Genomic DNA, 56491 nt, shown 5'->3' with positions numbered 1-56491 from the left:
ACAAACAAACACACACATACTAAAACACAACAAACAAGAAGAAATCACACACAAACCAAACCCACACACACAAACAGCGCGCGCAGGCCTAGCTTGATGCTCGCGTCCACTCTCCAGTTCTCACACACCACACCCACACACCACACCCCAACCACAACAAGGCTAAAGCACAGTGCGCAGATCCAGGCACACACAACAAAGCGTGTTGCCCCAGACACCCGACAGCATGCCAACACACAAAACACTGCTTGCAAACACTTGATTGCGTAACCCACGCAGCCACACCACATGAGCGCCACACCCAGTGGCGCCGGTGCATGTCCACCTGGATTTTTCAATAACACGGTCGGCAGCCGCACCCACGGCGACTCAACCAACCACACCCCACAACCGTGAGGCAGAAAAACAAATAAGCTCCTTAGAAAGGAGGTGATCCAGCCGCACCTTCCGGTACGGCTACCTTGTTACGACTTCGTCCCAATCGCCGATCCCACCTTCGACAGCTCCCATGACAGGCCACTGGCTTCGGGTGTTACCAACTTTCATGACGTGACGGGCGGTGTGTACAAGGCCCGGGAACGTATTCACCGCAGCGTTGCTGATCTGCGATTACTAGCGACTCCGACTTCATGGGGTCGAGTTGCAGACCCCAATCCGAACTACGACCGGCTTTAAGCGATTCGCTCACCCTCACAGGCTCGCTGCGCGTTGTACCGACCATTGTAGCATGTGTGAAGCCCTGGACATAAGGGGCATGATGATTTGACGTCATCCCCACCTTCCTCCGAGTTAACCCCGGCAGTCTCTCATGAGTCCCCAACCAAATGCTGGCAACATAAGACAAGGGTTGCGCTCGTTGCGGGACTTAACCCAACATCTCACGACACGAGCTGACGACAACCATGCACCACCTGTACACCAGCCACAAGGGAAAGACTATCTCTAGCCCGATCCGGTGTATGTCAAGCCCAGGTAAGGTTCTTCGCGTTGCATCGAATTAATCCACATGCTCCGCCGCTTGTGCGGGCCCCCGTCAATTCCTTTGAGTTTTAGCCTTGCGGCCGTACTCCCCAGGCGGGGCGCTTAATGCGTTAGCTACGGCACGAACCCCGTGGAAGGGACTCACACCTAGCGCCCACCGTTTACGGCATGGACTACCAGGGTATCTAATCCTGTTCGCTCCCCATGCTTTCGCTCCTCAGCGTCAGTTACTGCCCAGAGACCTGCCTTCGCCATCGGTGTTCCTCCTGATATCTGCGCATTTCACCGCTACACCAGGAATTCCAGTCTCCCCTACAGCACTCAAGTTATGCCCGTATCGCCTGCAACCCCACAGTTAAGCTGCGGTATTCCACAAACGACGCGACAAACCACCTACGAGCTCTTTACGCCCAATGAATCCGGATAACGCTCGCCCCATACGTATTACCGCGGCTGCTGGCACGTATTTAGCCGGGGCTTCTTCTCCAAATACCGTCAAAATTCGTCTTTGGCGAAAGGAGTTTACAACCCGAAGGCCGTCATCCCCCACGCGGCGTCGCTGCATCAGGCTTGCGCCCATTGTGCAATATTCCCCACTGCTGCCTCCCGTAGGAGTCTGGGCCGTATCTCAGTCCCAATGTGGCCGTACACCCTCTCAGGCCGGCTACCCGTCGACGCCTTGGTAGGCCATTACCCCACCAACAAGCTGATAGGCCGCGAGCTCATCCCACACCGAAAAAACTTTCCACCACCGCCACAACACGATGGTCCTATCCGGTATTAGACCCAGTTTCCCAAGCTTATCCCGAAGTGCAGGGCAGATCACCCACGTGTTACTCACCCGTTCGCCACTCGAGTACCCCAGCAAGCTGAGGCCTTTCCGTTCGACTTGCATGTGTTAAGCACGCCGCCAGCGTTCATCCTGAGCCAGGATCAAACTCTCCACAAAAACGTTTCAGCAGAAACAGGCCGTGAAAAGCCCAAACCCAACCAAAAACAAACCAACCAACACCCACACACCACCAAAAACAGCAGCGCATAAATGCCAGGCTGGCAAAACAAAAAATCCTTCAATTACAAAAGCATTGGCCCACATCCCGACGGGGACAAAACACAAGACCAACACCGTGAACAATCACATGCCCACAAAGCAGCACCCACCATCAAAGGTTCGCAAGCACCACCACCAGCACACACCAACCAACACCCAAAAACAGGCACCAGCCAGCAATGCACCACACAGGCACACAACCAATCCACAAACAAAAAATGCATTGGCACACTATCGAGTTCTCAAACAACACACGCACACCCCGCTTCAGAGCTTATCGCTCATCCGCTGCGTTAGCTTGCACTACGTTACGTGGAAAGTTTTTTCCTGTCAACCCGGCGTTTATGTACCGGCTTCCCGGAGTTCACATCCCCGTAACCTCTATGCGTTTATTTTCGTTCCTCCCGCTCGTCTAGCCCTGTGGCCGGCCGCTCGGAAGCAACGGGTGAAGATATAACCACGCGCCAGAAACGCTTGCAAATCGCCAGGTCAATCCGCTTATCTGGCCACGCTTCACGGATTCCGTGACATGGAGCAACCCGGCGGGTATCGTAGATGTTGATACGTCATCTAACTTCGAGGAGCACCACCATGAAAGCGTTCGGATTCCTGAGCTTCGGGCACTACGCCCTCGGCGGCCAGCGCGGCCCGTCCGCGGAGAAGGTAGCCAACATCCACCTAGAACTGGCCCAAGCCGCGGACGAGATCGGCGTAAACAACGCATCGTTTCGCGTCCACCACTTTGTGCCCCAGGCATCCGCTCCGATGCCACTGCTCGGCGCTGTGGCTGCCACCACCAAGCACATCGAGGTGGGCACCGGCGTGATCGATATGCGGTACGAGAACCCGCTGTACCTCGCGGAGGAAGCCGCCTCGTTGTACCAGCTTTCCGGCGGACGGGTGGCGCTGGGCGTGTCTCGCGGTGCGCCGGAAGTGGCCGAGCGTGGCTGGGAAGCCTTCGGCTACACGGGTAAGGCCCCGAACGGCGCGGACGTGGCGCGCGACCATCTCGAAACGTTCATGGCCGCCGTTGACGGCAACGGCTTCGCCACAGCCGCGCCGCTGGGGCGCCAGTACCCCAACATGTTCCGGCCCGGCTCTGCCTTGCCGGTTTTCCCGCTCGCCCCGGAGCTGCGGAAACACATCTTCTACGGCTCCGGCACACACACTTCGGCGGAGCAGACCGCCCGGAACGGCCTCAACCTGATGTCTTCCACCCTGGTCTCTGAAACCACCGCCCAGACCCTTGGAGAGATCCAGGTGGATCAGATCAACCGGTACCGGGCCGCGTGGAAGGAGGCGGGGCACAGCTGGACGCCGCGCGTGTCGGTCTCCCGCTCCATCTTCCCCATCGTGGACGGTGCGGACATGCAGAGGTTCGGGATGCACGCCTCCGGCTCCGACCAGGTCGGCGTGTTGCCGGACGTCGGTGCCTCCACGTTCGGCCGCACCTACGCCGCCGAGCCAGACAAGCTCGTCGAGCAGCTCAAGGCCGATCCGGCCGTCATGGCCGCCGACACCCTGTTGATCACCATCCCCACCGGCATGGGCGTGGACGTGAACGTGAGAATCCTGGAGAACTTTGCCAAGTACGTGGCTCCCGAGCTGGGGTGGCAACCCAACACCGAGGGGCCGGTAACCGGCTACGCCATCGACTAAGGAAACCACGCAAAAGAAATCCCCCGGTCATACCGACCGGGGGAAATCGCACTAGGTGGAGCCGCCGGGAATTGAACCCGGGTCCTTCACCACCGCGCCAGGGCTTCTCCGTGCGCAGTCCGCGCGTGACCTCTCATCGGCCCTCCGGATCAGGCGAACATGTCCGGATGGTGGGCCCAGTCAGTGAAGAGTGTCCCTTCCAAGGCCCCACTGACAGGGCCGGAAGGCGAGTCCCCTAAGTCGACGCCAGGGACCGGAGCGGGGACATCCCCGGCCTGACGGACACGCAGGTCGCTTGCTCTAATACTTAGGCAGCGAGGGCGTAGTCACGCTGAGAGTTCTTCTCTGCGTTTATTAGTTGCAGCGACGCTCACGGTGGTCTCCTGCCTGCACCGGCACGCTTCCCCTGGCTTGGTCGATGAAGTCGAAACCAAAATCGACCCCTTCAACTACGAAGAAACGTAGGAAGGTGAACTTTAGCCCAGGGACGCGCACGTGCGCAAGGGGGCGCACGAACCACCGAGAGCGCTTAGGCGCGCTCGCCTTCCACCGGACGAACGCGGAGGAACTCGACCACGGCCTCGGGGCCGGCGTCAACGGCGAGGCGGGCGGCGCGGACGACCTGGGTGGCGTCCATCTTCGGGCGGTCGCCGTGCTGGGCGCCCGCGATCATGTCGGTGTCGGTGCGGCCAGGGTGCAGCGAAGTCACGCGGACGCGCCCCTCCTCTTCGAGGCGCAGGGAATCGGTAAAGCCGCGCAGGGCAAACTTAGAGGCGCAGTAGGCGGAGTTGCCCGGGTAGCCGTTGAAGCCGGCTCCGGAGTTGATGGTGATGATGAGACCACGGGAGCGTCGCAAAGCAGGCAAAAGCTCCCTTACGAGGGTGACGGGAGCGAGCACGTTGATGTCGAAGCTCTCCCTCCACTCGGCGTCGGTGAGCTCGGTGAACGGCGCCTTGTGCAGCACGCCGGCGGCGAGAACGAGGACGTCGAGCTCCGTGATCTCGCGGGCGGCGCGCACGATGGCATCAGTGTCGGTGAGGTCGACCTCGAATGGCTCGGCGCTCGGCAGCGCGCCCACAATATCGGAAGCGTCCTTCGACGCGCCCGCGTAAATGTGGTGGTCTTTGCCGAGCTCCTCGGCGATGGCGCGGCCGATGCCGCGGGATGCTCCAGTAACAAGTGCCTTCTTCATACGCACCCACCGTACTGAAAGCTAGGCTTTGATCCCCTTCAGCTTGCGGCCGAGGTCGCGGGTGATCTCGCGGTCCTCCGTGCGGCGCTTGATGTCGCGGCGCTTGTCGTAGTCCTGCTTACCCTGCGCGAGCCCCAGCTCGACCTTGGCGCGGCCGTCCTTGAGGTAGATGGACAGCGGCACAAGCGTGCGGTTGCCGTCCCTGAGCTTGCCGTCGAGGGAATCGATCTCTCGGCGGTGCATCAAAAGCTTGCGGGTGCGTCGCGGCGGGTGGTTGGTCCAGTGCCCGCGGGAGTACTCGGGGATGTGCATGTTGCGCAGCCACACCTCACCGTTGTCGATGGTGGCGAACGCCTCGACCAGAGATACTTTGCCCTCGCGCAGCGCCTTGATCTCGGTGCCCTGGAGCACGATGCCCGTTTCCCAGCTGTCCAAGATGGTGTAGTCATGCCGGGCTTTCCGGTTGGTCGCAAGAACGCCGGAGTTGCTCAGCTGCTGCTTCTTCTTCTTGGCCATAAGGTGTCTCATCCTACTACCCCGGCTCGGGGTGGCACCTATTTACGCACGTAGGAGCGCAGCGCGATCTGTGCGGCGAGACCGCCGACCACAATCGCGGCGAGGCCAACCAGCGGCATGACCGTCCACACCGCCGACTCCGGGACGTCGGCGATGAGCTGCGACGAATAAAGGTCTCCCAGCATCGAGTCGATCACCGAGCGCTTCCCCGCCCACACTAAAACGGTGGCCAGCACGGCGCCGAGGGCGACGGAGATGACCGCCTCGAGCACGAACGGGGCCTGCGTGAACCAGCGCGACGCGCCCACCATGCGCATGATGCCGATCTGCTCGCGGCGGTTGTAGGCAGCCAGCTGCACCATGTTCACGATGAGGAAGATGGCGGCCAGTCCCTGCGCGCCCGCGACGGCCCAGGTGACGTTGCGGAACGTGTCCATGGTGTTCGCGGCCTCCCGCACGGTGTCCGCCTGGTCCGTCACCACCGCCACCTGCGGCATGTCGCGGATCGCGTCCACGGGCGCGGTGTCGGACGGGTCCTTCAGGCGAACGTGCAGCGCCGCCGGCAGCGCGTCCGGGCTGGTCTCACGCACCAGGTCAGGCTCGGAATCCTGGAAGAGCTCCACGAAACGCTCGTAGGACTGCTGGCGGTTGCGAAAGGTCACCTGCTCCACGCGGTCGTCCTTCTGCAGCGCGTCGCGCACCTCCTGGCACTGCGGGCTGGAGCAGTCCCGATCATTGGCCGAAATGTCCTCGTCCAGCTCCACCATCACCTCGACGCGGTCTAGGTAGAGCGCCTTAGTGTCAGCTGTAGCTCGCGAGAGCAGCACGCCGGCGCCCACCAGCGCGAGCGACAGCGCCGTGGTGATCACCAGCGCGATGGTCATGGTGATGTTGCGGCCGAGGCCTTTGAACCCCTCGCGGAACACAAAACCCCAGTTCATTTACGCCCTCCCGTACACGCCGTTGGCGTCGTCGCGGACCAGTTTGCCCAGGTCCAGTTCCATCACGCGCCGGCGCATCTCGTTCACGGCGCGCGCGTTGTGCGTGGACATAACCACGGTGGCGCCGAGGCGGTTGATGCGGCCCAGCAGCGCCATGATCTCGTCGGCGGTGGCCGGATCCAGGTTGCCGGTCGGCTCGTCCGCCAGCACCAGCGGCGGCTTGTTCACAAACGCGCGCGCGATGGCCACGCGCTGCTGCTCGCCGCCCGAGAGCTCGTGCGGCATGCGCTTCGCCTTCGACGCGAGCCCCACCAGCTCCAGCGCGTCCGGCACCAGCTTGTCGATGCGCGCCTTGGACTTGCCGATCACCTCGAGCGCGAACGCCACGTTCTCGTACACGTTCAGCCGCGGCAGCAGCCGGAAGTCCTGGAAGACGTAGCCGATGGACTGGCGCAGCTTATTCACGTCCTTGCCGCCGAGGGCGTTGACATGGAAGTCGTTGAACCAGATGTCGCCGGAGGTGACGTTCTCCTCGCGGATCATCAGCTGCAGGAACGTGGATTTGCCGGAGCCGGACGGTCCGATGAGGAAGACGAAGTCCCCGTCATCGATGGTGAAGGACACGTCGTCCAGGGCGGGCCGGGTTGACGTGGGATAGACCTTTGTCACGTGGTCGAAACGAATCACGGCCCACACCTTACCTGTTACTGCTGGGACAAAAGAAGGCCTAAGGGAAAATGGGAGGAAGGGGGCGTCGAAAAGCAAAATGCCCCCGAAGGGGCTTGTTTTGCTTATCGACGATCCCTTAGTCGTTGATGTAGCGGTACTGCTTGTTGACGAACTCGTCGAGCGCGAAAACCGAGAGCTCGCGGCCGAAACCGGAGCGCTTCACGCCGCCGAACGGCAGGATCGCGGAGAAGTACTGACCGAGGTTGACGTGGATCATGCCGGTGTCGATCTGATCCGCGACCTTGGTGGCCTTCTCGATGTCCTCGGAGAAGACGGCACCGCCGAGGCCCTGGTAGGAGTTGTTGGCCAGCTCCACGGCCTCCTCCTCGGAGGAAACCTTGTAGATCTCCGCCACCGGGCCGAAGAACTCCTCGTAGTACGGCTCGGAGCCGACCGGGAGGTCGGTGAGGACCGCCGGGGAGAAGTACGCCGAGGTGTCATCCATCTCGCCGCCGGTGCGAAGCGTCGCGCCGGCCGCCACGGAGCGCTTGACCTGATCGTCGAGGATCTCGGCCGCGCGGCGCGAGGACATGGGGAAGTACTCGTTCTCGCCCGGGTTGGACGGGTCGCCCTTGGAGTAGGACTCCGCGATGTTGACCATCTCGTCCACGAACTGGTCGTAGATGTCCTCCATGACGATGATGCGCTTGTTGGAGGTGCAGGCCTGGCCGGCGTTGTGGACGCGCTTGTCCCAGGCCTCCTGGGCGGCGGCGCGGATGTCCGCCGCGTCCAGCACGATGTACGGGTCGGTGCCGCCGAGCTCGAGCACCACCTTCTTCAGGTTCTTGCCGGCGGTCTCAGCCACCTTGGCGCCGGCGCGCTCGGAGCCGGTCAGCGACACGCCCTGGACGCGCGGGTCCGCGATGATGGTCTCGATCTGCTCGTGTGTGGCGTAGACGTTGATGTACACGCCGTCCGGCAGGCCCGCGTCCTTGAGGATCTGCTCGAACGCGGCCGCGGACTTCGGAGTGATCTCGGCGTGCTTGAGGATGATGCAGTTGCCGTTCATCAGGTTCGGGCCGGCGAAGCGGGCGATCTGGTAGATCGGGTAGTTCCACGGCATGATGCCGAGGATGGTGCCCAGCGGCAGGCGGCGAACCACCGCCTTGCCGCCCGGGACGTCCACGTTCTGCGGCGCGCAGTGCTCCGGCGCGTTGTCCGCGTAGAACTGCATGATGTCGCCGGAGAAGTTCATCTCCCACTCGCCTTCCGGAATGGGCTTGCCCATTTCTTCGGCGGCGATCTTGGCCAGCTCATTTGCGCGGTCACGCAGCAGCTGGGCAGCCTTGGAAACGATCTCGGCGCGCTCCTCGTAGGTGGTGTGGCGCCAGGAATCGAACGCCGCGGCGGACTTGTCCAGGATGTCCTGGATCTCCTGGTCGGTTGCGAAGTCGAAGGTCTCCACAATCTCGTTGGTCACCGGGTTCTGCACGCGGTAGCGGTTCTCAGCCATGGTTTCCTCGTTGTCCTCTCAGTTGGGTTTTGCGAAATGGTGTACGTGTGTGAACTCTATCACTATGCGCCCGGGTTGTAAGACCCGTCGCGCATCTTGATGCCCTCGTCCTGGCCCATGTACGAGGTTTCCTCGGTCAGGGCATCGCGGATGATGCCGTGGTTCTGCTCCTGCTCGGCCGCCAGCGCCTCCGGGTTGGCGTAGAGGAGGTCGAAGCGCTGGCGCACGAGCGGCATGTCGAGCTCGAGGAACGGGCGCATGACGGACTGCGGGACGTTGTAGAAATCCGCGATCTCATCGCCGTGCATGATGCGGGTGTTGGCGTAGATCCAGTCATTGATGGACTCGTCCGGGAACGGCAACAGGCCCTTGGCGTTGGTGAGGAAGCCGCTCATCAGGGCATCCACCAGGGCGCGGGAGGAATCGTTCGGCTCGCCGTCGACGGAGTGAATCGCGTCGATGGTCTCCTGGGACGCCGCGATGTCCGTCTCGGGCTCGAGGATGTCCTCCGGGATGCCCAGCATGCGGCCGACCACGCGCCAGAGGTAGAACACGTCCTGCTCCTGCTCCAGCGGCAGGGTGTAGCCGAGGTTGCGCAGGTAGGTGAACGCGATGTAGGTGAAGTCGAACCAGGTGCGGAACATGTCGAACTCGCTGATCGGCGCGCCCCACTCGCTGTAGTCGAGCCCCAGCTTGTTCTGCACGCGGCGCACGTGCGCGTGCATGGCGCGCACCATGCCGGTGTGCAAGAAGCTCAGGTTCCCCGGGCGCAGGCCGTCCTTGAGGTACACGGAGTAGATCCAGTTGGTGGTGTACGCGAGGCGGTGCACCGCGCCCTTGGTCAGCTCGCCGGTGTTCACCAGCACGTCTGCGATGGACGGCGCGGCGTAGGTGTGCACCAGAGCGCCCGGGCCGAGCGAGAGGTTGTGGGCCAACACCGGAATGGACAGCGCCGCCTTCTGGCCGCGCTCGACGCGGTCCCAGTCCACGCCCTCGAGCGCCTTGTTCATGTCCTCCACCAGCGCGGCCACTGTTGGGATGGTGTCCTCGCCGGCTTCGCCCTTGGCCAGGGCGTCGCGCAGCGCGGGCATGATCTCGCGCACGGGCTGGCCGCCGGTGTACAGCGCGTCCGCCACCGGGTCCGTCGCCCAGTAGGCCCGCTGGAAGCGGCTGGCGCGGTCCTCGCCGAAGCGGGCGACGAACTCCTCGCGGGAGCCGCGGTTGGCGGGCCATTCGTCGCGGTCGTAGAAGTCGTCGGCAAGCGGCTGCTCGGTGAAGATCTCGGTCATGGTTCTCTCCTTCTATCGGGTTGGGCCAAGTTGTTTGGGCCTAGTGGGTGGGCGCGGTTAGCGCTGGGCTTCCTTGGACGTGTCGTGCAGCGAGTAGTCGCGCTTGGTGTCCGGCTCGTGCTCGGTGATGTAGGTCTCGATCTGCTTCAGCACGTCGCTCCACGGCGGCTTGCCGTCGGCGGCCTTACGCACCTTGGCGGCCTCGGCTCCCGGCAGGCGGTCGCGCACGCGGTAGGCGGCGGCCTCAGCGCGGGCCTTGGCCAAGAACCCCGTCTTCCACACCAGGTAGTTCGTGCCCTCGAAGCGGGAGCCCTTGACCATGAACTTGGTGTCCTCGTCCCCGATCACCGTGGCCAGGCCGCCGAGCACCTGGGCCGGCATCTTCTCGTCCAGCTTCTCCAGCACGCTCATCAGGGCGGTGGCCACCTGCACGTGGTAGCTGGAGGAGTAGCCGCCGTTGGCGTAGATGAAGTCGGTCATCTTGCGCATCTCGTCGCCGGTCTTGGGAATCAGGCGCTCCTCGGCGCCCATCAGGTGGAGGACCCACGCCCAGTACATGGCCACGTCGTCCCAGTCGCGGCCGGAGTGCGGGCGACCGAAGAACTCGTCCACGGCGATCGGCATGAGCGCGAACCAGCCCTCGCCGGAAACGAGGAAGCTCGAGCCGATGGGGCGGCCGAACTGGTTGTAGTGCTCCGGGCCCCAGAGCTTCTCCAGCCCGCGGTTTGCCTGGGCGTGCAGCAGGCGGACGCGAACGGCGGCCTTGAGCCCGTCGGAGTAACGGTCGAAGACGCCCTTGCGCCCGAGGTCGACGAAGAACTTCACCGTCTCCACCGTGCGCTGCATGGCCTTGAACTCGAACATGCCGGTCTCGCCCGTGGCGGCGGAGGTGCGGTCCTCCATCGTCGTGGCCCAGAACGCGAACGCGATGGAAAGCAGCTCGGCGGACGGCGTCACGTTGTAGTAGGCCACGCGGCCGCGCTCCGCGGCCTCGAGATCGATCCACTCCGGGATCTCATCGACGTCCTTGAAAAACTCCACGAGCTCCGGCGAGGGGTCCTCGACCTTGTCGATGCCCTCGGCCAGGGCCTTCTCAAAGTCGGCGCGCGCCTTTTTCGGACCCTCGCGCTTAAACGCCTCAGCCAGCGCGGCGCCCTTCTCGTCGGTCTGCCACATGTGGTCGTCCAAGAGCTTGGTCTGCGGCGAGTTGTAGCCGTCCCAAGTGTCAGCCACGGTGTGCCAGCGGTCGAAGAGGTTGTGGCGCAGCGTGGACCAGCCCGGCGTCTTGGTGCGGCGCTCCGGCGCGGGCCGCAGCGGCATGCCCTCGCGGTAGAAGTACCGGAAGTCCTCGTAGGGGTTGTCGGACATGGGCAGCACCTGGGGGGCCGATGCGTGCTCAGCAGCGTGCTCAGATGGAGCTGTGCGCTCAGTATCTGCGTCGATGCGTGATGTCATGGTCGTCCTTTCCAGTGGAGAGGGGTAGATTCCGCGATCCGGACAGCAGCCTGGTGTTCTATGGATAACGTTCTGCGCACGGATGTGCAATGGCTCACGTTTCGCGTTCCCCGATGGTATACATAACAACGTCGGCGGACAACCGTTTTCGCGCAGAACTTTCTCGGAGCACCACCCGGTGCCTACCGCGACCTAGCGGGACACCCGCACGAAGGAGATCACCATGAACGCCATGAACGCTGCCACCACAAGCAACGTCGAAACCCAGGCCACCGTCCCGCTCACCGTGGTCGACGTGCAGCGCACCGCGGACACCATCGCGCTCATCACGCTCCGCACGCAGGACGGCCAAGCCCTGCCCGGGTACGAGCCCGGCTGTCACATCGACGCGCACCTGACCACCGAGGCCGGCGAGCCGATCACCCGCCAGTATTCCCTGTTCACCATGTCCCCCACCGGCAATGAGCAGGGCCTTTACGGCGTCGAGGTGACCCGCGAGCACTTCGCGTACGGCGGCGCCGCGGCAATGTACCGCCTCGAGCCGGGCGACACGCTGCGCATCTCCGCGCTTCGCAACAACTTCCCGCTTGCGAAGGGAGCGTCCCGCTCCATCCTCGTCGGTGCGGGTGTGGGGATCGCCCCCATCTTTTCCCTCGCTCGGGGGCTTGCGCTTGCCGACGCCACCTTTCGCGTCATCTACTTCGCAAGCAGCGCCGAAAAGGCCGTCCTCTCCCACCTCATCGAGGAGTATTGCGCCGACCGCACCCGCAACGTCTTCGCCTCGGGCGCCCGCGAGCAGCAGGCCGACATCGTGCGCGACGCGATCCGCGAGCACGGCGGAGACCCAGAGACCACTCACCTCTACGTGTGTGGCCCCCAGGGCTTCATGGACGGCGTGATTGAGGTTGCCGGGGAGACGCTCCCTGCGCGCAATATCCACTGGGAGGCGTTCCGGCCCACTGAGGTGGCGCTCGCGGGCAACCAGTGCGCAGATGGGGCGTTCGAGATCGAGTTCCGCGGCATGTCGATGGAGGTCCCGGAGGGCAAGTCGGTGCTCGACGTGCTCGAGGAAGAGGACCTGCCGATCATGTCCCAGTGCGCCGAAGGCACGTGCGGAACCTGCGTGATGCGCGTGGTGGAGGGCACCCCGGATCACCGGGACAGCGTGTTCACCGAGGATCAGCACGAACAAGGCGCCTTCGCCACATGCGTCTCGCGCTCGCTGAGCCCCACCCTGGTGCTGGAGCGCTGGCGCAACGCGCTGGCGTAGGCGTTGAGATGTTTGGGCGCCTAGAGCAGGCGCACCATCGCCACGCCGATCAACACTGTGGCGAGACCGGCGAGGCGGTACGGGGTGGGCAGCGTGCGTCGCCCGCCGGTGCCGATGCCCAGGGATTCCAGCACTTGCCCGCAGATGATGTTGCCCACGAGCGCTGCGATCACCGTGGTACCGGTGCCCAGGATCGGGGCGAGTGCCGCTCCCCCGAAGACGAAGAAGGCCCCGAGCACGCCGCCGAGCCACATCCACCAAGGACCCGGCGCGATGCCGCTGGCCAGCGCCCGGCGCGGCCCGGGCAACGAGAGCGCGAGCGCGAGAAGCACGAGAACGCCCACGGCGAGCGAGATCTGACTCGCCTGCACGGGGCTTCCGAGAGCGCTGCCGAGCCGGCCGTTCACGGCCGTCTGGACGGCGGAACCCATGCCCATCAGCACGCCTGCGGCGCGCAGCAGCCACACGCCCGGGCCGGCGGCTGATCCCGTCGCCGCCTGCCGGCGAGGGATTTCCAGCACCATGGCGATACCCAGCACCACAATGGCCGCGCCCGTCAGGCGCAGGGCCCCAACCGGCACGCGCGGGGACTGGAAAAGGCCGAAGCGGTCGATGACCAGCCCCATGATGGCCTGCCCGAGAATGGGCAGGATCACTGTCTGCACGGCGCCGAGCTTGGGAAACAGCACGATGTTCCCGGCGATGAACAGGACCCCCATGAACCCGCCGAGCCAAATCCACCAAGGCTCGCGCGCCGGGACCGAGAGATCCGGGATAAGGGCGCCGGTGGAGGTGAACGCGAGGGCGGAAGCCACCGCCACCGCAACGACGAAGGAAACGAAAGAAGCGCCGATTGGGGAACCGACGCTTTGCCGCAACCGGGTGTTCACCACCGTTTGGACGGGCACGATCGCGCCCACCAACATCGCGAGGATCAGGAACACCCGGGCGCCTTCTTTCTCTTCTGGGAGTTACTCGTCGGTGGGGATCTCCCCCATCGACTCCATCATCTTTGCCACGTAGCCCGTGTTGATCTCGCCGGAGCGGAACTGCTCGGAGTTGAGCAGGTGGGCCTGGAACGGCGCGGTGGTGACTACGCCGTCGACCTTGAGCTCGTCGAGGGCGCGGAGCATTCGCTCGATGCACTCGTCGCGGTCCTCGGCCCAGCAGATCAGCTTGCCCACCATCGAGTCGTAGAACGGCGGGATGGTGTAGCCGGTCTCGATGTGCGTGTCCATGCGCACGCCGAACCCGCCCGGAGCACGGTAGTGCTCGATCTTGCCAGGGCGCGGAGCGAAGTTCTCGTTCGGGTCCTCCGCGTTGATGCGGCACTCAATCGCGTGGCCGCGGATCTGGATGTCGTCCTGGGTCAGGCGCAGCTTCTGCCCGGAGGCAATGCGTAGCTGCTCCTTGATCAGGTCGACGCCCGTGATCATCTCGGTCACCGGGTGCTCGACCTGGATACGTGTGTTCATCTCGATGAAGTAGTACTTGCGCTCCACGTTGTCGAAGACGAACTCGATGGTGCCGGCGTTTTTGTAACCCACCTCTTTGCAGAGGTTGATCGCGGCCTGCTGGAGGCCGGCGCGCAGTTCGTCGTCGATAGCCGGCGAAGGCCCCTCCTCGATGAGCTTCTGGTTGCGGCGCTGGGAGGTGCAGTCGCGCTCGCCGAGGGCGATCGCGTTCTCACCGTCCGCAAGCACCTGGATCTCGATGTGGCGGATGTCGGTGAGGTAGCGCTCGATGTACACCGAGGAGTCGTTGAACGCGGACTGCGCCTCGTTCATGATCTCGTTCAGGTCGCGCTCGAGGGTCTCCTCCTTCTCCACCACGCGCATACCGCGGCCGCCGCCGCCGGCAGCGGCCTTGATCAGCAGCGGGAAGCCGGTTTCCTTGGCCACGGCCAGGGCTTCCTCGAACTCGGTGACCACGCCGTCGGAGCCCGGAACCGTGGGGACGCCGGCGCGCTTGGCAATCTTCTTGGCCTCGATCTTGTCGCCCATAAGGCGGATGTGCTCGGAGGACGGACCGACGAAGCCGATGCCCTCGTCCTCCACCATCTTCACAAAATTGGCCTTCTCGGACAGGAAGCCGTAGCCCGGGTGGATCGCATCCGCCTTGAACGCCATCGCGGCGCTGACCACGAGCTCCGGGGAGTTATAGCTCTTCGCTGCGTTGGCCGGGCCGATGCACACGGCCTGGTCCGCCTCCTTCACGCCGAGGGAATCCTTGTCGCCCTCCGAATACGCGAGGATGGACTTGATGCCCAGCTCCTTGCAGGCGCGGATGATGCGGAGTGCGATCTCGCCACGGTTGGCGATGAGCACGCTGCCCAGCAGCTGTTCGTTCTCTGCCATGTTGGACGTCCTTTACCTACTTCGCTTTACGCCTACTTCGGCTCGATGATCATCAGCGGCTGGCCGTGCTCGACCGCGTCCTCGTTGTCCACGAGAATCTCGGTGATGGTGCCGGCGGTCTTCGCCTCGATGTTGTTCATCAGCTTCATCACCTCGACGATGCAGAGCACCTGGCCGACCTCGACGGTGTCGCCGACCTTGACAAACGGGTCCGCGCCCGGCTTCGGAGAGGCGTAGAAGGTACCCACCATGGGGGACTTGACCTCGACGCCGTTGGAGGAGGCGGCGGGAGCCGCGGGCGCCTCGGCCTTGGGAGCCTCAGCCGGGGCTGCCGGGGCTGCCTCAGCATTCGGAGCCTCAGCCGGGGCTGCCGGGGCTGCCGGAGTTGCTTCGGCCTTCGGAGCCTCCGGGGCCGGAGCGGCGGGTGCAGCGGGGGCTGCCGGAGCCGGGGCGGCCTTGAGGTGGCTCAGGCCGCCCGGGGTCTTGGACATGGCCAGCTCGATGTCGCCGTAGCGAATGCTGAGCTCCTCGATGTCCTTGGACTGGTTGACCCACTCGAGGAGGGACTTGAGCTCGGTGAAGTTGGTGGTGTCAGACATGGTTACTTCTCTCCTTTGGTGAGGTTGATTTCGAGGTCGTCGGTCTTGAGGTGGAACTCGCCTGCGGTGGTGGTGTCGTAGATCTTCTTGACCAAGGAGGTCAGCTCGCCGCCGGGCACGCCTTCGCCCTGGCCGGAGCGGCCCTCGGCCACGAAGCGCTTCATCTCGTCCACGTGGTTGCCCGGGATGTTCGCGCGCAGCAGCAGGGTGTCGATGTCGTCGTCCGGGTACTGCTCCTTGAGCGCCGGCAGCGCAGGTGTGAGCTCGGGGCGCTCCTCCTTGATCTCGGAGGAACCGTTGGCCTTAATCTTCTCCAGCGCGTCCGGGTCGATCGGGGCGAGCGGCTCGCCGTAGTAGCCAAGGGCGTACTTCTTGATCTCGTTCGGAACGACCGAGTAGCGCTCGCCGGAAATCACGTTCATCACGGCCTGGGTGCCCACGAACTGGGCGAACGGGGTGATCATGATCGGGTAGGCCAGCTCCTCGCGCACGCGGGCCGTCTCGTAGAGCAGATCCTCGAAGCGGTCCGACAGGCCGGCGGTGGCCAGTTGGGACTCGAAGTTGGTCAGCATGCCGCCGGGCAGCTGGTGCATGTAGTGCACGCCGTCGTAAGCGCGGGGCTTGCCCACCGGCTTGTCCTCGCGGTCGGCGATCTCCTGGATCTTCTTGCTGGCGGCGTCGACGCGCTCGTCGTCGATATTGACGGTGTAGCCGAGGGCGCGCAGGTCGCGGGCGAGCGCCTGGGTTGCGGGTTGGCCCTGGCCGTTTGCCAGCGGCGCGATCGAGGTGTGAATGGAGTCCACGCCGAGCTCGGCGCCGTAGATGTAGGTCAGCGGGGACAGGCCGGTCAGGGAGTGGGTGTGAACCTCGAGCGGCAGGTCGTCGCCGATAGCGCTGCGGATGGCGGGGATCAGCGTCTTCATGCGGTCCGGGGTGAGCAGGCCGCCGGCGTCCTTGAGCATGATGCGGTCGACGTTCGTGCGCTCGACGAGTTCCTGCGCCTTGTCGATGTAGAGCTGGTCGGTGTGGACCGGGCTCAGGCAGTAGGACAGGCAGCCGTAGGTCTCCGCGCCCAGCTCCTTGGCAAGGATCAGGGTATCGGCGATGTTGTCGATGTCGTTCAGGCCATCAAAGGCGCCGATAACGCGGAAGCCGTTGGCGTAGAGCCGCTCGACCCAGGTGTGGATGACGTCGTCCGGCAGGAAGTCGAAGGACGCGAGGTTGCGGGAGCGGATCATGGCGCGGAACTTGGTGCCGGGTGCGGCCTCGTGCACCGCGCGCACGCGCTCCCACGGGTCCTCGCGGAGGTAGCGCACCGGGACGTCGAACTGGATCGGGGCCACCAAGTCCACGTGCTCGAAGCCGGCGTTGGTGATGTCATCGAGCAGGTCAAGGATGTGCTCGGTGCGCATGCGAGTCGCCCAAATGGACTGGTGGGCGTCGCGCAGGGTTGTGTCGATGATCTTGATTTCGCGCTCGCTGTCCGCGGGGCGTCCGCCCGCGGCGAAGATTTCAGCGAGGCTCTCCGTGCTCAGTTCTTCTGGACTGAGAGCTGCCATAGTTGCCTCCTTCAAAACACCGGACCCGGGGCATCTTCGGGCGATCTGCGCCCTCGTGGCGGTGCCTCCGTTGCGCACACTGTAACCGCCTTCAAATGTGTCGCGTGACATATACGGAGTGGATTCAGGGAAATCCCACGTTCTCGCACTGGGGAGCGTCGACAAGCATGCCCCCGAAATGGGGTGCGTAGAGCGACAAGAGGTTCGTCTAGCGAACACAGGAGCCATTCGACCTGCGGAAACCCGGCACGGTGCCGCGGGATGTAAGGGTGTGGAAAATGTTTCAACTAACTCGCGGGTGGTCAATGTGACGCACGTTATAGTTTCCCGACACAAGCACTACCGGAACTGAGGGAGGAAACGTGACCCAACCGCACCCCATGGGCAGCACTCACATCGAGGCGGACCGCCCGGCGGACAAGAAATCGCTGTTTGCCAGCGTGATCGGCCAGCTGCTCGAATGGTTCGAATGGAGCTCCTACGCCGTGTTCGCACCGTTCATCGCGCCGGCGTTCTTTAACAAGACGGACCCCACGTCCGCGCTGCTGGCAACGTTCGGTGTCTTCGCCATCGGCTTTCTGGTGCGCCCCCTCGGCGGCATCGTGTTTGGCCACATCGCGGACCGGCACGGCCGCAAGAACGTGCTGATGACCACCATCCTCATCATGGCCGGCGCCTCCGTGGTAATCGGCGTCATGCCCACCTATGAACAGATCGGCGTCTGGGCGTCCGTGCTGCTGCTGGTGGTGCGCGTGCTGCAGGGCTTCGCACACGGCGGCGAATCCGCCACCGCCAACAGCTATATCCCGGAGATCGCGCCGCGCGAGCACCGCGGCAAGTGGGGCTCGATGGTCTACATGGCCATTTTCGGCGGTTCCGTGATCGCCTACACCCTCGGCGGCATCATCTCGCTCGCGCTGACGGACGAGCAGATCGCAGCCTGGGGCTGGCGCATCCCGTTCTGGCTCGGCGCCGCAGCCGCGCTGGTTGCGCTGTACCTGCGCCGCCACATGAAGGAGTCCGAGCACTTTGAGGAGCTCAAGGACGACGCCCCCGCCACCGACGCGATCCCGGCCGGCCGCCCCGCCAACACCCGCTCGCAGACCGTGAACATCCTCCTGGTCATCGGCATGGTCTCCGGCGTGACCTCCGCGCACTACGCCTGGACCTCCTACGTGTCCACGTACGCCATCTCGCACCAGGGCATGTCCACGCAGGGCGCATACTGGGTGACCGTGGTGGCCCAGACCGCCGGCTTGATCGCCCTGCCGCTGTGGGGTGCGCTTTCCGACCGCATCGGCCGCAAGCCGGTCATGTACACCTTCGCCGTGCTGATGGCGCTGCTGCAGATCCCGCTCATGGGGCTCATCGACGACCGCCCGTGGACCCTGCTCGTCGCCTCCACGCTGGCCATCATCACGGTGGCTGCCGGCGGCGCGCTGCTCTCCCCGGTTATGGCGGAGGTCTTCCCCACCGCGCAGCGCACCCGCTCGATCGGCCTGGCCTACTCGCTGTCCGTGGCTGTGTTCGGCGGCACTGCGCCGTACATCTTCCAGTGGTTCACCGCGCACGACCTCGCGTGGGCGTCCGGCACCTACGTCATGGTGCTGTGCGTGCTCACGATCGTGTCCATGAAGATCCTCCCGGAGACCAAGGGGATCGACCTGCGCGAGGCGTAAACGGGGCGTAAACGGGGCTTTAGACCGGGTTGAGGCCCGGTTTAGGCCCCGTTTTGCTCCGCCATGCGCCAGCGGATGCCGGCCTCGAGGAAGCCGTCGATATCACCGTCGAGCACCTTCTGCGGGTCCCCCACCTCGTACTCGGTACGCAAGTCCTTGACCATCTGGTACGGGTGCAGCACGTAGGAGCGCATCTGGTTTCCCCAGCTGGCGTTGCCGCCGGCGCCGAGCGCATCCATCTCGGCCTTCTCCTCCTGCCGCTTGCGCTCGAGGAGCTTGGACTGCAGCACGTTGAGAGCCGACGCCTTGTTCTGGATCTGGGACTTCTCGTTCTGGCACGTCACCACGATGCCGGTGGGCAGGTGGGTGATGCGTACGGCGGAGTCCGTGGTGTTCACGCTCTGGCCGCCCGGCCCCGAGGAGCGGTAGACATCCACGCGGATGTCCGAGTCCGGAATGTCGATGTGGTCCGTCTGCTCCACCACCGGCAGCACCTCCACCTCGGCGAACGAGGTCTGGCGGCGCGCCTGATTGTCAAAGGGCGAGATGCGCACCAGGCGGTGCGCGCCCTGCTCCACCGAAAGCTGGCCGTACATGTACTCGCCGTGCACCACGAAGGTGGCGGACTTAATACCGGCCTCCTCGGCGTAGGAGATGTCGTACACGTCCACCTTGTGTCCGGCCTTCTCCGCCCAGCGCACGTACATGCGCATGAGCATCTCGGCCCAGTCGGCCGCGTCCACCCCGCCCGCGCCGGAGCGGATGTTCACCACCGCTTCTCGCTCGTCGTACTCCCCGGAGAGCATGGTCTGCACCTCCAGCGAATCCACCAACGCAGCTACGTCCGCCAGCTCTTCGTCGGCCGCGGAGGTGTCGCCCTCCTCCTCGGCCAGCTCGTACATCACCGGCAGGTCCTCGATGCGCGAGCGCAGCGAGGTGACCTTGCGCAGTTTGGCCTGCACGTTGGACAGTTCGGTGGTCACCCGCTGCGCGTGCGCGGGGTCGTCCCACAGGCTCGGGTCCCCCGCCTGGCTCTCAAGCTCCCGCGCGCGCTCGCCCAGCGCGTCCAAGTCCATCACCTTCTCAATGGTGGTGAGGGTGGAGCCGAGGTCCTTGATTCGCGCTTGAGTCTCCGGGTGCATAGCGGCCAAGTCTAGCCAATCACCCCCGTGTCCCCGGCAGACGGGATACACTGCTGGTTGCCCCGACACGGGTGCCCGAGGCATCGGGCTGAGATCGCGCTGACGCCCGCGCGAACACCGTCTGAACCTGTCTGGTTAGCACCAGCGAAGGAAGTAAAGGAGCAGGCCATGCCTGACATCTACGCGCACGAAATCCACCCGAAGCACGCTTACGCCCCGATCCGCCAGGGCGGGCTCGAGGTGCCGGAGACCGCGATCGAGCTGGATGACTCCCCCACCGGCCCCAACGCGCCGTTCAAGATCTACCGCACCCGCGGCCCCCACGCCGAGCCGGAGGTGGGCCTGCCCGACCTGCGCGGCGGGTGGATCACCGAGCGCGGCGACACCGAGGAGTACACCGGCCGCGAGCGCAGTTTGCTTGACGACGGTCGCGCGGCCATCAAGCGCGGCGCCGCCAGTGAGGAGTGGCGCGGCGCCCAACGCGCGCCGCGCCGGGCCGCCGCTGGCAAGCGGGTGACCCAGATGCACTACGCGCGCCGCGGCGAGATCACACGCGAGATGGAGTTCGTGGCGCTGCGCGAGCACTGCGACCCGGAGAAAGTGCGCGCGGAGGTGGCCGCCGGTCGCGCCATCATCCCGAACAACGTCAACCACCCCGAGAGCGAGCCGATGATCATCGGCAACGCGTTTCTGACCAAGATCAACGCCAACATCGGCAACTCCGCCGTCACCTCCTCCATCCGCGAGGAGGTGGACAAGCTGCGGTGGGCGACCCGCTGGGGTGCGGACACCGTGATGGACCTCTCCACGGGCGACGACATCCACGCCACCCGCGAGTGGATCCTGCGCAACTCGCCGGTACCGATCGGCACCGTGCCGATTTACCAGGCGCTTGAGAAGGTAAACGGCATTGCGGAGGATCTGACCTGGGACATCTTCCGAGACACCGTGATTGAGCAGTGCGAGCAGGGCGTGGACTACATGACGGTGCACGCCGGCGTGCGCCTGCCGTACGTGCCGCTGACCTCTAAGCGCGTCACCGGCATCGTCTCCCGCGGCGGCTCGATCATGGCCGGTTGGTGCCTGGCCCACCACAAGGAGTCCTTCCTCTACGAGAACTTCGACGAGCTGTGCGAGATCTTCGCGCAGTACGACGTGGCCTTCTCCCTCGGCGACGGCCTGCGCCCCGGCTCCGTGGCGGACGCGAACGACGCGGCCCAGTTCGCCGAGCTGAAGACCATTGGCGAGCTATGCAAGCGCGCCTGGGAGTACGACGTCCAGGTGATGATCGAGGGCCCGGGTCATGTGCCCCTGAACATGATCCAGGTCAACAACGAGAAGGAGGAGGAGTGGTGCGGCGGCGCGCCGTTCTACACCCTCGGCCCCCTGGTCACGGACATCGCGCCGGGGTACGACCACATCACCTCCGCCATCGGCGCCGCAAACATTGCCATGGGCGGCACCGCGATGCTGTGCTACGTCACGCCGAAGGAGCACCTCGGCCTGCCCAACCGCGACGACGTGAAGACGGGCGTGATCACCTACAAGGTGGCGGCCCACGCCGCGGACGTGGCCAAGGGGCACCCGGGCGCGCGCGACTGGGACGACGCGATGAGCAAGGCCCGCTTCGAGTTCCGCTGGAACGACCAGTTCGCGCTCTCCCTCGACCCCGAGACCGCGCAGGCGTACCACGACGAGACACTGCCGGCCGAGCCCGCCAAGACGGCCCACTTCTGCTCCATGTGCGGCCCGAAGTTCTGCTCGATGCGCATCAGCCAGGACATCCGCGACGAGTTCGGCGACGCGATTGACGAGGCGCTGGACGACGAGAACAAGACGATGATCGCGGAGCTGGGCATCCCCACCTTCGCGGGCGGGGACGACTTCCGACGCGGCGACGCCCCCGCCGAAGCGGTCACTGACGCCCGCGAGGGCGAGCGCGAGATGGCGCGCGAGTTCCGCGAGCTCGGCTCCAACGTCTACCTCAACGAGGCGCCCAGCCAGGACGCTCCCGCTGCGCCATAATGGCCGGGTGACTACCTCCGCGAACCCCGCCCCCACCCCAGACCAGCAAGCCGCGACGGCCGATTTCATCGCGCGGCACCGAGGCGCCGCGGACGCCGAGCTGGCGGCGGCCCTGGTGCGCCACGCCGGCCAGCTGGCGCTGCGGATGCGTCAGCGCGGCCTGGGCAGCCTGGGCACCGGCTACAAGACGTCCATTTCCGACGTGGTCACCGACGCGGACCGCGCGGCGGAGGAGTTCGTCGCCGAGGCGCTGACCGCGCTGCGCCCCGCCGACGGCCTGCTGGGCGAGGAGGGCGCCGCGCGCGACTCCGCCACCGGCCGCACCTGGGTCATTGACCCGGTGGACGGCACGTACAACTTCTCGCAGGGATCAGACTACTTCTGCTCCGCCATCGCCGTGGTCGAGGGCGAGCCCGCGGGCGGCGACGTGCGCATCGGGGCGGTGCACCGTCCGTCGACGGACACCACGTGGCTCGCGGCGGAGGGCCGGGCGACGCGCGACGGGGTGGAGTTGGGGCGTTTGGAGGGGGCGTCGATAAGCGAAAAAGCTCTGGTGACGTACCTCCACCCCGCGTCCATGGGCGACGACGCGCTGCGCGAGGTGTGGCTGCGGGCGGCGCAGCGCGCGGCGACGATCCGGATGATGGGCGCGGGCTCCGTTGACCTGGCCAACATCGCCTCCGGGCAGATGGGCGGCTGGCTGCAGCACACCGTGGCGGACTGGGACTGGCTACCGGGCAAGGCGCTGGTGGAGGCCGCGGGCGGGCGCGCTGTGAAGGTGGACGCGGGCGGGGTGACGTGGTGCATCGCCGGAAACGAGCAGCTCGTGCGCGAGCTTGAAGCTACACTTGCTGCGCATGACTGAGCTCACCGACACTGCCGGCCCAGACCTCGCCCTCGCCCTCGCGCTGGCGGATACCGCCGACGCCATCACCCTCGAGCGCTTCGAGGCCGCGGACCTGCGCGTGGAATCCAAGCCGGACATGACGCCGGTCTCCGACGCGGATCTCGCCGTGGAGCGCGCGCTGCGCGAACGCTTGGCCGAGGCGCGGCCGGGAGACGCCGTGTTGGGTGAGGAGTTCGGCGGCCAGGCGGCGTTCACAGGCCGCCAGTGGGTGATCGACCCCATCGACGGCACCAAGAACTTCGTGCGCGGCGTGCCCGTGTGGGCCACGCTCATCGCGCTGCTTGTCGCCGGCCCCCCAGCCGCCGCCGTCATCTCCGCCCCCGCCCGGGCCCGCCGCTGGCACGCCGCGGCCGGGGCGGGGGCGGGGCGCAGCTTCGCCGGCGGCGAGCCGAAGCGCCCGCGAGTCTCCGCCGTGGTGGGGGTGGAGGACGCCTCCCTGTCCATCTCCTCGCTCGCCGGGTGGAAGGAGCGCGGGCTGCAGGACAACCTCATCGGGCTGAGCGAAAAGACGTGGCGCCTGCGCGGCTACGGCGACTTTCTGCACTACTGCCTGGTGGCGGAGGGCGCGGTGGACATCGCCGCGGAGCCCGAGGTGTCCCTGTGGGACCTGGCCGCGCCGGCGCTGGTGGTTACCGAGGCCGGCGGGCGCTTCACCTCGCTGGCCGGCGAGGACGGCCCGCACGGCGGCGACGCCCTGGCCACCAACGGCCTGCTGCACGACGCGGCGCTGCGCCAGCTGCGCGGGCCGGGTAGGGGCTAGGGCCCGAGACTGGGCCCGAGACTAGGGCAGGCGGAAGCCCGCGGGCAGGTTCGACAGGACGGCGTCTGCGCGGGCGGAGCCCGTGGGGGCGTGCAGCGGGCCCTGCAGCGGCGTGTGGCAGGCCAGCGCCAGGGGTTGCGGGAACATGCCGCCGTTGACCATGCCCACGAGGCGGTCTCCGATGAAGAGCGGGCCGCCGGAATCGCCCTGCATTGCGCAGACCTGGTTGATGTTCATGGAGTTGTAGTCGTACCAGGTCAAACCGCACGTGACGCCTGAGGCGACGCCCTTCTTGCACACCCGCTGCCCCGGCGGGAGCGGCGCGGAGCCGAGGTGGTTGATGGTCACGCCGTCGTAGGAGCGGGTCACCTCCGTATTCGGGTTGAGGGTGATCAGGGCGTAGTCCAGGTTGCGGTCGATGGCGGTCACGGTGCCCGTCCGGCCCAGGCCGTAGGCGTCCGCGTCGACCACTGGGTCGCCCACGTTGCCGCAGTGTCCGGCGGTGAGCGCCACCTTGCGCCCGGCGTTGTCGTAGCCGGCAACGGCCACGGTGCAGGAGAGCTGGTTCTCCCCCGCACCGACGTAGATCGGGGTGCCGGGCCCGTAGAGGGCGTTGCCGCGGGACTGTGCCCGGCGCGCCTCGTCGGGGGTGCGCGGCGCGTCGTGCAGCGAGCCGGGCACGCGGCGCAGGACGCGGTCGGCGCCGGGCTTGCCGGCCAGGACCTTGGCCGCGGCGTCGGTGCGCCACACATAGTTCGGGTCCTCCCCGGCAGGTGCGGCCTGCGCAGGCGCGACTTGCGCCCCAGCCCCCGCGCCGGCGAGGAGGAGGGCGGCGGCAGCGGCGGCCCTCACGCCGCGGCGCGCGCGGCGCTTGAGCGAGTTGATGGTTTTTGGCACGGCAACCCCTTTCACACGAGTAACACCGCCACCATACGCCACAACAGCCCGGGCGCCCGAGGATTGGGTGCGGGCTGCCCGGGGTGCGTCGACAAGCAAGGGCCCCTACCGGCGGGAGAACAGCGCTCCCGCCGCCGAGGAGGTGGCCGCGGAGCCAACGAGCACCAGCACGGTGTAGAGGATCCCGGAGATGCCAAGCATCTGCAGCACCCAGCCGAAGAAGAGCGCGCCCACCACGGCGCCTGCAATTGGCACAATCCAGCGTTCCATGGACCTCAGGGTAACAGCGCCGGCCGTGCTAAGCTCCTGCGCTGTTAAGGGGCCCGCCGCCCTCGCCGAAAGGATGCTCCCATGCGCGCCGAAGAACAGCGCCTGCTCGAGCGGTTCATGTGGCTGTCTATCGCCGCCGCCGCCGTCACCATCGCACTCAAAATCACCGCCGCGTGGGTCACCGGCTCCGTCGGTTTCTTCTCCGACGCGATCGAGTCCGTGATCAACCTCGTCGCCGCCGTGGTGGGGCTGTGGGCGCTGAAGCTGGCGGCCAAGCCGGCCGACGCCAACCACAACTTCGGCCACGCCAAGGCCGAGTACTTCTCCGCGCAGGTGGAGGGCGCGATGATCCTGGTGGCGGCGATCATCATCATTGTCACCGCCGTGGGCCGCATCCTCGACCCACAGCCGGTGGATCAGCTGGGCATCGGCCTGCTGTTCTCCGTCATCTCCACGCTGGTCAACCTCGCCGTGGGACTCGTGCTCGTGCGCTCTGGCCAGAAATACCGCTCGAGCACGCTGACCGCGGACGGCAAGCACCTGCTCACGGACGTGTGGACCACGGTGGGCGTGATCGTGGGCATGGCGCTGGTGGCCCTGACCGGCCGGGAGGTGCTGGACCCGATCGTGGCGCTGATTGTGGGCGCCAACATCCTCTTCACCGGCTACCGCCTGCTGCGCGGCGCCATGCAGGGCCTGCTCTCCGAGGCGCTGCCGGCCGAAGAGCTCGAGGTGGTGGACACCTTCCTGCGGCGCTTCGAGGAGGAGCACGGGGTGGAGTTCACCTCGGTGCGCACGGCGGCCTTCGGCCGCGACCGCCTGCTCAACCTCATCATGCAGGTGCCGGGCTCGTGGACCGTGTCGCAATCGCATGAGCTTGCCGACGCAACCGAGGCCGGCCTCGCCCAAGCCCTCGGCGGGGCGGAGACCACGGTGCACATCGAGCCGCTGGGCCACCGCGCCGCGGCCCGCGGCTTGACGCCCGGTGATACCTTCGGGGCGTGAGCCACACCCCAGCCAAGGGCGCGACTGCCCCAGCACAGCCCAGGATGCAGCCCAGGATGATCGTCCCTGACCTCGCCCGCGGGCTCGCGCTCGCGGGCATTGCCATGGCCAACGCCATCCAGGCGTGGATGATCAACGACGCCAACGCGCCCGGCGCGCCCGGTTGGACCTTGGGCGGGGTGCGCCCGGGCAGCACGGTGGACCAGGTGGCCGCGGTGCTGTCCGCGATGTTTGTGCACGTGCGCGGCCTGCCCATGTTCTCCACGCTGCTCGGCTTCGGCATCGGGCTGATCGGCGCGAGTCTTCACCGCAAGGGCTACCCGCCGCTACAGGCGAAGATCACGCTGGTGCGCCGCTACGCGCTGCTGGCCCTGTTCGGCCTGATCCACATGTTCGTCTTTTTCCACGGCGACATCTTGCTGTACTACGGCCTGATCGGCGTGGTGGTGGCGATGATGATCACGCTGCGCACGAAGACGCTGCGCATCGTGGCGTACCTCGCCCTGATGGTCCACGCGCTGATTAGCACCCTCGGCGCGGTGGGCATGTACTTCTACGCGGCGCCGAAGAAGCTGGACCACCTCATCCCCACCGCCGAGCTGGTGGACATCCCCTCCTACTTCTCCGCCAACGCCACCTCCGCGTTCACCATGTTCCTCAACGCCCCCTACGCCGTGATACAGCTCGGGGGCCTTGTCCTCCTCGGCTACGTGTGGGCGCGCGAGGGCTACCTGCAGCACGTGGACGCGCACCGGCGCGAGCTGTGGACCTGGGTTGTGGTGGGGGCGGTGATCTGCGTCGGCATCGGCGTGCCCTGGGGCCTGGCCGGCACCGGGGTCATCGACCCGGTCTTCGAGCAGCCGCTGTTCATGGCCAACCTGGCCTGGGGCCTGTTCACGGGACCTGGGATCCTCGCCGCCCTGGCGCTGGCCACCAACAGCGTGCAGCGGGGCATGCACGCGCGCGCGGCCGTGGGTGGGAGCGCCGAGGCGCCCGCGTGGGCCTACCCGTTCGTGGCGCTGGGCAAGCGCTCTATGTCGGGCTACCTCGTCCAGACCCTGCTCTTCATCGTGCTGGTCACCCCGATGGGGTTGGGGTTGCCTCGGGCTACCTCGTCCAGACCCTGCTCTTCATCGTGCTGGTCACCCCGATGGGGTTGGGGTTGGGGCTGGGGGCGTCGATTAGCGAAAAGCTCCTGGTGGGGCTCATGGTGTGGGTGATCACCCTCGCGCTCGCGGTGCTGATGGAGCACGCGGGCATAGCGGGGCCCTTCGAACAGATGCACCGCCGCCTGGCGTACGGCCCAACGAAGCGGCTGGAGCCGTACGCTGGGCCCATGGCACGTGACGCACACCCCGAAAAGACCCCCGGCGGCCCCAGCGTGAAGGACGGCGAGCTGTACGAGAAGCTGCGCGAGGAGGGCAACTCCAAGTCCAAGGCCGCCGCCATTGCCAACGCCGCGGCCAACGAGGGCCGCTCGGCCGTGGGCGAGAAGGGCGGCAAAGCCGGCTCGTACGAGGATTGGACCAAGGACGAGCTTTACCAACGCGCCCAGGAGCTGGGCATCGAGGGCCGCTCCACCATGACCAAGGATGAGCTGATCGAGGCCTTACGTGATTGACCTGCGCTGCTACTTTGTCACCGGCACCGGCCCGGACGTGGTGGAGCGCGCGCGGGAGGCGGCGGCCGGTGGCGCGGGCGTAATCCAGGTCCGCTCCAAGCCGATTTCCGCCCGCGAGCTCCATTCGCTCGCCGCCGCGGTGGCCGCCGCGGTGCGCTCGGTCTCGCCCACCGCGCGCGTGCTTGTCGACGATCGCCTCGACGTCGCCCTCGCCCTCAGAGACGCCGGTGCCGGCATCCACGGGGTGCACCTCGGCCAAGACGACCTTGACGTGCGCGCGGCGCGGCACCTGCTGGGCCCCGACGTGGTGATCGGCCTGACCACCGGCACCCGCGAGCTGGTGGAGGCCGCGAACCGGGACGCGGACGTGCTGGACTACATCGGCTGTGGACCGTTCCGCGCCACCCCCACCAAGGACTCGGGGCGCGCGCCGATCGGGCTGGAGGGCTACCCCGCCCTAGTGGCCGCCTCTGAGCTGCCGCTGGTGGCCATCGGCGACGTGACCGCCGACGACGCGTGCGACCTCGCCCGCGCCGGCGTGGACGGCGTAGCCATCGTGCGCGGGATCATGCACGCCGACGACCCGCGGGCATACGCGCGGCGTGTGGTGGCGGAGTTCGACCGCGGGGCCCGCGAGTCGGGCGGCGGTAGCCTGAAGGGGTGAAGATCGCAGTCATCGGGGCCGGCATTGTTGGCCTGTCCACCGCCCTCCCCCTTGCGGACCGCGGCCACCGCGTCACCGTGTACGACCCAGCGCCCGCCTCCGGCGCCTCCCACCACGCGGGCGGGATGCTCGCCCCCACCGCCGAGGTGGTGTACAAGCAGGACCCCCTCTTCCCGCTGATGCGGGCAGCGGCCGCGTGGTACCCGGAGCTGATTGACCTAACGGCACGCTACACCGGTGAGCCGACTGGGTACCGCACCGAGGGCACGCTGGTGGTTGCGCGCGACCGAGCCGACGGCACCCACCTGGAGGAGCTGCGCGCGTACCAGGAGCTGCACGGCATGGAAGCGGAGCGCATCACCACCCGCCAGGCGCGGCAGCTGGAGCCGGCGCTCTCTCCCGCCCTGGCCGGTGCGGTGCAGATCGCGGGCGACCACCAGGTGCAGCCGCGGCGCTTCACCCGCGCGCTGATCGCGGCGTGCGAGGCCGCGGGTGTGGAGTTCGAGCCCCGCGCGGTCCATGACGTGGAAGACGTGGACGCGGAGCAGGTGCTCATCGCGGCCGGCCTCGGCGCGGCGGGCATCACCGGCTGGTACGAGGGCGCGAACCCGCTCGACCTGCGCCCCGTGTACGGAGACATCCTGCACGTGCGGGTGCCGGGCCACCAGTACCCCCTGCTCACTCGCGTAGTGCGTGGCTTTGTGGAGGACCGCCCCGTCTACCTCATTCCGCGCGAAGACCGCACGCTGACCATCGGCGCCACCACTCGCGAGGACGGGCGCGACCAGCCGCAGGTGGCGGGGGTGCACCAGCTGCTTCGCGACGCAATCGAGATCTGCCCCGCCATCGAAGAGTGCGACCTGGTGGAGGCCACGGCCGGTGCCCGCCCCGGCTCGCCCGATGACCTGCCCTACCTGGGCCGGGTGGGCGAGCGGGTGACCGTGTCCACCGGGTACTTCCGCCACGGCATCCTGCTGGCCGCGATGGCGGCGCGCTGCGGGGCGGACCTGGTGGAACAGACCCTGCCGCCGATATCGTTGGAAGCGTGTGACCCATTGCGGCACGCGCGATGAATTAGGAGGAGAAGATGCGAATCACCGTCAACGATGAAGCCCGCGACACTGGAGCGGCCACCGTGGCAGAGCTGGTGCAGGAGGTGCTCGGCGAGCTGCCTGCCGCCGGCACTGCCGTAGCACTCGGCGGCGAGGTGGTACCGCGCTCCGAGTGGTCGAGCACTAGCCTGAGCGAGGGCGCCGCCGTGGACATCCTCACCGCGGTGCAGGGGGGCTAGGGCCGTTGCTTGAGATTGCCGGGAAGCAGTTCGATTCCCACCTGATCATGGGCACGGGCGGCGCCAGCTCCTTCGACATGCTGGAGCGGGCGCTGGTGGCATCGGGCACGGAGCTGACCACGGTGGCCATGCGCCGCCACGCGGCGGGTTCGGGCTCGGGCGAGTCCGTGTTCGACCTGCTGCGCCGCCTCGCCATCGCGCCGTTGCCCAACACGGCGGGCTGCCGCCCGGCGCGCGACGCAGTGATCACCGCCAAGCTCGCCCGCGAGGCGCTGGGCACCGATTGGGTCAAGCTCGAGGTCATCGCTGACGACCGCACCCTGCTGCCGGACGTTGTGGAGACCGTGGACGCGTGCGAGATGCTCGTGGCGGAAGGCTTCACCGTACTCGCCTACACCTCGGACGACCCGGTGGCCGCGAAGCGGCTCGAGGACCTCGGCGCCGCCGCGGTCATGCCGCTGGGCTCGCCCATCGGCACCGGGCTGGGCATCTTGAACCCGCACAACATCGAGCTGATCTGCTCGAGGGCCGAGGTGCCAGTGCTTATCGACGCAGGGCTAGGGACCGCCTCCGACGCAACCCTGGCCATGGAGCTCGGGTGCGCAGGCGTGCTGCTCGCCTCGGCCGTGAACCGCTGCCAGGACCCGGTGGCGATGGCAGAGTCGATGAAGCTGGCCGTGGAAGCGGGGCGGCTGGCGCGGGCGGCGGGGCGCATCCCCAAACGCGAGCACGCCGTCGCATCCTCCACCTTCGAGGGCCTGGCCAGCTGGGCCGACGCCGTTTTGTAAACGACTTTGTATAAGGAGACCATCATGAAATTCCTCGCACTGTCCACCAGCGCCCACCGCTACACCGAGACCGGCATGCGCACCGGCATGTGGCTGGGCGAATACACGCACTTCTACGACGTGATCACGGAGGCCGGCCACGAGGTGGACCTGGCCAGCGTGGAGGGCGGCGTGGTGCCGATTGACCCGGTGAGCCTGCAGCCGCCGGTGATCCAGCTCGGCGGCACCAACAAGCGCTACGCGGACGCCGGCTTCATGAGCCAGCTCGATGACACGCCCGCCGTCGCAGATGTGGATCTAGCGGGCTACGACGGCATCTACCTCGTCGGCGGCCACGGCACCCTCTTTGACTTCGGCCGCGACGAGGTCTCGCGCGCCGTGGCGCACTTCGCCAACGCCGGCAAGATCGTCTCCGCGGTGTGCCACGGCCCGGCGGGCCTGCTCGGTGTGGAGGTGGACGGCGGCGGCACCCTCATCCAGGGCAAGCGCGTGACCGGCTACTCGTGGGCCGAGGAGAAGCTGGCCCGCCGCGCCGACGCCGTGCCGTTCAGCCTGGAGGACAAGCTCGCCGACGAGGCCGCCGACTACTCCACCGCCACGATCCCAATGACCAAGCACGTGGTGGTGGACGGCACGCTGGTCACCGGGCAGAACCCGATGAGCGCGGCTGGGGTTGGGGAGGCGGTGCTGGGGTTGCGTCGCTAAGCAACGAGCCCCTCCTGGCGGCGCACCGTAGAGCGCCGCGCGAACCACGCGGCCGCGAACGAGAACACGAGCGAGACCAGCACGCCCAGGTTCGCATCCGCCCACTGCTCGCCCACCAGCGGCAGCAGGTAGCCCTGCCAGTTGTTCCAGGCGGCCTCCTCGGCGAACGCGTTGGCCACCAGGCCCCAGCCCAGCACGGAGGCGATGGCCATGATGGCGATGGAGACCCAGTCCACCGAGCCGTAGCGGCCCGACGGGGCGTAGAGCGCGGCCTCGTCGTAGTCCCGCGTACGCGTGAAGATATCGGCAATGAGGATGCCGGCCCAGCTTGCCAGCGGCACGCCGAGGGTGATGAGGAAGGACTGGAAGGGTCCGAGGAAGTCCTGGGCGAAGAACACCACCCAGATCGTGCCGGCGGTGAGGATCACGCCGTCGATGGCCGCGGCGGCCGGGCGGGGGATGGTGATGCCGAGGGTGATCAGCGTCAGGCCCGAGGAGTAGATGCCCAGCACCGCGCCGGAAACCAGCGCCAGCACGGCCGCGATAAGGAAGGGCACGAGCACCCAGGTGGGCAGGATGGTGGCGAGTGCGCCGATGGGGTCGGCGGCGATGGCGTCCGCGAGCGCCGCGTCCGAGCCGGCGAGCAGCAGGCCGAAGATGATCAGCACCACCGGGGCGATGGCGCCGCCGAAGGTGTTCCAGAAGATGATGGCGCCATCCGGCGTGTCCCGGCGCTGGTAGCGCGACCAGTCCGCGGCGATGTTGATCCAACCCAGGCCGAAGCCCGTCATCACCATCACCAGCGCGCCGATGACCGCGCTCGCGGAGCCGGCGGGGATCGAGCGCACCGCGCTGAGGTCAATGTGCGGGATGGTTAGCGCGGCGTAGAGCACTGTGATCGCGCCGGTGAGCCAGGTGAGCACCGACTGCAGGCGCATGATGGTGTGGTAGCCCAGCACGGACGCGCCGACGATCAGCGCCGCCACGATGAGGGTGGCCACCACCTGCGTCCCCGCCCCCGGCTCGGCCCCGAGCTGGCGGGCCGTCTCTTCTATTTTAGTCGCAAGCCGCCGCCGCCCCGCAGAGGCCGCCGCGCGAGAGTGCGGCGGCGGCGTCGGGTGTGTATAAGCGCGCACCCTGGACAACTGCGGGGTACCCGTGCCGGTGGGCGAGCCCGTGAAGCGCGCCGTGGCGCTCGAGCAGGGCGCCTCCGACACGCTGCTCATGCTCGGCGCCGGCGGGCAGATCGCCGGCGTGGGCCACCAGAAGGACACCCCACCCGAGGGCATGCAGACACCGCCGATTCTCTCCCCCGCCATCCCCACCGCCGAGCAGATCCGCGCGGCGGACGCTGACTTTGTATACTCCCCCTTCGCGCAGGTGTGGACGGCCGATGCCGCCGGCACCCGCGAAGAGTGGCAGCGCCTCGGCGTGCGCACCTACCAGTCCAACACCGAGTGCCGGGACTACGGAGACAATGCCGGCCAGTCCGCGTTCTCCCTGATCAAGAAGGACATCAGCGAGCTCGGCGAGCTCTTTGGCCGCGAGGACGCGGCGGCGGAGCTCGCGCAGCGGCTGGACAGCGCGGTCGCGGGCGCCAACCAGGCGCCGGACGGCACCACCTTCCTGCTGCTCTACTCCAGCCTCGGCGGCGCCCCGTACGTGGCCGGCGGCCCCTCCATCCCCACCGAGATGGGCGAGGCCGTGAACATGACCAACGTCTTCGCGGGCGTGAAGGAGGAGTGGCCGCAGGTGTCCTGGGAGGCGCTCGCCTCTGCGGATCCGGACGTGATCGTGCTGGCGGACCTGCCGGTGCGCGGCAAACCCGGCGACACGTGGCAGGAGAAGGTGGCGGACCTGGAGGCCAACCCGGGCACGAGGAACCTGCGGGCCGTAAGAGAGCACCGCTACATCATCATCAACGGCGTGACCACCTCCGCTTCGGCCCGCTCCTACCAGGGCCTTGAGCAGTGGTCGGATGCCGTGGGCACCGGGATCGCGGGCTAGCCGTGTCCGCCGCGCCCGCCGCACCCGCTGCGTCCGCTGCACCCGCCGCGCCCGCCGCGCCGCGCCGCCCGCGCGCCCGCACCGCGTACGGGCTCGCCGCCCTCGCCGCCTTGGTCGCACTCGCGGCGGCGATCGTGTGCTCCCTGCCGCTCGGCTCGAGCGACATCGGGCTGTCGGATCTAGCGCACCCCGAGCGCCTGTCCGAGCTGCAGCGCTCCGTGATATGGGAACTGCGCCTGCCCCGCGTGCTCATGGCCGCGTGCGTGGGCGCGATCCTGGCCGTGTGCGGCGCGGCAATGCAGGCCATCACGAGCAACGACTTGGCGGACCCGTACCTGTTGGGCATCTCCTCGGGGGCGTCGACAGGCGCGGTCATCGCGATCGTCTTCGCCAGCTTCCAGTGGGGCGTGATCGCGGGCGCGGCGATCGGGGCGGTGGCGTCGTTTGTCCTGCTCATGGCGCTACTGCGGGGAAGCAAGGCGGACACCACCCGCGTCGTGCTCACCGGCGTGCTGGTGGGCTACCTCTTCCAGGCAGTCACGTCGCTCATCGTCACCGCCTCCGGAAATGCGGAATCCACCCGCGGCATCATGTTCTGGCTGCTGGGCATGCTCTCGGCCGCGCGCTGGACCACGCTCGCCGTGGTCGCGGCTGCGGGCGCGGTGGGGTGCGCAGTGCTGTGGTCGATGTCCGGGCGCCTGGACGGGCTCCTACTCGGCCGCGCCACCGCGGAAACCATGGGCGTGCCCGTCACCGCCGTGCGCTACACGGTGCTGGTCACGGTCTCCCTGCTCACCGCCGCCACGGTGGCTTCGGTGGGTGCGATCGGGTTTGTGGGCCTTATCGTCCCGCACGCGGTGCGCATGCTGGTGGGCCCGCTGCACGCCCGGCTCATCCCGCTCGCGGCGCTGGTCGGCGCGGTGTTCCTGGTGGTCGCGGACGCCATCGCGCGGGTGGCGTTCGCGCCGGTGGAGCTGCCGGTGGGTGTGGTCACGGCGCTGCTCGGCGTGCCCGTCTTCTTCCTCATCCTGCGGAGGATCACCCCGTGATCGGCGTCGACGTGCGGGTGCGCCGCGGCGGGTTCAGCCTCGACGTGCGCGCTGAGATCCCCGGCCCCGCGGTGGTGGGCATCGCCGGGCCGAACGGCGCCGGCAAGTCGACGCTGCTCCACGGAATGGCTGGCGTCCAGGAGTCCGAGGGCTCCGTGACGTACAACGGCGCCGAGCTGCGCCGGATGCCGCGCCGCGAGCGGGTGCGCGCCGTGGCGTACGTGGAACAACACCACGGCGCCCCGCCCGACATCACCGTGGGCCAGTTGGCGGCCATGGGTGCCAGCGCCGGGCAGGGCGCATTCTGGCGCACTGCCGCAGGGGCGCCCGCGGTGGACGCGGCGCTCGCCGCCACCGGCCTGACGGGCTTGCGCGGCCGCTCGCTGCGCACGTTGTCCGGCGGCCAGCTCCAGCGCGCGATGATCGCGCGCGCCCTCGCCCAGGACTCGGAGCATGTGCTTCTCGACGAACCCACCAACCACCTCGACCTCCGCCACCAACACGAACTCATGCTGCTGTTGCGCGAGGTCATGCGGCGGCGCGGCAGCACCGTGGTCACCGCGGTGCACGACCTAGGGCTTGCGGCCGCCTACTGCGATCTGTTGCTGGTGCTCGATGGCGGCCGCGTAGCCGCGTTCGGCCCGCCCCGCGACGTGCTCACCCCGGATCTGCTTCGCGGCGTGTTCGGCGTGGACGGCGCCTTCGAGGACGTCGCCGGCGCTCCCACGCTGGTGGTGCACGGGCCGCTGCCGCGTGTCCGGGGCGAGGGGCCGGTGGTTCAGGGTGGATAAGGTGAACCACATGGAGACGCCGAGCCACGCCCACGTGCGCGACCCCGAGGAGTGGGCCGCCGTGTTCAAGACCCTCGGCGACCCGACCCGGCTCAGCCTGCTCAACGCCATCCACGGCGCGGGCAACAACCAGCTCGGGGTGACCGAGCTGGCCCACCGCACGGGTACCCGCGTGGCCACCACCTCCGCCGCCCTGCGCGCCATGGAGAAGATGGGCACGGTGCGCTCCGTGCGGGAGGGCCGCGGCATCTACTACGGCATCGCCGACGAGCGGATTCACCGCCTCCTCCACTGGGCCGCCGACCAGCAGTAACGCCGCGCTATGCCGCGCATAGTCGCTATGCCGCGCATAGTCGCTATGCCGCACATAGTCGTTATGCCGCGCAGAGTCGCGCTAGTACTGGCGCAGTCCTATAGGCCCCTGCCCCCGCACGCGCCGGCGCACCACGTTGCCGGCTGCCTGCACGGCCCGCATCAGCTCCTCGGTGCGGTCCCCCACCGCGCGCACCACAAAGCCGGGCGCGTCGCACGCGGAGACGGAGGCCTCGACGCCGCCCTCGGCGCGCACGGCGTCGCGAACCTCGCGCACCAGCGCGTCGTCCACGGCCGGGTCGAAGCAAATGGCGGTGGCGAAGTGGGTACGCCCGCCGAGATACGTGGGGGCACGCATCGCCTCAAGGTCCTCGCCCGGCGCGATCCGCAGGTTGTCCACCAAGGCGAGCTTGCCGCCCACGCGCACCTCGGTGCGCAGCCGGGCCTGGCGGTAGCGGAACTGCGCGCCGTTCGGGGACCAGCCGGGGGTGACCACGTCGGTGAAGAAGGCGCTTGCGGCGGGGTCTAGGTCCACACGCATCTCCTGGCGGAAGTCTGCGTCGCGGTAGAGGATCAGCTGGTCGGGCACGTACTCGAGCACGGCGCCGGCGCCCACGCGGAAGGCGATGCGCTGCGTCACGCAGCTGTCTGGGGTGCGGTAGACCTTGGTGGCGGACTGGTCCGTGAGCAGGACCGACGCGCCCTCCTCCACGTCCACCGCGATGCGGTAGGTGTCGCTGCCGACGTAACCGCCGCCCGGGTTGGCGGTGATGTAGTACACCTGCCCAGAATCGTCCAGGTAGTGCGGACGCACCACCTTCAGCGCGCCGGCGTGGAACTGGCGCGTGGCCACGGACTTGCCGCCGCTTAGGCCGATGCGCAGCTCCAGCTCGCCGGTAGTCGCGCCGGGCACCGCGCCTGCTGTTTCCACCACGGCCGGCTAGGCCTTCAGGTCCTGCATGAGCACGTCGTGGCGGATCCAGTCCAGCACGCCGTCGAGGCCCTCGTCCGTCTTCAGGTTGGTCAGCACGAAGGGCTTGTCGCCGCGGAACTGTTTGGAATCCTCCGCCATCACGTTTAGGTCCGCGCCGACGTGCTCCGCCAGGTCGGTCTTGTTGATGATGAAGAGGTCGGACTTGATCATGCCCTGGCCGGCCTTGCGCGGGATCTTCTCGCCCTGGGCCACGTCGATGATGTAGATGGAGAAGTCCACCAGCTCCGGCGAGAAGGTGGCGGAGAGGTTGTCGCCGCCGGACTCGATGAACACCAGCTCCAGGTCCGGGTGGCGGTGCAGGAGCTCCTCGTAGGCCTCCTCGTTCATGGAGGTGTCCTCGCGGATCGCGGTGTGGGGGCAGCCGCCCGTCTCCACGCCGATGATGCGGTCTGGCGGTAGCACGCCCTCGCGCGCCAGGATCTTCGCGTCCTCGGTGGTGTAGATGTCGTTGGTGATCGCGGCCATGGACACCTCGCCGTCGAGGGCGCGGGTGATGCGCTCTACCAGGGCCGTTTTGCCGGAGCCGACCGGGCCGCCGATGCCAACCTTCACTGTGCTGGGTGCGTCGCTCATTTCGTGCGTTCCTCTCTCAACTCTTAGGACATAAACATGCGGGAGCGGATGTACTCGTGCTCCATCTGGGCGATCTCCAGGCGGGGGAAGGACACACCGAGATCCTCCTCGCTGCGCGAGCACGTCAGCTCCGCCAGCTGCGGGAGGTCACTGTACATCTGAACGATGATGCGCTGCCCCGCGTCCTGGCCCAGCGGGATCGCCCGGATTGCGTTCTGCGTCATCGAGCTGGCCATCTGCATCAGGTACGCAGCCGCCGCGGTGCGCTCGTCCACGCCCGCGGCCCGCAGCACCAGGCCCGCGGCGATGCCGGGATTGCCCATGTAGCGGCGCTCGCGCAGGCCCGCGTCGTACTCGGCCACCAGCGGGTCGTCCGGCTCGATGATGCGCGCCACCTTGGCCATGCGCTTGCCCATGGCGCGCATCGCGGCGCGTTGTTCGCTTGCGGTTTGCGTCGAAAAGCAAAGCTCATCGAGGGACGCAAGCTTGTCGACGCTCCCGATACGCAAGCCCAGCACCACCGCCAGCGCCTCCCCGTACGTGGCCTGGCGCAGGTAACCGCGCAGCCAGGTGAGGAAGCTGCCGGCGTCGGTGACGTCGCCGGCCTGCACGGATGTCTCCAACCCCGCCGAGTGGGAGAACGCGCCGGTGGGCAGCGCCGAGTCGGTGAGGTGCCACACCACCAGGTTCGCCCGGGCGCTAGTGGGTGTGCTCAGCATGGCGGAACGCCTTGGGCATCACGTGCTCGCCCCGGCTGTAGGCCACCCCGAGGTGGTCGAGCAGGTGCTCCACGGTGTGGTCGTAGCGCACCACCATCGCGCCGCCCTCCGCACCCGGGAAGTCATCTGCCGGCCCGAAGAACTGGGCTTGCAGGTGGCGGTTGCCCAGCGCGTGCGCCACGCGAAGCGCCTCCTCCACGGTGGCCGGGGTGATCACGATAACGTCCACCGGCGCCATCGCGGCGACGATCAGGCCGTCTGCGGTGCGGGCGAGGATGTCGCCGTCCTCGAGCTCGCGAACCGAGGCGTCGAGGCGCAGACCCAGCTCGGTGCCGGTCTCGGTGGTCACGCGCTGGATGCGCTTGACGCGCTGCTCGTTGTCGAACACCACGCGGTCCGCCACAGTTGTGCCCGCGGCCTCGGTTCCTTCGTCACGGATATTGCCCAGAATTGCAGTGACAATCATGCAGTCTCCTTATCTCACGCCCCTAGAACAGGAAGTAGCGCTGCGCCATCGGCAGGACGGTGGCGGGCTCGGAAGTGATCAGTGTGCCGTCCACGGTGAGCTGGTAGGTCTCCGGGTCCACCTGGATATCCGGCGTGGCGCTGTTGTGCTTCATGTCTTTCTTGGACACGTTGCGCATGTTCTTCGCCTTCATGTACACACGGCCGGTGCTCAGCACCTCCGGCACACCCGCCCGGTACGCGGCGGCGGGCAGGAACGTCACCGAGGTGTGGCTCGCCGCCTGGCCGTAGGCGCCGAAGGCGTAGCGCGTGGTGCGCGGCTCCGGCGTGGGGATCGACGCGTTGGCGTCGCCCATCATGGAGCGCACGATCACGCCGCTTTTCAGCACCATTGCCGGCTTCACGCCGAAGAACGCCGGGTCCCACAGCACCAGGTCGGCGAGCTTGCCCTCCTCCACCGAGCCGACGGCGTGGGAGACGCCGGTGGCGATGGCCGGGTTGATGGTGTACTTGGACACGTAGCGCTTGATGCGGTTGTTATCGTTGCCCTCGCTGTCGCCCTCGAGCGGGCCGAACTGCTCCTTCATGCGGTGCGCCACCTGCCAGGTGCGCAGCACCACCTCGCCCACGCGGCCCATGGCCTGCGAGTCGGAGGAGGTGATGGACAGCGCGCCCATGTCGTGCAGCACGTCCTCGGCGGCGATGGTCTCGCGGCGGATACGGGAATCGGCGAAGGCCACGTCCTCCGGCAGGTCCGGGTTGAGGTGGTGGCACACCATGATCATGTCCAGGTGCTCGTCCAGGGTATTGACCGTGTACGGCAGGGTCGGGTTGGTGGACGCCGGCAGGACGTTGGGCAGGCTGGCCAGCTTGATAATGTCCGGCGCGTGCCCGCCACCCGCGCCCTCGGTGTGGAAGGTGTGGATGACGCGGTCCCCGATGGCCTTGACGGTGTTGTCCACAAACCCGCCCTCGTTCAGGGTGTCGGTGTGGATGGCCACTTGGACGTCCATCTCGTCGGCCACGAACAGGGCCGTCTCGATGCTGTTGGCGGTCGCGCCCCAGTCCTCGTGGATCTTCAGGCCGATCGCGCCCGCGCGGATCTGGTCCCGCAGCTGGTTTGGGTCGCAGGAGTGGCCCTTGCCCAGGAAGCCGACGTTGACGGGGAAGTCGCGGCTGGCCTGGATCATCATCTTGATGTTGGCCGGGCCCGCGGTCACGGTGGTGGCCTTGGAGGACTCAGCGGGGCCGATGCCGCCGCCGATCATGGTGGTGGTGCCGTTATCCAGCGCCGCCTCTACCTGCTCCGGGGAGATGAAGTGGATGTGGGAGTCCACGGCGCCGGCGGTGACGATCTTGCCCTCGCCGGCGATCACCTCGGTGCTCACGCCGATGACAATGTCCACGTCGTCCTGGATGTCCGGGTTACCGGCCGCGCCGATCTTGATAATGCGCCCGTCCTTGATGGCGATGTCCGCCACGTAAATGCCGGTGTGGTCGATGATCAGCGGGCCCGTGATCACCACGTCGGGCACCTCGGAGTTGCCGGCCCAGCTGGAGTTCTGGCCCATGCCGTCGCGGATGACCTTGCCGCCGCCGAAGGTGACCTCCTCGCCGTAGTGGGTCAGCGTCCTCTCCACCCGGGCGATCAGGTTCGTGTCTGCCAAGCGCACACCGTCCCCCGTGGTCGGGCCGTACAGCTCGGCGTGCTGGCGGCGCGGCATCTCAAATGACATTGCTTGCGGCCTTTCTGTGGTGAGTGAGTCCCGGCTAGTCCAGGGGCCCGTTGATCTGGCTGTTGAATCCGTGCACTTGGCGGGTGCCGCCGTAATCGATCAGCTCCACGGTGCGGCTGTCCCCCGGCTCGAGGCGCACCGCCGTGCCGGATGGGATGTCTAGGCGCTTGCCGCGGGCGGCTTCGCGGTCGAACTCCAGCGCGGAGTTGGCCTCGGCGAAGTGGAAGTGGGAGCCAACCTGCACCGGGCGGTCGCCACGGTTGGTCACCTCCAGGGTGATCGACTCGCGACCCGCGTTCATGGTCAGCGGCCCCTCGTCGGAGATGAAGTACTCACCGGGAATCATGGCGGCTGCCTCCTAGCGGATCGGGTTGTGGACGGTGACGAGCTTGGTGCCGTCGGGGAACGTCGCCTCGACCTGCACGTCTGAGATCATTTCGGGCACGCCCTCCATCACGTCGTCGCGCCCGAGCACCTCCACGCCCTCGCTCATGAGCTGCGCCACAGTCTTGCCGTCGCGCGCGCCCTCCAAAATGAAGTCAGTGAGCAGCGCCACCGCCTCCGGGTGGTTGAGCTTTAAACCCCGCTCTTTGCGGCGCCGCGCCACGTCCGCGGCCACCACGATGAGCAACTTTTCCTGTTCGCGCTGTGTCAGATTCATTTCCGCTCCTTTTACGGCAACGATCGTAAGCCTTCGTACCTTCGAGTGTGACCTTTGGCACCCAATAGGCCACCGACGCTTCTACATTTGTGGGTATGCAACCCCTACCGCCCCTGCCTCGGGAAGAACTCGCCCGCACCGCCCGCCAAATGAACCTGCCCGGCTTCGGCCCCGAGCAGCAGGCGCGGCTCCACGCCGCACACGTCCTGGTGATCGGCGCCGGCGGGCTCGGCTGCCCGGTGATGCAGGCGCTGGCCGCCACCGGCGTCGGTGAGATCACGGTGATTGACGATGACGTGGTGAACCTGTCCAACATCCACCGCCAGATCCTCTTCGGCGCGCCCGACGTGGGCCGCAAGAAGGTGGAGGTGGCCGCCGAGCGCCTGCGCGAGCTGCAGCCAGGCATCACCGTGCACGCCGTGGATGCGCGCCTGGACGAGGGGAATATTCTCGCTTCGCTCGAGGGCATCGATGTGCTTATCGACGGCTCCGACACCTTCACCACTAAATTCCTCGCCGCCGACGCCGCCGAAATCTCGGGCACGCCCCTGGTGTGGGGGTCCGTGCTGCGCTACCGCGGCGACGTGGCCCTGTGGTGGTCCGGCCCCGGCGCGCCCGCGGACGGCGCGGGGATGCGCGACCTCTACCCCGCCCAACCGGACCCGGACTCGGTGCCGGACTGCGCCACCGCCGGCGTGCTCGGCGTAACCACATCCGTGGTGGGCTCGCTGATGGCCACCGAGGCGGTGAAGTTCCTCGCCGGCGTGGGCAAGGCCGAGGTGGGCCGCCTGCACATGTACGACGCGCTCACCGCGTCCCTGCGCCACTTCACGGTGCGGCGCGACCCGGCGCGGGCGCTGGTGACAAGCCTCGGCACGTACACCGCGGCGTGCGCCGCGCCCGGCGTGGAGCGCCGCGAGACCCGTGAGGACCGGGTGGGCCGCGAGCTGATCGAGCGCCTGGCCCGCGGGGATGCGCAAAGCCTGGACGTGCGCGAGCCGCACGAGAAGGTGTTGGAGGACATCGCGTCGACCGGGCCGAACCTGCCGATGAGCGTGGTGGAGGCGGACCCGGAGGCCGCACGCATTGCGCTCGCTTGGTTCCGGCCAGGGACCGAGGTGGTGGTGTACTGCGCGTCGGGGAGGCGGTCGCAAGGGTTCGTCGATAAGCACCAGCCCCTGGCCGGCGAGCTGGGCCTGACCCTGGTCTCGCTGCCCGGCGGCGTGCAGCGCTGGGGAAATCCTGACATACTTCGGGCATGAAAACTTTCTCCCACATCGCCGCGGCCGCACTCGCCGCAACGTCCGTGCTCGCTCCCGCCGCGGGTGCCGCCGAGTGGCCCGCCGGCTACCGCCAGCTGCCCGCACAGGCGCCCTACGCCACCATTGCCAACCAGCAGGACACCGTTCGCTGCGGGGTGTACAACGTGGACGGGAAGGACTTCGTGCACTGCCTCAGCCTCGTGGACACCATGCCTGGGCACCAGTGCCGGGAGCGCTACGGGCAGGCCAACGCCATGAACTTGGGCAAGGGCGACGCGTGGGACTGCGCCGACACAAACGCGTTCGCGGGCGCGCCGAAGATGGGCAACCTGCAGGTGCGCGCCTTCGGCAGCGCGGTGGTGGCCAGCGACGCGCGCGGCAACTTCTACGTTGCGGACCGCGGGCTGAAGCGCGTGATCCGCGTGGGCGAGGTCAACGACATCTACGCCGACGGCGGGCGCGTCCTCGCCTTCGACTCGCCGCTGCGCGGCTCGGGGTTAAGGGTCAGAATGTGTGTCCGGAATCGGTGATTTCCGGGACCTGACCTCGTTCTTCAGCGAAAGTATACGCTTCCAGGGCGTATACCGAGCTGGGGTCGGCGAAATCCTCGGTGTGGCAACCGGGATGTGGTATGCGCTTTTGGTGTTGTAGCCCAATGCCAAAGAACCGACCACGCTGCCACTGCGGCGCTGAAATGAAACGCAACGGCACCACATCTAAAGGCACAACCCGGTGGCGGTGTAAAGCCTGTGGCTTCTCCGCCTCCAAAAAGCGCCCCGACGTCACCAACGCCGCCACGTTCGCCCAATTCATCACGCACTGCACCACCACGGAGACCCTCTCGGTCACCGCGAAACGACTCGGCGTGAGCCGCTCCACACTGAAACGGCGTTTCACCTGGTGTTGGCTCGTTGACGTGCCTGATCCCACCATCAGTCACACCGGGCGCGTCTACGACCAGATCTTCATTGACGGCACCTACACCGCAGGCGGGTGCCTTATCGTCGCCGCAACTATCGACCACGTCATTGCCTGGCACTGGTGCTACCGGGAAACCAGTCGCGACTACCAACACCTGCTCTCACGTATCCCCGCCCCCTTGATCGTTGTGCTCGACGGTGGGCAAGGCGCAGCAAGCGCGATCAAAACGTGTTGGCCAACTACCAAAGTGCAGCGTTGCTTAGTTCACGCTCAACGCGTTGTGCGCCGCCACACCACCTCGCGCCCGCGCACCGACGCAGGACAAACGATCTACCGGCTGGCGCTCAACCTCACCCAGATCACCACATTGGACCAGGCCGCCACCTGGGGTGGGCAGCTGCATGAATTCTCCACCATCTACCAAAAATGGATGAACGAGAAAACCAGAAGCAAAGACCCCGCAACCGGAATGTGGGTCACCACCTGGACCCACGCAAACGTGCGCAAGGCCTACAACAGCCTCAATCACCTGTGGCGAAACAACCTGCTGTTTGTCTACCTCGACCCACCCGAAGGCGTACTCGATCCCGCCCGAGTCAAAGCCACAACCAACAGTCTTGAAGGCGGGATCAACGCCCAAGTCAAAGCACTTGCCCACGCCCACCGCGGGCGCACCAACGAGCACCAACGCCGCATGCTCGACTTGTGAGCGCTCTTCGAAATGTAGCCCACTGGCGCTCTTTGAAAAGTAGCCCAGTGTGGTCTTGGGTTATTGTGCCTGATGTGGTTGCGGGGCGGGGGTTGTTGCGGGGATTTCCCTGCCTTTGATGCGGTGGCTGGTGCCGCGGTGTTGGAAGATTTTGGCGTGGTGGACAATACGGTCAACCATCGCGGTGGCGACAGTGACGTCGCCGAAGCATTGCGCCCATTGGGAAAATGCCAGGTTGGACGTGACAATGATGGAGCCGTGTTCGTACCGGCGGGACACGAGTTGGAAGAACAGGTTCGCGGCGTCGGCCTCAACTGGGATGTAGCCGAGTTCGTCGATGATGAGCAGGTGGTAGCCGCTTAAGCGTTTCAAGGTTGGTTCCAACCTGCCCATCGCGTGTGCTTCGGTCAGCGTGTTGACCCACCCGGCGGCGGTGTCGAACAAGACCCGGTAGCCTTGCTGGGCTGCGGTGACGCCGAGTGCTGTGGCGAGGTGTGTTTTACCGGTGCCGGGCGGGCCGAGGAGGACGACGTTTTCGGCGGTGGCGACCCACGCGCCCGTTTCAAGACGGGCGATCTCTGCCCGGTCGATTGCGGGTTGGGCGGTGAAGTCGAAGTCGGCGATGGTTTTTATCGAGGGGAAGCCGGCGCGTTTGACGCGTTGGGTGGCGCCGGATTCTGCTCTGGCGGTGGCTTCGACAGACAGCACTGCGGCGAGGTATTCCTCGTGTGTCCAGGATTCGGCGCGGGCTTGTTCCGCGATGGTTGCGTGGATGCTGGCGATGCGGGGTGTTTTGAGCTGCCTGGCGTAGCGGTTAATTGTTGCGGTGGTGTCGTGTGCTGGGGTGCGGGTCATGCCGTGGTCCTTTTCGCAGGGCTTGAGGTGATGCGGTCATAGACGGTGAGGTCGGCGGCGGCGATGTCGAAGCTGGGTTTCGGTGCAGGCGTGGTTGCGCGCTGCTGGCGCATTGCTTTGGCCGCGGCCTGGTGGGCGGGGTCGGTGATTGTGCGGCCTTTCGCCCAGATTCTTTGGTGGGAGGCGATTGTTTCCCCGCCCGGGCCGGTCACGATGACCTGGTGCAAGGTGGTGTGCACCGTGACGAGTCGGTCGACGTAGGCGGGGTCGACGCTGTAGTGGTTGGTGTCGACGGTGACGTAGTAGTTACGCGGCAGCCGCACTGCGGGGCGGGTGCCGAAGGTCGGTGTGTATGGCGGTAGCGGCCGCATCCCGGCCCGATCTGTGGCGAAGGCTTCAGCTGGTGAAGTCTTCAACACCGCGTGTGTTCTCACGTTGGCAACGGTGGTGAACCAGTCGTCGAGCTGGGCTTGCACATCCTTCGGACTGGTGAAGCGCCGTGCCGGGAAGAACGAGGTTTTCATGTACCCGTTGGTGCGCTCAACGATGCCTTTGGATTCCGGGTCCCTGGGTGGGGTTTGCACGATCTTGCAGCCCAACGCGCCGGCGAACGCGATCACCGGTTCGCACAGTCTGGCTCTGCCGATGCCGGATTCGCGGTCCCACACCAGTCGGGTGGGAACCCCTGTGAAGGTGTGCTCGAGGAGATCCCACATCCCGGCCAGAAGGTCGTCGGTGGTGCGCGACGGCAAGATCCGCGCCCCGGCGAAACGGGAATGGGAAGCAACCATCACCAACACCGGCAGCTTGCGAAACGCTCCGGTGTCATCGGGCAGCCCGCCCGGAGCGAACGTCAGGTCGCACTGGATCTCATGTCCCGGCAGGTGGTCCAGCGTGTCGACCGGATCTGGTGGAAGGTATTCCGGGCGTATTTTGGCTACGTTTTTGCGGAACCATGATTCTGACCCTTCCCAACCGACGCGCTGAGCGATGACTTTCGCGTTCAACCGGGGCGACTCGGCCAACAGGGCGCGCACCGCCGGCTCATAAGCGTCGAAACTCGTTGACCTGGCCGGGCGTGGAGAGTACTTCGGGGGAGAGTCAGACGTCAGAGCGCGTTCAACGGTTTTCTTCGCGCAGCCGACTTCCTCAGCGATCTTCCTGATTGATAGTCCCTGCCCACGCAGGAACCGAATTTGAGCCCATTGATCCAAAGAAATCACCCATCCAATCTTTTTCGGATGGGCTACATTTCGAGGAGCGTTTTGGGCTACTTTTCAACGAGCGCTGACACGACTGGTGGCTGTATCTGAAAACAGAACTGCCTGACGACCCCATCAAGATCGCCAGACAGTCCAACTGGGGAAAGGATCAACTCGCCAAAGTCCAGATCCTGACCCACGACGAGAACCGCGCCGACCACGAAACAGGACGACCAGCCCTCTACGACAACGCTATCGACACCAACTACAACCACTCAACAGGCATCCAAAAAGGCCAGATCTAACCCCAGCGACACGCCGACGCCAGACACACTTTTTGACCCTTAACCCGCGCCTCGTCCTACCCCACCGGCTCCTCGCGGTAGGGCAGGTAACGGCGGAAACGAAAACCCGGCCAGAGGCTGATGCGCCTCTGGCCGGGTATTAGTAGCGGGGGCAGGATTCGAACCTACGACCTCTGGGTTATGAGCCCAGCGAGCTACCGAGCTGCTCCACCCCGCGACGGGTGAGATATGTACTTCACCTGCTGCCGTAATCGGCAACGTCGACTACTATACGCACGCCCCTCTCAAAGGCCAAATCCCCTGGGTGGAGGCCCAGGGGATGACGTCGATAAGCGGGTGCCCCCTACTGCTGCGAACCCTGGTACGCGGCCACCGCGCGGTCAAGCTCGTCGAGGGCGCGGCCGTACTCCTCAAAGGACTTGTCGCGGGCGCTCTCCAGGTTGCGGAGGGCGTTGTTGATGCCCTTGAGCGCCTCGTCCTGGTTGGCGGGCTTCGCCTCGCCGGAGCGCTCCTCGTTCTGGCCCGGCGCGGTCGGCGACGCCATGTCAGCCTCGTCGCGCACGGAGGCGTCCTCGTCCACCACGTCGATCTCCTGCGCGGCGGCGGAGTTGATGCCCACCTGGCTCAGTGCCTGCGAGATCGTCGGCGCGTAGCCCACCTGGCCGCGGTAGAACACCAGCACGCGCAGCAGCTTCGGGAAGGCGGATTCCTGGTCCTTGCGCTGCGAGTAGATCGGCTCCACGTAGAGGATCTCGCCGCCGCCCACCGGCAGGGTGAGCAGGTTGCCGTTCTTCAGGTTGTTCGTGCCCTCCCACAGCGTGCGGTCGCGCGCCACCTGGTCCGAGGACATCAGCGCGTCCTGCGCCTGCTTCGGGCCCTGCGTCTGCGTGTTGGTGGGCAGGACGCGGACCGTGATCTTGCCGTAGTTCTCCGGGTCCGAGGACACCGCCATGTGGGCGGAGAGGAACTCGCGGTTCAGGCCGCGGTACGGGGTGATCAGTTGGAAGGACGGCTTCTGCGTCTCCGGGTCGGACGCCACCACGTAGTACGGCGGCTGGTAGAGCTGCTGGCGACCCTCAGGGGCGGTCGGGTCATTCGGTACGGACCAGAACGCGTCGTTGTTGAAGAACACGCCCGGGTCGTCCACGTGGTAGCGGGCGATCAACTTGCGCTGCACCTTGAACAGGTCCTCGGGGTAGCGCAGGTGGTCCCTCAGGGCATCGGAGATGTCCGCGGCCGGCTTCACCGTGTCCGGGAAGACGCTCATCCAGGCCTTGAGCACCGGGTCCTCTTCGTCGAAGGCGTAGAGCTCCACCGTGCCGTCGTACGCGTCCACTGTGGCCTTGACGGAGTTGCGGATGTAGGCCACGTCGTTGTTCACCAGGCGCTGGGTAGTGCCGTCGGGGTTGAGGGCGTCCTGGGTGGCGTCGGTAAGCGCGGTGCGCGTGGAGTACGGCAAGCGCGACAGCGTGGTGTAGCCGTCCACGATCCACTTCACGCGGCCGTCCACCACCGCCGGGTAGGTCTTGGAATCCGTGGTGAGCCACGGCGCAACCTTCTCCACACGCTCGCGCGGATCACGGTCGTAGAGGATCTTGGACTCGCCGCCCACGCGATCCGACAGCAGGAGGTTGAGCTCCTGGTACTTGATGGAGTACGCGATGCGGTTGGCCCAGTTGCCTACGTTCACGCCGCCGGCACCCGTGTAGGTGTAGGTGGACGTATCCGTGTCGTACTCGACCGGGCCCTGGCCGTTGTCGCCCACGATGGCGTAGTCCAGGGTGTCCGTCGCCGAGGCGATCACCGGGCCGTAGTAAATGCGCGGCTCGTCCACGCGGATACCCAGCTCCTCCGCCTCGTCCTTGTCGCGTGCCACCGCGTTGGTCTGCAGATCGGAGACGGTGAAGATGGGCAGGCCGCCGCGGGTGGAGCCGGCGTCCTGCGCCGCCTCGTCCACGGTGTTGGCCTGCGCCGCGATAAAACCGTTGCCGTGGGTGTACACGGTGTGGCGGTTGATCCAGTCGCGCTGGTTCTCAGACAGCGAGTTCGGGTTCAGCTCGCGGGCCGCGACCACGAAGTCCCGCATCTCCCCGTCCACCTCGTATCGGTCCATGGCCAGCTGGTCCGGGAACCCGTAGAAGTTGCGCAGCTGCTGGTTCTGGGTGAAGGTCGGCGCGATGATGTCCGGGTCCAGCAGGCGGATGTTGGAGATGGTCGCCGCGTCCGCCGCCACATCCGAAGCGGTGGTGTTGGACTGGCCCCAGTTCTCCTCGTAGGTGACCGTGTCATCCGTCAGCCCGTAGGCGTAGCGGGTGGCGTCGATGTTGCGGCCGATGTACTCGTACTCCTTGGCCTGGCGGTTCGGCTTAACCGAGAACTGCTCCAACAGCGCTGGCCACACGTTGCCCACCACAATGGAGGACACCACCATCAGCACCGTTGCGAGCGCCGGGATGCGCAGGTCCTTGTACACCACGGAGGCGAAGAATGCGGCGGCGACCAGCACAGCGATGATAGTGAGGATGAGCTTGGCGGGCAGCATCGCGTTGATGGTGCTGTAGGACGCGCCGGTGAAAATGTCGTTCTGGCTGTAGAGCAGCTGGTAGCGCTCGAGCCAGTAGCTGCCGGCCTTGACCAACAGCCACAGGCCGGCGGTCACGGCGAGCTGGATGCGGGCGGGCGACGAGATCTGGCCGCTGACGCCCCCCATGCGGCTGGCCAGGCGGATGCCGCCGAGCAGGTAGTGGCCGGCCAGGCCCACCAGGAAGGCGACCACCAGCAGCATGGAGGCCATGTCCAGCAGCGCCGAGATGGCGGGCAGGCTAAACGCGTAAAAGCCCAGGTCACGGTTGAACTGGGCGTCCTTCACCCCGAAGTCCCCGCCGCCAAACCAGAGCAGGAAGGTGCGCCACAGCCGCTGCCCGGCCAGGCCGGAGAAGACGGCGACGGCTACGGGGATCCACACCAGGATGGTGCGCACGCCCTGCTCCAGGTTGGCGCGGTACTTGGCGTTGGTGCCGAACGGGTCCGGCAGGTCAGCGGCGCGCGGGCGGCCCTGCCACGCCAGGCGGCCGGCGAGGTACGCCACCCCGCCGCCGAGGAGCGCGAAGAGAGCGAACAGCGCGATGCGGCTCAGCAGCACCTTATTAAATACGGAGCGGTAATCGAGCTCCCCGAACCACAGGAAGTCCGTGTACAGACCCACCACTAAGGGCAGCAGGACCAGCACGATCCCGATGACGGCGATGGTGGTCCACAGCCCGTTGTTCGTCTTCCTCGGTTTCGGCCTCGGCACTTGCAGGCGGGTAGCCAATCCTTCTCCTTTTTAATGCGTCATATTGCGCGGCCGCGCGCTGGACGCGCGGAACACGGGTATTAGGCTTCTAGCTTAAATACTCCAACGTCCAATCCAGCGGAAGGGTTCCCGTGCTGCAACAACAGGCTCTGAACAAGGCGATGATGGAGGCCGTCGAGTTTGTCCACGCCGAGGGTTGGGACGCCCAGCCGACGCTCTTCGCGCTGGTGCCCACGGAGCTTCTGGTGGACCAGCTGGAGGAGCTCGACCGCCTCGAGCGCGACGGCTCCCCCGCCCCGCTGACCCTGGTGGTGCAGGACCTGCCGGCGTCGATCCGCCCTGGCAGCGAGGAGCTGGCAGACTACGTCGCGCGCGTGGCGTGGCCCGCCGAAGTCCAGGGGGTGATCCTGGCTCAGGAGATCCGCTTCCGGGACACGTCGGCCGAGGGCGCAAGCGAGCCCCGCCCAGCCCGGTTGTTTTCGGGCGTGCTTCGCGACGCCGACGTGGAGCAAACCTTGCTCCAACTGCGGCCCACCGACGAGGAGCTGGAAGCGGGCGGCCTCTTCGCCCAGGACGACATCCAGCTGCGCGGCGGCCCGGACGTGGCCCCCACCGTAGTGGCGGCGCTGCGCTACAGCCTGACCCAAGACCCGGGCGAACTGCTCTAAGCTAGCTGCAAAGCAGTTGAACGCAGTTCAAGCCCCAGACGCACCCAGACGAACCCAGACGCAAAGGACATCCCCGGTGGCACACTCTCCCCGCACCATCGCTGCGGCCGCGGCGGTAGCCCTCACCCTCCCGCTCGCCGCATGCGGCCAGAACGACCCGGACGGGACCCCGGCCACCAGCGCCGAGACCACCACAGCCACATCGACGGCGGAGGAGAGCACGACCACCACCTCGTCGTCTCCCACATCAACCACCACGCGAACCACGGCGTCCACAACCACCGGCGCCACCAGCACGAGTGCTGCGGGGGCTGCGGCGGCGACGGGGGCGTCGACAAGCAATAGCTCCAACAAGGAGGAGCAGGCGCTGCGCGAGGTGGCGGAGCAGTTCTCCACGCTCGCGCCGGCGGAGTTCTTTGACAAGCTCGATGCCTGCACCTCCACCGGCATCGCCGGGTCCTACGACTGCTCGGGCGAGGGCATCGGGCAGTTCCAGTTCTTCGCCTCCGACTCCAAGGCCGCGTCCACCGCGCAGCTGCTCACCGAGCTGCGCAGCTCGCGCGTGGTGGAGGATTCGGGCGCGCGCATCGTGGGCTGGTCCACGCTGGGCACCTCCGCCATCATCACGGTGGTGGACGTGGACAAGGGGCAGGTGCTGCAGCAGCTGACCTCGTCCGACCAGGGCGACCCGCGCGAGCGCATCTACGAGCTCGGCCTGGCGGAGCAGGTGGACACCGTGTCCACCCCGGGCGGGGCCGGCTCGAAGCAGAGCACCACCCGCACCGCCCCGGCCGGCGAGCCGACGGGGTAACCCCTAGGTAACGCCTAGCCGGGGGTGCACCCGGCTACATCGCGGCCGGCGGAGAAATCCTCCATCGCACGCACCGCGTCGTCCAGGCTGGCAACCTTAGCCACCTGCATGGAGCCTGTCTTCACCTTGGCCACCTCGCCGCAGTTGTCCGCGGGGGCGAGGAAGAGTTCCACGCCCGCGTCCCTCGCTCCGGCGATCTTGTGCTGGATGCCGCCGATCGGACCCACGTGGCCGTCCTCGGCGATGGTGCCCGTGCCCGCAACGTTGTGGCCGCCGGTGAGCTCGTCCGGAGTGAGCTTGTCTATCACAGCCAGCGCGAAGATCATGCCCGCGCTCGGGCCGCCGATGTCGTTGAGGTTGAAGTCCACGCGCGTGCCGTCCGCCGGCTCAGAGGACATGTAAATGCCCAGCAGGGCCTGCCCCTCCTGCTCCGGGTTCTCGCCGAGGACGACGGACTCGGTGCGCTCCGCTTCCCCGCGGCGCACGCTCACCTCCGCGGTGTCACCGGGGCGCATGCCGCGCACGAGCTCTTGCACTTGGCCCGGCTCGGTCACCGCGCTTGCGCCGATCGCCGTGATGGTGTCGCCCGCCTCGAGGCGACCCGCGGCGGGGCCGTCCTCCACCACGTCGTGCACCACCACTTCTGTGGGCCGGCCGAGGTAGCGCATTGCGGCCACCGTGGCCGACGCCTCGGAGCTGACGAAGGCCTGCGTGTTGTAGTCCTTCAACTCCTCCTCGCTCAGGTTGGGCGGGAGGACCTGTTCCACCGGCACGATCGTGTCGCTCGTAGCGATCCAGCGGCCGAAGGCCTGCGCCAGCGTCATGTTGGTGCGCACCGACACGGTGGTCATGTTCAGGCTGCCGGAGGTTGGGCTGGTCTCGGCGCCGTCGATAAGCACGACAGGCTCCCCCGACACCTCCCCGAGCGTGTCGAACATCGGCCCCGGCCCCTCGGCGGCGTACGGCACGGCGAGCGAGATGCCCGTGCCCGGAATGTGGTCGACGGAGAGCAGGCCGGCCAGCAGCGCAACGGGGACGGCGCCCCACATCACGGTGGACCAACGGTTGCCCGGAGAGGCTCCTGGTTTTGTCACGGCTTGGTAGCTTAGACCATGGCATCGGCGGCCCCGGCCTCTGTACGCTAGGCGGGTATGAGCAACGGATTTGGATTCTCCTTTCCCAACGACGGCCGCGACGACGACCGCGAGGGCCGCGGCGGTGACAGCCGGGACAACCAGGGGGGCCAAGGCGGCGAGGGCGGCGGGCCGAACAACCCATTCGCCGCGTTCGGGTTCGGGGGCCAAGGCGGACTCGGCGACATCCTGAACCAGTTCGGGCAGATGCTCTCCGGCGTGGGCAACTCCATGAACGCGCAGCCCGGCGGTGACGCTGTGAACTTCGACATGGCCGCCCGCGTGGCGCGCCAGCGCATCGGGCAAGCTAAGTCCGTTTCCGCGGGCGATAGCAAGGCCGTGGAGGAATCGGTGAAGCTGGTGGACCTGTGGCTGGACGAGGCCACCACCCTGCCGGCGGCCGACGCCGCGCCGAAGGCGTGGAACGCGGAGCTGTGGCTGGAGCAGACCATGCCGATGTGGAAGCGCCTGGTCAACCCCGTGGCGGAGCACATGAACCGCGCCCAGCTGGACACCATGCCGGAGGAGGCCCGGGAGATGATGGGCCCGATGGCCGGGATGATGCGCCAGATGAACTCGGTGCAGATGGGCATGAAGCTCGGCCACGCGTTGGGGGACTTGGCGCAACAGGCGCTCACCGGCACCGACTTCGGCCTGCCCGTGGCCCCGCGCGGCGTGACCGCCATCCTGCCGGCCAACGTGGCCGAGATTGGCCGGGGCCTCGAGGTGCCCGGCCAGGAAGTGATCGTGCATGTGGCCGCCCGCGAGGCCGCCCGCCAGCGCTTGTTCCAGCACGTGCCGTGGCTGGTGGAGCGGCTGGTCAGCGCCGTGGAGGAGTACGCGGCAGGCCTGGAGATCGACACCTCCCACATCGAGGAGATCGCCCGCGGACTCAACCTTGAATCGGGCGACCCGCGCGAGATCCAGGAGAAGCTTGCCAACCTGCAGGGCGAGGACCTCTCGCCGCGCGTGGGCTCGCGCAACGCCACCGCCACCGAGCGCCTCGAGACGCTTCTGGCGCTCGTGGAGGGCTGGGTGGACGTGGTGGTTGCGGAGGCGCTCGCCGACCGCATCCCCTCCGCGCCCCAGCTGGCGGAGGCGTGGGCGCGCCGCCGCGCCACCGGCGGTTCGGCGGAGCAGGCCTTTGCCAACGTGGTGGGCATCGAGCTGGCCGCGCCGCGGGTGCGCGAGGCCGCCGAGCTGTGGCGCCGCGTCGGCAACGCCGTGGGCACAAAGCGCCGCGACGAGGTGTGGAACCACCCAGACTTCCTCCCCACCGGCGAGCACCTGGAGAACCCGGCCGCGTTCATTGACACCCTGCTGGATGATTCCACGGACGCGGACCTCGACGCCGAGTTTGCCAAGCTGGAGGAGGAGCTGCGCGCCAACCCGGATCTCACGCGCGAGGACGGCGACGGGGAGGACGACGGCCGCGAGGACGGCACGGAGTTGTAAGGGGTTATAAGGGGCTTCACCGGGCTGTATCTGGGGGCTACCCCCAGCGCTGATACGCCTCCAGGTACCCCTTCGCCCGCTCCGCCTGCGGCGCCCGATCCGCCCACGCCCAGAACTCGCGCGAATGCAAGGGGATGAACGTGTGCACCAGCTCGTGCACGAGCACCGCGTCGAGGACGTAGCCTGGCACCTCCCGCAGCCGGTCGCTGATGCGGATGTCGCCGGTGTCGGTGGAGCACGAGCCCCAGCGGGTGCGCATGTTGCCCACCCACCTCACGGAGCGGGCGGCGGCACGGCCTTTCAGCAGCTGCTTGTTCAGCGCCTCCGCGCGCGCCGCGAGGTCCGCGTCCGAGCGCTGGGCGCGGCTCGTGCGTTTCTGCAGCTTGGCCAGCATCTCCCCCACTACGCGACGCTCCTCGGCCGCGGACATCGCGGCCGGGATCCGGATCTCCGCCACCCCGTCCACTACCCGCGCCTGCACCGTCTTCGCCCGGCGGGCGGAGCGGATAACCCGGTAGGGCATGTCTGTGTGCGGCACGGCAGATGATTGTATGCTGTGGCCAACACTGGGGGGTGGTGGATATGCCGCAGCGCGTCAACGAATTCACGCAGGTACGGCTCGCGGACGGGGTCTTTGTCACGCAGCGCGGGCCCGCCATGCTGCAGTTCGGGGCGGACGCCACGCGCACCGGGGTGGTGGAGACCGCGCGGGCCGACCGGTTGAGCTCGCTTTTCGACGCCCCCTTTACACCACGCCCCGTCCGCTACCTGATCCACCAGCTCCGCCCGATCATCGGGGGAGACGCCGCCCGCAGCTTGGTCGCGGACCTCATGGCCTACCGCATCCTGGTGCCCACCGACCCGGCCGCCGTCGCCCTGATCGGTGCCACGCCGCTGGCCGAGGAGCTCGCCGGCGTCCTGGGGCGCAGCGACTGCCTCCTGCGGCGGCCCGAGACCGCGGACGTGGGGCCCGGCTTCCTCGAGCAGCTGAGCGCCTGGGGCCCGCTCGCTGTGGTTGACCAGCCCCACCTGGCCGAGGCCGTCGCCCGATACACCCGCGCGGGCGCGACACCCGTGGTGCCGGTGACCTCGCTGGATTCTCGCGTGGTGGTAGGGCCCGTGCGCCTGGGCCCGGGCGACCCGTGCCCCGCCTGCCTGGACGCCTACCTGCGGGAACGCGACGCCGGCTGGGAGCGCGTGCGGGACGGCCAGTACGCGCAGCGGAGTACGCCGAATGCCGCGGTGGTCGCGGCCGGCGCGGCGGCGGCGGCGGTGGTGGTGCGCCGCCTCGCCGGCGCGCCCGACCCGCCGGGCGTGTCGGCCCCGCCGCCCGCACCCGGCGGGTGCGTGATCGCGGACCCTTTCGGCCCACAACCTACCCAGACCGTGGTGCTGGAACGCCACCCGGACTGCAACGTGTGCTACTAGCGCGCGGTGCTAGAGAAAATCCGCGACCACTGCGAGCACGTCCTCGCCGTAATTCTCCACCTTGACGGGCCCGACACCCGGGATGGCGAGGAGCGAGGGGGCGTCGGTAGGCACTGCCTCGGTGATGGCAAGCAGCGTCGCGTCCGAGAACACCAGGTAGGCGGGCTGCCCCGCGGCGCGCGAGACGTCGAGGCGCCAGCGCTTGAGCGCCGCGAACAGCTCCTCGTTGTAGTCCGGCTCGCAGTCCGTGTGCCGGCCCAGCGACTTCTCCGCGGGCGTATCCAGCGGGTTGCCGCACACCCGGCAAGTGCGGCTGCGCTTGAGCCGCTGCGGGGACTTCTCCACCTCGAGCTCGGGCACCAGGCCGTCCAGGAACCGCGACCGCGAGCGGTTCTTGTTCCCGCCCTCCTGCCGCGCCAGGGACCAGGACAGTTTCAGGTGCTCACGGGCGCGGGTGATGCCCACGTAGAAGAGGCGGCGCTCCTCCTCGACCTCCTCGTCCCCCGCCTTGATGGCGTGGGAGATGGGCAGGGTGTTCTCCACCAGCCCGACCAAAAACACCGCATCCCACTCCAGGCCCTTCGCCGCGTGGAGGCTGGCGAGCGTGACGCCGTCAACCGCGGGCGGCTGCTTTGCCTCGGCCCGGCGGTTCAGCGAGACAAGCACTTCCTGCAGGTTGGACGCCTCGCGGGTGCGCACGATCTCCTCCACCAGGTCCACCAGTGCGTTGAGGGACTGCCAGCGCTCCCGCGCCTGCGCACCCTCCGGCTCGGTGGGGGTCAGGCCCAGCGGTGCGAACGCCGCGCGGGCCACGGTCACCGGGTCATCCGGCAGGTCGGTCCGGCTCGCCGCCCGCCGCAGCTGGAGGACGGCCTCTCTCACCTCACCGCGCTGGAAGAAGCCCTCGCCGCCGCGCACCTGGTAGAGGATCCCCGCATCCGCGAGCGCCGCCTCGAACGCCGCGGACTGGGAATTGATGCGGTACAAGATTGCGATCTCGCGGGCCGGCACGCCGCTATCGAGCAGGCGGCGGATCGCGGCCGCGACCTCGCGAGCCTCGGTCGGCTCGTCGTCGTACGCGTTGTAGGTGGGCTCCGGGCCGGGATCACGCATGCCCTCCAGCTGCAGGCGGGTGCCGGCCGCGCGGCCGGTGGCCTTACTGATCACCGTGTTAGCCAGGTTGGTGATCTCTGGGGTGGAGCGGTAGTCGCGCTGCAGCTTGACCACGGTGGCGTGCTCGTACGTGCGGGAGAAGTTGAGCAGGTAGTCCGGGGTGGCGCCGGTGAACGAGTAGATGGTCTGGTTGGCGTCCCCCACCACAGTGAGGTCGTCGCGCGTGCCCAGCCAGCCCTCCAGTACCCGCTGCTGCAGCGGCGTCACGTCCTGGTACTCGTCCACCACGAATGACTGGTACTGCTCCCGGAACTCCTCCGCCACCGCCGGGGCGTTCTCGAGAGCGGCGGCGACATGGAGCAGCAGGTCATCGAAGTCCAGCAGCATGCCCTCAGGGCTGGTCTTGAGCTCCTCGTAGCGCTGGTACACCTGCGCCACCTTGGCCGGGTCCGTCGGCGGGGTGCGGCCGATACCTGCGATGCGCTGCGCGTAGTCGGCGTGCCCGATGACGTTGGACTTCGCCCACTCGATCTCCCCGAGCAGGTCGCGCACCATGTCCTTACCGGAATCCACGCCGCTGGCGTTGGCCGCGCGGGCGACCAGTGGGAACTTGTTGTCCAGCAACCGCCACGGCAGGTCGCCTGCGATCTGCGGCCAGAAGTAGCGCACCTGTCGCAGCGCCGCCGAGTGGAAGGTGCGCGCCTGCACCCCGCCGATGCCCAGCAAGCGGAGGCGGTCGCGCATTTCCCCGGCGGCGCGCTGCGTGAAGGTCACCGCCAGCACCTTCGTCGGCGCGACCATGCCCTGGTCGACCAGGTTGGCGATGCGGTAGGTGATCGTGCGCGTCTTGCCTGTGCCCGCGCCGGCGAGAATGCACACGGGCCCGCGCGGCGCGGTCGCCGCGACCAGCTGGTCCGCGTCGAGGAGGCTGAGATCAATTGCCATGGTTATTCCCCTTCGGAAGTGCGCCTGTGCCAGCCGTCGATAAGCCTGCGCGCGATGCTCCCCGGCCCAGCGAGCGGGAGGTTGTCTAGGTCGGCGCGGGTGGCCCAGCGGATTGAGCGCAGCTCGCCGTCGGTGCCCGCGACTGGGTCGATGTCGGCCGTGCGCGAGGTGAAGGCGAGCATGAGCGCGCCGGTGTGCGGCCAGGGCTGCGACCCCAGGTAGGTGGCGATGTCCACGCGGCGGCCCGTCTCCTCGAGCACCTCGCGGCGCCACGCGT

At 67.3% G+C, this 56491-nt stretch carries 53 protein-coding genes, 1 tRNA gene, 1 rRNA gene, 1 other RNA gene, 2 pseudogenes and 1 riboswitch (1 of these 59 cut by a window edge); of the genes and pseudogenes, 26 read left to right on the top strand and 32 right to left on the bottom strand.

Going from position 1 to position 56491, the window contains the following annotated elements; all coding sequences use genetic code 11:
• Nucleotides 1–422: 422 nt before the first annotated feature.
• Nucleotides 423–1930, bottom strand: a 16S ribosomal RNA gene (locus tag BN4252_RS09950).
• A 693-nt stretch (nt 1931–2623) separates the two neighbouring features.
• On the opposite strand from BN4252_RS09950, the gene BN4252_RS09945 reads away from it, so the two are divergent.
• Nucleotides 2624–3691 carry an LLM class flavin-dependent oxidoreductase gene (locus BN4252_RS09945; RefSeq protein WP_066530250.1) on the top strand — a complete coding sequence of 356 codons (1068 nt, stop codon included), beginning with the start codon at nt 2624–2626 and terminating at the stop codon, nt 3689–3691.
• A 53-nt stretch (nt 3692–3744) separates the two neighbouring features.
• On the opposite strand, the gene ssrA is transcribed toward BN4252_RS09945, so the two are convergent.
• The 8 genes from ssrA to BN4252_RS09905 all read right to left on the bottom strand — a co-directional run bounded on the left by ssrA (nt 3745) and on the right by BN4252_RS09905 (nt 11266).
• Nucleotides 3745–4135, bottom strand: a transfer-messenger RNA (tmRNA) gene (gene ssrA / locus BN4252_RS09940).
• A gap of 85 nt (nt 4136–4220) precedes the next feature.
• Nucleotides 4221–4883, bottom strand: a complete 663-nt coding sequence (locus tag BN4252_RS09935; protein WP_066530247.1) for an SDR family oxidoreductase — start codon at nt 4881–4883, stop codon at nt 4221–4223.
• Nucleotides 4884–4904: 21 nt separating this feature from the next.
• Complete coding sequence (gene smpB / locus BN4252_RS09930; RefSeq protein ID WP_066530245.1) at nt 4905–5399, bottom strand: SsrA-binding protein SmpB; 495 nt, start codon at nt 5397–5399, stop codon at nt 4905–4907.
• Nucleotides 5400–5437: 38 nt separating this feature from the next.
• On the bottom strand, nt 5438–6340 hold the full coding sequence (gene ftsX, locus BN4252_RS09925; protein WP_066530242.1) for a permease-like cell division protein FtsX: 903 nt from the start codon (nt 6338–6340) through the stop codon (nt 5438–5440).
• Entirely contained in the window at nt 6341–7027 is a 687-nt protein-coding gene (gene ftsE, locus BN4252_RS09920; RefSeq protein ID WP_066530240.1) for a cell division ATP-binding protein FtsE, read from the bottom strand.
• 118 nt (nt 7028–7145) lie between these two features.
• Nucleotides 7146–8522, bottom strand: coding sequence for an NAD-dependent succinate-semialdehyde dehydrogenase (locus BN4252_RS09915; RefSeq protein WP_066530237.1), 1377 nt, complete (start codon nt 8520–8522; stop codon nt 7146–7148).
• A gap of 62 nt (nt 8523–8584) precedes the next feature.
• On the bottom strand, nt 8585–9811 hold the full coding sequence (locus BN4252_RS09910; protein ID WP_066530234.1) for an oxygenase MpaB family protein: 1227 nt from the start codon (nt 9809–9811) through the stop codon (nt 8585–8587).
• A gap of 57 nt (nt 9812–9868) precedes the next feature.
• Nucleotides 9869–11266 carry an oxygenase MpaB family protein gene (locus BN4252_RS09905; protein WP_230208630.1) on the bottom strand — a complete coding sequence of 466 codons (1398 nt, stop codon included), beginning with the start codon at nt 11264–11266 and terminating at the stop codon, nt 9869–9871.
• Nucleotides 11267–11489: 223 nt separating this feature from the next.
• Here BN4252_RS09905 and BN4252_RS09900 point away from each other — a divergent pair, with 223 nt between their 5' ends.
• Nucleotides 11490–12536, top strand: a complete 1047-nt coding sequence (locus BN4252_RS09900; protein ID WP_066530227.1) for a PDR/VanB family oxidoreductase — start codon at nt 11490–11492, stop codon at nt 12534–12536.
• A 20-nt stretch (nt 12537–12556) separates the two neighbouring features.
• Here the strand turns inward: BN4252_RS09900 and BN4252_RS09895 are convergent, their stop codons facing one another.
• Genes BN4252_RS09895 through BN4252_RS09880 form a run of 4 tightly spaced genes read right to left on the bottom strand, consistent with a single transcriptional unit; the run spans nt 12557 to nt 17051 of the window.
• Nucleotides 12557–13480: a DMT family transporter gene (locus tag BN4252_RS09895; RefSeq protein WP_066530224.1), complete on the bottom strand. Its 924-nt coding sequence runs from the start codon at nt 13478–13480 to the stop codon at nt 12557–12559.
• 27 nt (nt 13481–13507) lie between these two features.
• The gene (accC, locus tag BN4252_RS09890) at nt 13508–14893 is read right to left on the bottom strand and encodes an acetyl-CoA carboxylase biotin carboxylase subunit (RefSeq protein WP_078056890.1); all 1386 of its coding nucleotides are present in this window, start codon (nt 14891–14893) and stop codon (nt 13508–13510) included.
• 32 nt (nt 14894–14925) lie between these two features.
• Entirely contained in the window at nt 14926–15492 is a 567-nt protein-coding gene (accB, locus tag BN4252_RS09885; protein WP_066530221.1) for an acetyl-CoA carboxylase biotin carboxyl carrier protein, read from the bottom strand.
• Between the two features lie 2 nt (nt 15493–15494).
• On the bottom strand, nt 15495–17051 hold the full coding sequence (locus BN4252_RS09880) for a pyruvate carboxylase (protein WP_066530220.1): 1557 nt from the start codon (nt 17049–17051) through the stop codon (nt 15495–15497).
• Nucleotides 17052–17431: 380 nt separating this feature from the next.
• Between BN4252_RS09880 and BN4252_RS09875 the strand changes: the two genes are divergently transcribed.
• Nucleotides 17432–18730 (top strand): MFS transporter, encoded by a 1299-nt coding sequence (locus tag BN4252_RS09875; RefSeq protein ID WP_066530219.1) that lies wholly within the window; start codon nt 17432–17434, stop codon nt 18728–18730.
• Nucleotides 18731–18771: 41 nt separating this feature from the next.
• Here the strand turns inward: BN4252_RS09875 and prfB are convergent, their stop codons facing one another.
• The gene (prfB, locus tag BN4252_RS09870; RefSeq protein ID WP_066530217.1) at nt 18772–19872 is read right to left on the bottom strand and encodes a peptide chain release factor 2; all 1101 of its coding nucleotides are present in this window, start codon (nt 19870–19872) and stop codon (nt 18772–18774) included.
• A 57-nt stretch (nt 19873–19929) separates the two neighbouring features.
• Nucleotides 19930–20042, top strand: a riboswitch (TPP riboswitch).
• On the opposite strand from prfB, the gene thiC reads away from it, so the two are divergent.
• The 3 genes from thiC to BN4252_RS09855 all read left to right on the top strand — a co-directional run bounded on the left by thiC (nt 20041) and on the right by BN4252_RS09855 (nt 23564).
• Nucleotides 20041–21897, top strand: a complete 1857-nt coding sequence (gene thiC / locus BN4252_RS09865; RefSeq protein ID WP_066530216.1) for a phosphomethylpyrimidine synthase ThiC — start codon at nt 20041–20043, stop codon at nt 21895–21897. (Overlaps the previous riboswitch by 2 nt.)
• Before the next feature lie 7 nt (nt 21898–21904).
• Nucleotides 21905–22762 (top strand): inositol monophosphatase family protein, encoded by an 858-nt coding sequence (locus tag BN4252_RS09860; protein WP_066530213.1) that lies wholly within the window; start codon nt 21905–21907, stop codon nt 22760–22762.
• The gene (locus BN4252_RS09855) at nt 22755–23564 is read left to right on the top strand and encodes an inositol monophosphatase family protein (RefSeq protein WP_066530929.1); all 810 of its coding nucleotides are present in this window, start codon (nt 22755–22757) and stop codon (nt 23562–23564) included. Before BN4252_RS09860 ends, BN4252_RS09855 begins: the two co-directional genes overlap by 8 nt.
• Before the next feature lie 21 nt (nt 23565–23585).
• Here the strand turns inward: BN4252_RS09855 and BN4252_RS09850 are convergent, their stop codons facing one another.
• On the bottom strand, nt 23586–24461 hold the full coding sequence (locus BN4252_RS09850; protein ID WP_230208629.1) for a S1 family peptidase: 876 nt from the start codon (nt 24459–24461) through the stop codon (nt 23586–23588).
• Between the two features lie 105 nt (nt 24462–24566).
• Nucleotides 24567–24731 (bottom strand): glycerol dehydrogenase, encoded by a 165-nt coding sequence (locus tag BN4252_RS09845; protein WP_066530207.1) that lies wholly within the window; start codon nt 24729–24731, stop codon nt 24567–24569.
• A gap of 81 nt (nt 24732–24812) precedes the next feature.
• Here BN4252_RS09845 and BN4252_RS09840 point away from each other — a divergent pair, with 81 nt between their 5' ends.
• The 8 genes from BN4252_RS09840 to BN4252_RS09810 all read left to right on the top strand — a co-directional run bounded on the left by BN4252_RS09840 (nt 24813) and on the right by BN4252_RS09810 (nt 30805).
• Entirely contained in the window at nt 24813–25736 is a 924-nt protein-coding gene (locus BN4252_RS09840) for a cation diffusion facilitator family transporter (RefSeq protein ID WP_066530202.1), read from the top strand.
• Nucleotides 25733–26956, top strand: a complete 1224-nt coding sequence (locus BN4252_RS11595; RefSeq protein ID WP_392389931.1) for a DUF418 domain-containing protein — start codon at nt 25733–25735, stop codon at nt 26954–26956. The genes BN4252_RS09840 and BN4252_RS11595 overlap by 4 nt, the downstream gene beginning before the upstream one ends.
• Nucleotides 26957–27072: 116 nt before the next feature.
• Nucleotides 27073–27357 (top strand): DUF7218 family protein, encoded by a 285-nt coding sequence (locus BN4252_RS11480; protein ID WP_066530925.1) that lies wholly within the window; start codon nt 27073–27075, stop codon nt 27355–27357.
• Nucleotides 27350–28021 (top strand): thiamine phosphate synthase, encoded by a 672-nt coding sequence (locus BN4252_RS09830; RefSeq protein ID WP_066530200.1) that lies wholly within the window; start codon nt 27350–27352, stop codon nt 28019–28021. Before BN4252_RS11480 ends, BN4252_RS09830 begins: the two co-directional genes overlap by 8 nt.
• Nucleotides 28018–29094, top strand: a complete 1077-nt coding sequence (gene thiO / locus BN4252_RS09825; protein ID WP_066530195.1) for a glycine oxidase ThiO — start codon at nt 28018–28020, stop codon at nt 29092–29094. Before BN4252_RS09830 ends, thiO begins: the two co-directional genes overlap by 4 nt.
• Nucleotides 29095–29108: 14 nt before the next feature.
• Nucleotides 29109–29312 (top strand): sulfur carrier protein ThiS, encoded by a 204-nt coding sequence (thiS, locus tag BN4252_RS09820; protein ID WP_066530193.1) that lies wholly within the window; start codon nt 29109–29111, stop codon nt 29310–29312.
• A 5-nt stretch (nt 29313–29317) separates the two neighbouring features.
• Nucleotides 29318–30100: a thiazole synthase gene (locus BN4252_RS09815; RefSeq protein WP_066530191.1), complete on the top strand. Its 783-nt coding sequence runs from the start codon at nt 29318–29320 to the stop codon at nt 30098–30100.
• Between the two features lie 24 nt (nt 30101–30124).
• Complete coding sequence (locus BN4252_RS09810; protein WP_066530188.1) at nt 30125–30805, top strand: type 1 glutamine amidotransferase domain-containing protein; 681 nt, start codon at nt 30125–30127, stop codon at nt 30803–30805.
• Here the strand turns inward: BN4252_RS09810 and BN4252_RS09805 are convergent.
• On the bottom strand, nt 30802–31806 hold the full coding sequence (locus tag BN4252_RS09805) for a purine-cytosine permease family protein (protein WP_222859817.1): 1005 nt from the start codon (nt 31804–31806) through the stop codon (nt 30802–30804). The two genes, BN4252_RS09810 and BN4252_RS09805, sit on opposite strands and share 4 nt — an antisense overlap.
• Nucleotides 31807–31969: 163 nt before the next feature.
• Here BN4252_RS09805 and BN4252_RS09800 point away from each other — a divergent pair, with 163 nt between their 5' ends.
• From BN4252_RS09800 to BN4252_RS09785, 4 genes are read left to right on the top strand one after another with little or no spacing between them, the layout of a single operon-like run.
• Nucleotides 31970–32812 (top strand): ABC transporter substrate-binding protein, encoded by an 843-nt coding sequence (locus tag BN4252_RS09800; RefSeq protein WP_230208628.1) that lies wholly within the window; start codon nt 31970–31972, stop codon nt 32810–32812.
• 2 nt (nt 32813–32814) lie between these two features.
• Nucleotides 32815–33861, top strand: coding sequence for a FecCD family ABC transporter permease (locus BN4252_RS09795; RefSeq protein WP_078056888.1), 1047 nt, complete (start codon nt 32815–32817; stop codon nt 33859–33861).
• The gene (locus BN4252_RS09790; RefSeq protein WP_066530184.1) at nt 33858–34652 is read left to right on the top strand and encodes an ABC transporter ATP-binding protein; all 795 of its coding nucleotides are present in this window, start codon (nt 33858–33860) and stop codon (nt 34650–34652) included. Before BN4252_RS09795 ends, BN4252_RS09790 begins: the two co-directional genes overlap by 4 nt.
• A gap of 10 nt (nt 34653–34662) precedes the next feature.
• Entirely contained in the window at nt 34663–34965 is a 303-nt protein-coding gene (locus BN4252_RS09785; protein ID WP_066530921.1) for an ArsR/SmtB family transcription factor, read from the top strand.
• Between the two features lie 81 nt (nt 34966–35046).
• Here the strand turns inward: BN4252_RS09785 and BN4252_RS09780 are convergent, their stop codons facing one another.
• Genes BN4252_RS09780 through BN4252_RS09750 form a run of 7 tightly spaced genes read right to left on the bottom strand, consistent with a single transcriptional unit; the run spans nt 35047 to nt 40112 of the window.
• Complete coding sequence (locus tag BN4252_RS09780) at nt 35047–35898, bottom strand: urease accessory protein UreD (protein WP_066530182.1); 852 nt, start codon at nt 35896–35898, stop codon at nt 35047–35049.
• 6 nt (nt 35899–35904) lie between these two features.
• Nucleotides 35905–36531, bottom strand: coding sequence for an urease accessory protein UreG (ureG, locus tag BN4252_RS09775; protein ID WP_066530179.1), 627 nt, complete (start codon nt 36529–36531; stop codon nt 35905–35907).
• A 23-nt stretch (nt 36532–36554) separates the two neighbouring features.
• Nucleotides 36555–37250, bottom strand: coding sequence for an urease accessory protein UreF (locus tag BN4252_RS09770; RefSeq protein WP_066530176.1), 696 nt, complete (start codon nt 37248–37250; stop codon nt 36555–36557).
• Nucleotides 37231–37716 (bottom strand): urease accessory protein UreE, encoded by a 486-nt coding sequence (locus BN4252_RS09765; RefSeq protein WP_066530175.1) that lies wholly within the window; start codon nt 37714–37716, stop codon nt 37231–37233. Before BN4252_RS09765 ends, BN4252_RS09770 begins: the two co-directional genes overlap by 20 nt.
• A gap of 22 nt (nt 37717–37738) precedes the next feature.
• Nucleotides 37739–39451 (bottom strand): urease subunit alpha, encoded by a 1713-nt coding sequence (gene ureC / locus BN4252_RS09760; RefSeq protein WP_066530170.1) that lies wholly within the window; start codon nt 39449–39451, stop codon nt 37739–37741.
• A 34-nt stretch (nt 39452–39485) separates the two neighbouring features.
• Nucleotides 39486–39797 (bottom strand): urease subunit beta, encoded by a 312-nt coding sequence (locus BN4252_RS09755; protein WP_066530162.1) that lies wholly within the window; start codon nt 39795–39797, stop codon nt 39486–39488.
• 12 nt (nt 39798–39809) lie between these two features.
• Entirely contained in the window at nt 39810–40112 is a 303-nt protein-coding gene (locus tag BN4252_RS09750) for an urease subunit gamma (RefSeq protein ID WP_066530160.1), read from the bottom strand.
• A 95-nt stretch (nt 40113–40207) separates the two neighbouring features.
• Between BN4252_RS09750 and BN4252_RS09745 the strand changes: the two genes are divergently transcribed.
• The 3 genes and pseudogenes from BN4252_RS09745 to BN4252_RS09735 all read left to right on the top strand — a co-directional run.
• Entirely contained in the window at nt 40208–41374 is a 1167-nt protein-coding gene (locus BN4252_RS09745; RefSeq protein ID WP_066530158.1) for a ThiF family adenylyltransferase, read from the top strand.
• Complete coding sequence (locus BN4252_RS11210) at nt 41371–41904, top strand: hypothetical protein (RefSeq protein ID WP_066530156.1); 534 nt, start codon at nt 41371–41373, stop codon at nt 41902–41904. The genes BN4252_RS09745 and BN4252_RS11210 overlap by 4 nt, the downstream gene beginning before the upstream one ends.
• 125 nt (nt 41905–42029) lie before the next feature.
• Nucleotides 42030–42998: pseudogene (locus BN4252_RS09735) on the top strand (IS1249 family transposase); the annotation flags it as partial.
• 66 nt (nt 42999–43064) lie between these two features.
• Here the strand turns inward: BN4252_RS09735 and istB are convergent.
• A complete protein-coding gene (gene istB / locus BN4252_RS09730) occupies nt 43065–43859 on the bottom strand; it encodes an IS21-like element helper ATPase IstB (RefSeq protein WP_066530151.1) in 795 nt (264 codons plus the stop codon).
• Entirely contained in the window at nt 43856–45082 is a 1227-nt protein-coding gene (gene istA, locus BN4252_RS09725; RefSeq protein ID WP_143341181.1) for an IS21 family transposase, read from the bottom strand. The genes istB and istA overlap by 4 nt, the downstream gene beginning before the upstream one ends.
• 71 nt (nt 45083–45153) lie before the next feature.
• Here istA and BN4252_RS11130 point away from each other — a divergent pair.
• Nucleotides 45154–45366, top strand: a pseudogene (locus BN4252_RS11130) (IS1249 family transposase); the annotation flags it as partial.
• 143 nt (nt 45367–45509) lie between these two features.
• Here BN4252_RS11130 and BN4252_RS09720 read toward each other — a convergent pair.
• A tRNA-Met gene (locus BN4252_RS09720) sits at nt 45510–45583 on the bottom strand.
• 126 nt (nt 45584–45709) lie between these two features.
• Entirely contained in the window at nt 45710–48679 is a 2970-nt protein-coding gene (locus BN4252_RS09715; protein ID WP_066530148.1) for a UPF0182 family protein, read from the bottom strand.
• A gap of 143 nt (nt 48680–48822) precedes the next feature.
• On the opposite strand from BN4252_RS09715, the gene BN4252_RS09710 reads away from it, so the two are divergent.
• Both BN4252_RS09710 and BN4252_RS09705 read left to right on the top strand, forming a co-directional pair.
• Nucleotides 48823–49329, top strand: a complete 507-nt coding sequence (locus BN4252_RS09710; protein ID WP_066530145.1) for a PPA1309 family protein — start codon at nt 48823–48825, stop codon at nt 49327–49329.
• Nucleotides 49330–49405: 76 nt separating this feature from the next.
• Nucleotides 49406–50140: a hypothetical protein gene (locus tag BN4252_RS09705; RefSeq protein WP_066530142.1), complete on the top strand. Its 735-nt coding sequence runs from the start codon at nt 49406–49408 to the stop codon at nt 50138–50140.
• Between the two features lie 14 nt (nt 50141–50154).
• On the opposite strand, the gene BN4252_RS09700 is transcribed toward BN4252_RS09705, so the two are convergent.
• Nucleotides 50155–51189, bottom strand: a complete 1035-nt coding sequence (locus tag BN4252_RS09700; protein ID WP_066530139.1) for a YlbL family protein — start codon at nt 51187–51189, stop codon at nt 50155–50157.
• A 102-nt stretch (nt 51190–51291) separates the two neighbouring features.
• On the opposite strand from BN4252_RS09700, the gene BN4252_RS09695 reads away from it, so the two are divergent.
• Nucleotides 51292–52728: a zinc-dependent metalloprotease gene (locus BN4252_RS09695; protein WP_066530136.1), complete on the top strand. Its 1437-nt coding sequence runs from the start codon at nt 51292–51294 to the stop codon at nt 52726–52728.
• A 37-nt stretch (nt 52729–52765) separates the two neighbouring features.
• On the opposite strand, the gene BN4252_RS09690 is transcribed toward BN4252_RS09695, so the two are convergent.
• Nucleotides 52766–53251: a M48 metallopeptidase family protein gene (locus tag BN4252_RS09690; protein WP_066530131.1), complete on the bottom strand. Its 486-nt coding sequence runs from the start codon at nt 53249–53251 to the stop codon at nt 52766–52768.
• 53 nt (nt 53252–53304) lie between these two features.
• Here BN4252_RS09690 and BN4252_RS09685 point away from each other — a divergent pair, with 53 nt between their 5' ends.
• On the top strand, nt 53305–54156 hold the full coding sequence (locus tag BN4252_RS09685; RefSeq protein WP_143341197.1) for a hypothetical protein: 852 nt from the start codon (nt 53305–53307) through the stop codon (nt 54154–54156).
• Between the two features lie 9 nt (nt 54157–54165).
• Here the strand turns inward: BN4252_RS09685 and BN4252_RS09680 are convergent, their stop codons facing one another.
• Nucleotides 54166–56214, bottom strand: coding sequence for an ATP-dependent DNA helicase UvrD2 (locus tag BN4252_RS09680; RefSeq protein WP_066530118.1), 2049 nt, complete (start codon nt 56212–56214; stop codon nt 54166–54168).
• Nucleotides 56215–56216: 2 nt separating this feature from the next.
• On the bottom strand, nt 56217–56491 hold the end of the coding sequence (locus BN4252_RS09675; RefSeq protein WP_066530116.1) for an NAD(+) diphosphatase. Its footprint extends 463 nt past the window's final position; 275 of the gene's 738 nt are visible here — the last part of the coding sequence; the start codon falls outside the window, past its right edge; the stop codon is at nt 56217–56219.

The organism is Corynebacterium bouchesdurhonense (assembly GCF_900078305.2).
GTDB lineage: Bacteria > Actinomycetota > Actinomycetes > Mycobacteriales > Mycobacteriaceae > Corynebacterium > Corynebacterium bouchesdurhonense.
The sequence above is the reverse complement of the archived record's forward strand: the minus strand, read 5'-3'. Positions and strand labels throughout refer to the sequence as shown.

Coding starts and splice junctions, on each gene's coding strand:
- BN4252_RS09945 (WP_066530250.1), top strand. CDS start 2,624: ATGAAAGCGTTCGGATTCCTGAGCTTCGGGCACTACGCCCTCGGCGGC.
- BN4252_RS09935 (WP_066530247.1), bottom strand. CDS start 4,883: ATGAAGAAGGCACTTGTTACTGGAGCATCCCGCGGCATCGGCCGCGCC.
- smpB (WP_066530245.1), bottom strand. CDS start 5,399: ATGGCCAAGAAGAAGAAGCAGCAGCTGAGCAACTCCGGCGTTCTTGCG.
- ftsX (WP_066530242.1), bottom strand. CDS start 6,340: ATGAACTGGGGTTTTGTGTTCCGCGAGGGGTTCAAAGGCCTCGGCCGC.
- BN4252_RS09915 (WP_066530237.1), bottom strand. CDS start 8,522: ATGGCTGAGAACCGCTACCGCGTGCAGAACCCGGTGACCAACGAGATT.
- BN4252_RS09910 (WP_066530234.1), bottom strand. CDS start 9,811: ATGACCGAGATCTTCACCGAGCAGCCGCTTGCCGACGACTTCTACGAC.
- BN4252_RS09905 (WP_230208630.1), bottom strand. CDS start 11,266: ATGACATCACGCATCGACGCAGATACTGAGCGCACAGCTCCATCTGAG.
- BN4252_RS09900 (WP_066530227.1), top strand. CDS start 11,490: ATGAACGCCATGAACGCTGCCACCACAAGCAACGTCGAAACCCAGGCC.
- accC (WP_078056890.1), bottom strand. CDS start 14,893: ATGGCAGAGAACGAACAGCTGCTGGGCAGCGTGCTCATCGCCAACCGT.
- accB (WP_066530221.1), bottom strand. CDS start 15,492: ATGTCTGACACCACCAACTTCACCGAGCTCAAGTCCCTCCTCGAGTGG.
- BN4252_RS09880 (WP_066530220.1), bottom strand. CDS start 17,051: ATGGCAGCTCTCAGTCCAGAAGAACTGAGCACGGAGAGCCTCGCTGAA.
- BN4252_RS09875 (WP_066530219.1), top strand. CDS start 17,432: ATGGGCAGCACTCACATCGAGGCGGACCGCCCGGCGGACAAGAAATCG.
- prfB (WP_066530217.1), bottom strand. CDS start 19,872: ATGCACCCGGAGACTCAAGCGCGAATCAAGGACCTCGGCTCCACCCTC.
- thiC (WP_066530216.1), top strand. CDS start 20,041: ATGCCTGACATCTACGCGCACGAAATCCACCCGAAGCACGCTTACGCC.
- BN4252_RS09855 (WP_066530929.1), top strand. CDS start 22,755: ATGACTGAGCTCACCGACACTGCCGGCCCAGACCTCGCCCTCGCCCTC.
- BN4252_RS09845 (WP_066530207.1), bottom strand. CDS start 24,731: ATGGAACGCTGGATTGTGCCAATTGCAGGCGCCGTGGTGGGCGCGCTC.
- BN4252_RS09840 (WP_066530202.1), top strand. CDS start 24,813: ATGCGCGCCGAAGAACAGCGCCTGCTCGAGCGGTTCATGTGGCTGTCT.
- BN4252_RS11480 (WP_066530925.1), top strand. CDS start 27,073: ATGGCACGTGACGCACACCCCGAAAAGACCCCCGGCGGCCCCAGCGTG.
- thiS (WP_066530193.1), top strand. CDS start 29,109: ATGCGAATCACCGTCAACGATGAAGCCCGCGACACTGGAGCGGCCACC.
- BN4252_RS09810 (WP_066530188.1), top strand. CDS start 30,125: ATGAAATTCCTCGCACTGTCCACCAGCGCCCACCGCTACACCGAGACC.
- BN4252_RS09785 (WP_066530921.1), top strand. CDS start 34,663: ATGGAGACGCCGAGCCACGCCCACGTGCGCGACCCCGAGGAGTGGGCC.
- ureG (WP_066530179.1), bottom strand. CDS start 36,531: ATGAGCGACGCACCCAGCACAGTGAAGGTTGGCATCGGCGGCCCGGTC.
- BN4252_RS09770 (WP_066530176.1), bottom strand. CDS start 37,250: ATGCTGAGCACACCCACTAGCGCCCGGGCGAACCTGGTGGTGTGGCAC.
- BN4252_RS09765 (WP_066530175.1), bottom strand. CDS start 37,716: ATGATTGTCACTGCAATTCTGGGCAATATCCGTGACGAAGGAACCGAG.
- ureC (WP_066530170.1), bottom strand. CDS start 39,451: ATGTCATTTGAGATGCCGCGCCGCCAGCACGCCGAGCTGTACGGCCCG.
- BN4252_RS09755 (WP_066530162.1), bottom strand. CDS start 39,797: ATGATTCCCGGTGAGTACTTCATCTCCGACGAGGGGCCGCTGACCATG.
- BN4252_RS09750 (WP_066530160.1), bottom strand. CDS start 40,112: ATGAATCTGACACAGCGCGAACAGGAAAAGTTGCTCATCGTGGTGGCC.
- BN4252_RS09745 (WP_066530158.1), top strand. CDS start 40,208: ATGCAACCCCTACCGCCCCTGCCTCGGGAAGAACTCGCCCGCACCGCC.
- BN4252_RS11210 (WP_066530156.1), top strand. CDS start 41,371: ATGAAAACTTTCTCCCACATCGCCGCGGCCGCACTCGCCGCAACGTCC.
- istB (WP_066530151.1), bottom strand. CDS start 43,859: ATGACCCGCACCCCAGCACACGACACCACCGCAACAATTAACCGCTAC.
- BN4252_RS09710 (WP_066530145.1), top strand. CDS start 48,823: ATGATGGAGGCCGTCGAGTTTGTCCACGCCGAGGGTTGGGACGCCCAG.
- BN4252_RS09700 (WP_066530139.1), bottom strand. CDS start 51,189: ATGTGGGGCGCCGTCCCCGTTGCGCTGCTGGCCGGCCTGCTCTCCGTC.
- BN4252_RS09695 (WP_066530136.1), top strand. CDS start 51,292: ATGAGCAACGGATTTGGATTCTCCTTTCCCAACGACGGCCGCGACGAC.
- BN4252_RS09690 (WP_066530131.1), bottom strand. CDS start 53,251: ATGCCCTACCGGGTTATCCGCTCCGCCCGCCGGGCGAAGACGGTGCAG.
- BN4252_RS09680 (WP_066530118.1), bottom strand. CDS start 56,214: ATGGCAATTGATCTCAGCCTCCTCGACGCGGACCAGCTGGTCGCGGCG.